We start from the raw sequence: 57,671 nt of genomic DNA on the forward strand, positions 1-57,671 counted from the left end.
GGTATTGATAATTATTTGGGAATAAAAAATGAATTTATCTATAACAAAATGAACGAAAAAATATTTAAGCTATTTCTTAATATTATAATATTTTTTATATATGATGAGCAATTAGAAATGATATTGACTCAAGAAGAGGCATTGAAAGATATTCAAAATAATTTGATGTTAGAAGGTCAGAATATCTTAGAATCAAAAATGAATTTTGAATTAAATGAATTTGAATATTTACAAGCAGTAAATCAGGATCAACAAGAAGAATTTTTTAATGAGTACAAAATGAAAAATAATCTACATACTGACATAGTAGAATTAAACTTTTATGACCATTTATTTTCTATTTTTGAACAATTAAGTTCTATACAAACCACAAAATGGCAATCATTTATATTAGAGAATATACGGCTACAAAATTATTATGATGCTAATAAATTACTGGTAGACTGCTTAAATCTCGCTTCCCCAGAAATGCGATCGCACATTGAAGACACCCTACTATTACCCATTCAAGAACTAGAAAAACGTCCATTCAAACATCAAGAATAACTTGACTAAGAAAGGGAGAATTTCAAAATTATTCCTTATCCTCAAAATTAACATCTTGATAAATGTCAATTAAACTAATCTCAAAATCAAGGTATTGCAACTTGACAATATCATTTTCAGATTTATATTCTCGAAAAATCCATTCTCCCTCATTAGTTTTGCTATAGTGCATCACTTGATATTGATTTTGTTCCACTAAAACATATTCTTTAAATTGGGGAATAGAACGATAAAAAGTAAATTTATCACCTTGATCATAATTTTTTGTAGATTTAGATAAAACCTCAACAATTAATAAAGGATTAGTCACAGTAGTATTATTTTTACCTGCATAAATAGGCTTTCCATCAGTTACAATCACATCAGGATAAGTATATTCTCGATATTCAGGAATCCATAAACGCACATCTCCAATAAAAACACGATATTTTTTTCCTCTAATAACATATAATAAAGATGATGCAAAATTAAGCGCGATTTGATTATGATTTGTCGTGCCACCAGTCATAGGAATAATTTCTCCATCGCGATATTCGCTTTTATAAAGTGCTTTTTCTTCTAATTCTAAATATTCTTCAGGGGTGTAAATATGTTTGCGAGTTTGTACTTGCATATTGTTTTCCTTAATTTGGTTAATTGCAGAGAATGAAGGACAAAGCCAAAAACTTTATCCTTCATACTTTCAATTATGCTTCATCCAAAGCTGCAATACCAGGTAAAACCTTACCTTCTAGCAACTCCAAACTAGCACCACCACCGGTAGAAATATGGCTCATTTGATCAGCCAAACCTACCTTTTCTACAGCGGCTACAGAGTCACCACCACCGATAATGGTTGTTGTGCCGGTTTTGCCGATTTCTGCTAAAGTATGTGCGATCGCTTCTGTACCCGCAGCAAATTTATCAAACTCAAACACACCCATTGGACCATTCCAAATCACAGTCTTACAATCAGCCAAAGCCGCTTGGAAAACCTTGATAGAATCGGGACCAATATCTAAACCCATACCATCGGCAGGGATATTTTCAATGCTGACAGTAGTAGCATTAGCATCAGGCGCAAACTTATCTGCGGAGACAATATCTGTAGGTAGCAACAAAGCCACACCACGTTCTTTAGCCTTAGCTTCCAAAGCCTTAGCTAATTCCAGCTTATCTTCTTCTACCAAAGACTTACCAACACTCAAACCACGGGCTTTATAGAAGGTAAAAATCATCCCTCCGCCAATGATCAACTTATCGCACTTTTCTAACAGGGTTTCAATTACGCCGATTTTGCTAGAAACCTTAGAACCGCCGATAATAGCCGCCAAAGGACGCTTAGGTTCTTCAATTGCACTTTGTAAGTATTGCAATTCCTTCTCAACCAAGTAACCAGCCACAGAAGGACTGAGAAACTTAGTTACACCCTCAGTAGAAGCATGGGCGCGGTGTGCAGTACCAAACGCATCATTTACATAAAAATCAGCATTTGCAGCCAATTTCTTCGCAAATTCAGGTTCGTTCTTTTCTTCTTCCTTGTAGAAGCGGACATTTTCCAACAACAGCACTTGGCCATTTTGCAAAGCGCCAACTTTGGCAGCTACATCATCACCTATACAGTCATCAGTCTTGACAACTTCTTGTCCCAACAACTCAGAAAGGCGTTTAGCAACAGGTGTTAAACGTAATTTATCATCTACTCCCTTGGGACGGCCAAAATGACTTGCTAAAATGACCTTAGCTCCCTTTTGGGTTAAATCCTTAATTGTTGGTAGCGCCGCCCGAATCCGGGTATCATCGGTAATGTTGCCTTGATCATCCACAGGCACGTTAAAATCAACCCGTACCAAAGCGCGTTTTCCAGATATATCAGCCGCAGATAAACTTGCTAAACTTTTTTTCGACACAGCCAAATTCTCCTGATTGTCTTTTTGTTATTGTTTTGAAAGTATGTCCATCAAGATTTTACCGGAGTGAGGTGTGTCCAGGTGAGATATGTTTAAAACAGTTTTATTTCCAATTGATCAAAGTCGTGAAGCACGAGAAGCTGCTGACCTAGTTACTAAGGTTGTGCAGCAGTTTAGTAGCCGTCTAGTATTGCTGTCAGTTGTCGAAGAACCAGCCCCAGACGCACCTGCTGAAGATGCAATGATGTCTCCAGAAGCCGTTGCGAAACTACTGGAAAATGCCCAAGCCTTATTTCAGCAACAAGGCATCAAAGCGGAAGTCATAGAGAAACAAGGCAACCCTGCTTTTACTATCTGTGATGTTGCTGATGAGGTGGGGGCAGATTTAATTATTATGGGCTGTCGCGGGTTAGGGCTAACTGATGAAGGTCTAACTGATAGTGTTACAAATCGGGTGATTAATCTTTCACCCTGTCCTGTATTGATTGTTCCTTGATATTAGAAATAAGGAGTCAGTAGGGGTAAAAATTCCTCTCCCTTCCAGGGGGAGGAGATCAAGGAGTGGGGTATAACGCTCGTGAAACCAAAACCGTCATTAAACAAAATATTAGTTTAGCAGTAATTCCCAACTTAGCCGCATTAGGACTAGCCGCAACCGTCGGAATGCACCCATTAGCAGCGACAGTAGTACATAATGGGTCAGCTATAGCAGCAGGTTTAAATGGTTTACGTCCATTGATGCACAAAGATGAAGAATAGGGAACAGTGATTTTCGGCGTTGCTGAATTAGGGTATGAAATTCAAAAATCAATGATTTCAAACTCTTACTCTCTGTAGACTCTGCGCCTCTGCGTGAAACAAAATCATACTCTTAATCAGCAACACCTGATTTTTTATCTGCGTTTATCTGCGTTCAATAAATTAGGATTAATCATTTATTTTTGATAGTGAAATCTACAGGAAATAATCGTTAATTCTGCTTCAGAAATTTCATAAACTAACCGATGTTCAGAATCAATTCGTCTTGACCAATATCCTGATAAATTTGCTTTTAAAGGTTCTGGTTTACCAATACCTTCAAAGGGATTTCTAATAATGTCTTTAATGAGTAAATTCACTCTTTTTAAGAGTTTTTTATCATTTTCTTGTAGCCAAAGATAATCTGACCAAGAAGCTTCAGTAAAAGTAATTTTCATGGATCAATTAATTCTTTCACTGATTTTTTACCTGATTTGGCTTGTTTAATAGATTCCATCAAATGTTCAGCATTAGCTGGATTTGATAATAAATATAATGTTTCTTGCCAAGAATTGAATTCATCTAAAGACATTAAAACTGCTTGTTGTCCTTGATCATTACAAACAATAGTTGGTTCTACATCAAGAATAACTCTATTAATGAGTTCATCTAATTGGTGTTTGGCTTGGTTGCTTGTAATTGCTTTCATTTTTAACCTTTTAGATTTATATTAAAGATAGCATAGATAAATAAGAATTTTTTGGTAAAGAAGCACTATTCGGTATTTAAGTTTTTAAGAATTTTCTGGGCTAAAAATTCCTTAATTTCTGTATGTCTTGGTACAGCCTCAATGACAAATTGCCCAGTATCCTCCTTCCGTTGCTCTCTCAATGATGGCTGTTAACTCTGCTTTCATAGCAATTTCCAAAAGAAGTCTACTATATTTTAAACGATGATTAAGTAGGTAGATGCTAATCACCCAACTATGTAACGAACTGTAAATTACCCAAAACTCTTGGGATTGCTGCGTTCCACTCCGTTCCACTCGCAATGACATAGTTATAAGTTTTCCCACCTACCTACTTAGTTACAATATCAGCGATCGCACTATCACCCATCACGAAAAATCTCTCTAAAACTCTTACCTTCGCTTATTCGTTTCTATGCCTTCGGCACGCTACGCGAACGTGGTTCAATTTCCATATTTTTGCATTTTAATAAATTTTAAAGCACAATTAACCTTCAATAGTATTCATAAACACAGATAAACATAGATAAAGAAAAATAAATGAATTTGGTGATCCTGTGCAGTCCAGCATAAAATTAGTATTAGAGATAGCAAAATATAAATCAGTCCCAAATCCTCACTGTGTATGACTTTGGGAATATTTAACTTTTAATTTTTAATTTTTAATTGGTATTAGTATGAGAATTAGGTTAAATTTAATTAAGATTCTAGACAAACTTCATGGATCTGCCATAAGCAAACCGACGTTTTATGGCTCAAATTACAAAATGGATTTATAAACATCCGTTACAAAAGCAGTCATATTAGTATCTAGAGGCAAATTAAAGATGAAATTCTCTTGGAGAGTCGTAGCACTCTGGTCAGTGCTGGCTTTAGTAATTGGCTTTTTCTTTTGGCAAGGCGCTTTCGCAGGCGCTCCTGCGGACATGAGTAAAAATGCCGCTAACACCCGTATGACCTATGGTCGCTTTCTAGAATACTTGGACGCAGACCGCGTTACCAATGTGGATCTTTACGATGGTGGTAGAACCGCAATTATCGAGGCTAATGACCAAGACATTGAAAACCGCACTCAACGCTGGCGGGTAGATTTGCCGATAAATGCTCCTGAATTAATTCAAAAGCTCAAACAGAAGCAAGTTAGTTTTGATGCCCATCCCATGCGAAATGATGGTGCAATCTGGGGACTTTTGGGTAATTTAATCTTCCCAGTTTTATTGATTACAGGATTATTCTTTTTGTTCCGTCGTTCTAATAATCTTCCCGGCGGTCCTGGACAAGCGATGAACTTCGGCAAATCCCGCGCTCGTTTCCAAATGGAAGCGAAAACTGGGGTAAAATTTGACGATGTGGCGGGAATTGAAGAAGCAAAGGAAGAATTACAAGAAGTTGTTACTTTCCTGAAACAACCTGAAAAATTTACTGCTGTTGGGGCGCGGATTCCCAAGGGTGTGCTGTTAGTTGGACCTCCAGGAACTGGTAAAACTCTACTAGCAAAAGCGATCGCTGGTGAAGCAGGTGTTCCTTTCTTTAGTATTTCCGGTTCGGAATTTGTAGAAATGTTCGTGGGTGTGGGTGCTTCCCGTGTCCGTGATTTGTTCAAGAAAGCTAAAGATAACGCTCCCTGTATCATCTTTATTGATGAAATTGACGCTGTAGGTCGTCAACGGGGTGCAGGTATCGGTGGTGGTAATGATGAACGGGAACAAACCCTCAACCAACTATTAACAGAAATGGATGGTTTTGAAGGCAACACCGGGATTATTATTATTGCGGCTACCAACCGTCCTGATGTCCTCGATGCAGCCTTATTGCGTCCCGGTCGTTTTGATAGACAAGTACAGGTAGATGCTCCAGACATTAAAGGCCGTTTGGAAGTATTGCAAGTTCATGCCAGAAATAAGAAATTAGATGAAAGTGTATCCTTAGAAGCGATCGCTCGTCGAACTCCTGGTTTTAGTGGTGCAGATTTAGCTAACCTCCTCAATGAAGCCGCTATTCTCACAGCTAGAAGACGCAAAGAAGGCATCACTTTACTAGAAATTGATGATGCTGTAGACCGGGTAGTTGCTGGGATGGAAGGTACTCCTTTGGTAGACAGCAAGAGTAAGCGTTTGATTGCTTACCATGAAATCGGACACGCTTTGGTGGGGACTTTACTTAAAGATCATGACCCCGTGCAGAAAGTGACTCTGATTCCTAGAGGACAAGCCCAGGGTTTAACCTGGTTTATGCCTAACGAAGAACAAGGTTTAATCAGCCGTTCTCAGTTAAAAGCCAGAATCACAGGGGCTTTAGGTGGTCGTGCTGCTGAAGAAGTAGTTTTTGGACCGGCAGAAGTGACAACTGGTGCAGGTGGAGACTTACAGCAGTTGTCAGGAATGGCACGACAAATGGTAACTCGATTTGGGATGTCTGATTTAGGTCCTTTATCCTTGGAAAGCCAACAAGGTGAAGTATTCCTCGGTCGTGACTGGACAACCCGTTCTGAGTATTCTGAAGCGATCGCTTGTCGCATTGATGCCCAAGTCAGAATAATTGTGGAAGAATGCTATAAAAACGCTAAGAAGATGATGCGTGATCATCGTAGTCTTACAGATCGTTTGGTTGATTTGCTCATTGAAAAAGAAACCATTGATGGTGATGAATTCCGTCAAATTGTGGCTGAATACGCCGAAGTACCTGATAAATCTCAGTTTGCACCTCAACTGTAAAGTTTTTTGTCAGATATGAAATTGATGGGGATGGTAAATATCATCCCTATTTTTTTGTCTAGTGTTGAAATTAATACTGTGACCGCAAGATGGGTTGATCATCATGAATGAAAAATAGTATAATTTGCTGCATTCTTGTATTACTCAACTCACTTGGAACTACTTTTATGTTAATTTCTTTATCAACAATCACTATTTTCCAAGGACAACCTAACCCTAAAGTATTTGCACCAGGTGAAATCATTTTTGCAGAAGAACAACCTGGTGATTCCATGTATGGCATTCTGGAGGGAGAGGTGGAGATATTAGTTAATGGTAAAATAGTAGAAACAATTAAAACAGATGAAGTTTTTGGTACAGGTATACTTGTAGGGAAAAAAAAGAGGACTTATACAGCGATCGCTAAAACCGATTGTAAACTAGCTTTTCTGAATGAACAAGGATTTCTCTTTGCTGTTCAGGAAACACCCATGTTTGCTATCCAAGTGATGAAAAGTTACACAGAACGTCTTAGTCGCTTACAACACCTTGTTTAAATAGCAATACAATAATCCCTTTAAAAAGAGGGACTTTGAGGAATTTAGCCTCCCCTTTTTCAAGGGGATCTCGATTAATTCTGATACTTTTCAAACACCCTCTAAAAACTCAAGTTTATTACTATATAAAGCAGAATTTGTAAAACTTCCCTAGTCTATAAATAATTTATAACTTTTGTTAGATGAATAACTAGCTTTTTAGCTCTAATTTTGAATTGTGCTGATAGCAGCTAAATTGGCAAAAAAACAATATGCTTTTACTGAATTTCACCTGTAACTCAGATTATTAGCTAATCAATCAAGCTCTGCCAATTTGAAAAGTATTCACATTCAATTAATGGAGAATAATAATGGCACATTTATTCAATCAAGTAATCAATACTATCAAGTTTATATTGCAAGAGTTTGAAATTAAGCGTGTTTTTACTGTTGTTTTAGTTGGTTTTTTAATGCTAACAACAAGTTTAAACTCTAGTATTGAGTCTGGACGTAGCAGCGACAATATCACCAGAAAACTGAACAAAATTGTCCGTCAGGATGATGCTGATAGACCCAAAACCACAGGAGAATGGAATAAAGAAGCTCGTGAAACAGAAGATGATCCTGTGGAAAGAGCTAAAAGAATTGCTAAAGAATCTGGAGAAGCTTTAAAACAATGGGGTTCTGTATACTCTGATACCGCTAATAAAAGTGCAAACGACCTCCAAAACAATAATAAATAGGGTTACAGCAATTCTCCTTTTGAAAGAATCTCAGTATTTTTCGGGTGCGTTATGCGATCGCACTTGATGAATCTAACCTATGAGCGCGATCGCTTCTCAAAATGCAGGTTTTGCGGAAAGAAGCTGACTATATCACAAGATAACACTAAGCGGCAATGTGGGCTAACGTAAAGCTCACCTTCGCTGTTTTTTCAAATTCTCACGCTGCTTTCGCTAGTGGCATGAATATTTCAACGGATTCAAACGGTACAGATATTTTGTCTTCTTCTGTCCGTTCAATTAATCCCAGTTCTTCCAGGCGATTTACGTCTGTGTGTACGTTTGAATAGTTTCTTTCGGCTGTTTTTGCCAGCGCGTAAATACTGCATGGCTCTATTTTGCTTAGAGTATCAAGCAAATCAAGTCGAGCAGGCGTTAGCTCGCTAAAAAGTGATTTTGCAGATTCAAATGAAAGTCTAAAATTTACTGGCTTTCCAATTTCGGAGTCTTTAATTTGTTGACGAGCGGCTCGGATTGCAGAACCACCTTTGACTACTTCAATAATTGCTTTCATGATTCACTCCAGGTTTCAATGTCTTTTTCAAAATCGTCAAGCAATTTATCAATGCTTGTGAAGTTGTAATCTATTTCGTGTGAGTTTATACGTCAAAAACAATTCGATTATTTGAGTAATATTTTGTAGAAAAAGTTGTTCAATTTGTTTGTTACTAATATTACCTGTCGTTATTAGTAGTAGTTTGTAAGGCTCTTGTTTGATTAAAAAAGAATCTAAAAAATCTTTATCTTTGGTAATAACAATTCTCTGTTCCATGATTGATAGTTTGTTGATTTCCGAATCTGGAGTTGCATTTTTTAAAGGAAGATTCTTGGTATGTATAACATCACAACCTAAGTTCTCTAATAAATTGGCAATTCGCATTGGTAATTGAGCATCAATCAAGAATTTCATGAAACTAATTGGAGGATACTTTTAACTTGAGTGAGTCGAGTAGCAAAGCTGAGAACTGCTAAAATATCTTCGTATTCTAAATCATCATAATCTTCTAAAATATCATCAATATTCATGCCTGAACTCAAAAGTTCTAATATCATTTCCACCGGATAGCGCAATCCACGAATACACGGTTTACCATGACAAACATCATGGTTAATTGTTATTCTATTTAATAGAAGGTTATTCATGATATTAGATGTTATGTTGGCATTAAATTAATTGTACTTGATTTTTTGAGTTCTAATTTAATTTATTTTTTGAGATAAATTACTCTATTTCCCAGTCTTCCAATTGTAGTTGTGGGATGCGTGAAAATTCTTTAGTATTATGGGTAACTAATATCAAATTATTCGCTAAAGCAATAGCAGCAATTTGTAAATCGTAAGCTCCAATAGGTGTTCCATTAGCAGCAAGTTGGGCGCGAATTTCTCCGAAAATTCTAGCAGACTGGTCATCAAAAGGCAAAGACACAAATTGACTCAAAAATCCTTGCTGTAACGTCAGATTACGCTCTGGGTTAGCACTACGAATTGATCCGTAAAATAATTCACCCTTCACAACTGAACAAACAGCGACTTCTGAAAGTGGGATATTATCCAGCTTTTGTTTTAAATGAAAATTTTTGCCCTTGAGATAAATAATACAGGCATTAGTGTCTAGCAGATAAATCATCAAAATAGCTCTCTTTCTGCTTGTTCTGGCTGTGGATGTCTGATAAATGTTTCATCTTGAATACAACCATAAAAATCACTCAATTTTGTTGTTGTTTTTGTTGGTAATGCTGATTCATAAACAAGAATAATATCTAATTCCGTTCCTTCTGTTGTTTCGGGTAATTGAATTTGTAAAAGTCCATTTTTACCAATTAGCGATCGCACTCTCATACTCTGCATAACTATTTACCTCTGATAAAATATTTCCATACTAAAGGAAAATCAGAATCAAAAATTTAACCAAATCTCTTTTAGGAGATTTTAATGTCCTTTAACTAACTCTAACAGACAATCTTCTTCAATTTTCGCGGTATTAAACATTTTCACCATCATATGAACAAGTTTAGTACGCAATGCGTAGCTTGCTTCCCGTAGGGTACGCTATCACACTTTATCAATCTAACCTACGGCTAAACTAACAAGTCAAGGTTCTTGAGAAAGAGATAAGATACGCTGATATAGCTGGGGACTGATGCGAAAACCAGCCTGATTGATCAAAGCATCCATGACAGGTTGAACTTGAGGGATAAGACTTCTTTGTTTAGCAACAAGCAGAATACCCAGAATACCAATAATAGGTATCCCAAGCCGGAGAGCTTCTTGCCGTCCCAAGCGTTCATCAATGAGCAAATCATCGGCTTGTAGCTCAAGTGCTAAGGCTATAGCATTTGCTTCACCGGCATCAAGTCCTCGTTCCTGTTGAAGCTGGTTAGCAAGTTGGGAGTTCTTAAGGAATTGGGTTTGAATCCAGTCCAGTTGGAGAATAGCTGAAATAGTAGGATTGCTGGCGGCTACCAATTCGCTGGCAACCACGTCAGGAATGATAACCTGATGGTAAATAGCTTTTAGCAACCCAAGATGATCAACAAGGGCAAGATTCGAGAGAGCAGAAGTATCACTGACGACAATCATAGCCAGCCCCGACTCCGCAGGTGTTGAACATCTTGCTCAAAGTCTTCCACATCGTAATGGACACAAATATTCCGATCTGCCAGCAGCTTTTGAAAGTTCATTATGTCTATTCCAGCAATTTTGCTGGCGCGGCTGAGGGAAATCCGCTGCTGCTGGAATAGGGCAATGGCTATTTCCTGAAGCCATTCACTCTGGTTAAAAGTTTCAGTTTTACTGAGGCTATCAGGTAGGTTCAGGGTAATTTGCATCAAGTTGTCCTCACGCAGTCACTTCTAATTTTAACTTTATCAATCCAACCTACGAGCGATCGCACTTTATCAATCCAACCTACAAGCGATCGCACTTTATCAATCCAACCTACAAGCGATCGCAATTTATCAATTCAACCTACGAGCGATCGCACTTTATCAATCCAACCTACGAGCGATCGCACTTTATCAATCCAACCTACGAGCGATCGCACTTTGTCAATCTAACCTAGAAGCGATCGCACTTTATCAATCTAACCTACGAGCGATCGCACTGGCATGATTTTGACTTTCTCTTGAGACGTTACTCCGAAAAAGTCGCTTTTGTTCAATTAAAAATAAGGTGCGTTACATTTCATTAACGCACCCTACAAGATCGGCGATCACACTATAATAGTATAAAAATGATTAGTACATTAGACAGTGACTATTTCAATTGATCCAATTACCCACAAAAAACTAATATTGGTTAAGCAAATTTACCAAAATGCAATTGTTCAATCAGCTTCATCACATAGCACTATAAGCAGAATAATGGCAGTCATAGGGTTTGATTTAGCTGTAGAAACTATCCTTAGAGCCATAATAGGTTCATTAGATGCGATGAAATCACCTGCTGATGGCTTTCAAGCATTGATACAGCAAGCTGATTCACTGCTAAAAAAAGAAGGTTATTCTTCAATTCCTGATAAATCCAATATTCAGTATTTACATTCGATACGTAATGATGCACAACATAAAGCCAAATACCCAAATGAATCTGATGTGAGCGACTGTAGAACATATACAAGAGATTTTCTAAGAAAAGTTAATAGGGAGGTATGGGCAATTGATTTTGATACTATTAGTTTGACTGATATCATTGAAAATCAGGAAATTCAAAAGTATCTAGTTACTGCTGAATTAAATCTAAAACAAGACAATTATCAAGAAGCAGTGAGAAATTCTTCATCGGGTTTAACTTTGGCACTCAAACGTGTTGAAAATGCAATTGTAGGAAGTTTACCATCTGTTACTGATGGAATTGTTTTAATAGACCAATTTGGTAAACAGGCTTCTCAATCTAATTGTAAACAAGCTTATCGTGCATTTGAAAAAATGCAGGATATTTTACTTTATGTTGCTTTAGGGATGAATTATTCTGACTATATGCGATATAAGCAAATAGTAGGTGATGTGTATTTTACATTTTCTGGGACAACACTTTATCCAAATATGAAAGTAGATATAAACGCCAGTGACGCAGAATTTGTTGTTGCTTACTGTGTTGATACAGTTGTTCAGATAGAAAACATAGTAGGCAGTATTGATGCACCCTTTGGAAAGAAATCTTGGTTTTGAAATATATTTATTATGTTTAAAAGCAAAAGATTTTACTAATTTGTTTAATATGTTTCTGTGTTTGGAAGACGGTAATTGTTAGATGGATTTATTAACTAATAAATATCTTCATTTTATTCAAATTTTTTTAAAAAATATGCTAATTTTTCGGCGATAACCAACGTAAGATAATAACACTAAATACTCTATAATTTACCAATTACAACTAATGTACAAAGGTGGAATTATGACTACAGAAAAAAAGGGATCTTTCTATTATGCGTTAGATGAAGAAGGTAATAAAATACCACCTACTCCAAGAGTAAAAGCTACCTGTCCTTGCTGTGGAACGGAAGTATATGCTGCTTGTGGCAAGATAATAAAACATCATTGGAGGCACAAAAACACCTCTGATTCACATTGTGATGAGTGGTATGATATGACTCTTTGGCATTTACAATGGCAAGAGTTATTTCCTGTTGAATCCAGGGAAGTAGTCATGCAAAAAGGTGAGATAAGACACCGTGCAGATGTAAAAATTGGCAATTTAATCATTGAATTTCAGCATTCCAGTTTAAGCAACCCGAAAGTAAAGGAAAGAGAGCTTTTTTATGGTTGCGATGCTAATAAAATTATTTGGATTATTGATGCTACTAATAATCGTGTGTTTGATTGGTGGATAGAATATTTAAAAACAGAAAAATTAAGACCTATTTTTATAGTAGATAAAGAGAGTAATATTTATTTTCAAACAGAAGGTTACGTTGATATTCCCTTGATTTGTAATATTAATGAATTACCAAAAGGTCTTGTCGTCAACCCAGAATATCCTACTTTTATTGATTTAGGTGAATATATTGCTTGTCCTCTGGAAAAAATTACATACGAAATGACTAGAACAATTTACTCTAACAAGTGGGGACATCGCAAAAAACGGTCAAAAAAAGAAATGTCGGAATATGACCAAGATTTTATTTATGCTCAAGATTTTATTCTTGTAAAAAAGAATGATTTTGTTAAAATAATCTACGATATACCGACAGAATTAGATTCTTTTAAAAGTATGAAAATATGTGATGAAGAGGCATTGAACAGAAGGGAGTATTGCAAAGAAGAAAGAAAAAAATTTCTTATCAAAATGATGGAAGAACACGAAGATTACGCTAGTCGAACAATGGATGAAATGGAAGAAATATATATGAAATATATTGTAAAACAACAAGGAAAGAAAAAAATGCAGGAAAATTTAAGAAGATTTCCTTTGTAAAATTTGTTTTGTATAAGGGGAAATACCTTTTATAAAGCAAGCAAAAAGCGATACTTTTTTACGAGATACTACGTATTATCTGATGTAGAGTTAAGAGCGATCGCATTACAATTATATATCCTACGCAATCCTGCGGAATGCTTCAATGGTCAGATGATTGTAATTTAATACCCAAAACTTGAGTATAAGCGCCTCTAGCTTGAGTTACACCAATTGTCCGCTGTGCTGATTCTATCATCGGACGGCGCAAACTCACTACAATAAACTGTGCCTGTTCTGCCTGTTGTTTAATCATTCTCGCTAATCGTTCCACATTTGACCCATCTAGAAACATATCAACTTCATCAAAGGCATAAAATGGAGATGGACGATAACGTTGTAGGGAAAATATAAAACTTAATGCAGTTAAGGATTTCTCTCCCCCAGACATGGAAGCTAAACGTTGTACAGGCTTACCTTTCGGGTGTGCGACTAGGTTTAAGCCACTGTTAAAAGGATCTTCGGGATTATCTAGTTGTAAATAACCGTCACCATCGGAAAGGATAGCAAAAATTGATTGGAAATTTTCGTTTACTGCGTCGAAGGCTTCTTTAAATGCTTTTTGACGGAGGGTGGTAAAGTTTTCAATTCTTAATAATAATTCTGTTCGTTCACCTTCCAACGTCTCTAATTTTTCCGTAAGTTCTTGGAGACGACCTTGGACTTTATCGTATTCTTCCAAAGCTAACATATTCACAGGTTCCATTGCCTGTAAACGTTTGCCTATAGTCCGCAATTCTTTTTGTAAGTCTTCTAAATCAACTTTATTGGGAACTTCTGGTAAAGGACTGGGTAATTCTGCACCTAAATCTCGCAATTGAGTTTGGAGTGCTGTTAAATCTTCCCGGCGTTTTTGTTGAGTTTCTTGCAGTTTCTCAATTTCCCATTGTAATTGTTGTTGACGCAATAAGAGCGATCGCAATTCTGTTTCTGCTGTATCTCGGTTCTTTTTCTCTTCCCCTAAATTCTCTTCCAGTTTCCGCAAATTAGCTTGCATTGCGGTAATTAAATTATTCAATTCTTCAACTTGACTATTAACTGTTGCTTGTTGCTGTTTTCCTGTCGTTTCTTCTTGTTGATATTGAATAATTCGCGCTTGAGATTCTTCTATTTTTTCTTGTAATCGTTGTTGTTGATTTTCGAGATTTTTTAATTGTTGTTGAACATCTCGTAATGCAGTTTCTCGTTGTTGTAATTCCTGTTCTTGGTTTTTAATGATAGCTTGGATTTGTTGCCATTCGCTGGGGGTTTGGGAAGATTCCAACTCAGCTAAAGTATGTCTTAATTGTTGTAATTGAATTTCTTGATTCGGTAATTCCCGATCTAAAATTTCTAACCGCGATTGTGCAGATGTGAATTTTTCGGTATTTTGGGAAAGTTGAGCGCGGGTATTTTCTAACTGCGTTGTTAAACTCTTAATGTCTTTCTTTAACTGCTCTAAATATAACTGTTGTTCTCTGCGGACTTGACGTGCTTCCGTCAATTCTAGGGAAAGAGTTTTAGTGCGACTTGCTAAAGTAGAAATTGCTTCTCCACAACGTTCTAAAATCCGATCAATATCTATTAAGCGAGTTTTTAAATTAGCGACTTCCTGGGATTCCCCTGTTTCACCGTGATCAAATCGCAAAGATGAACGTTGATTACCGCTACCACCAGTCATTGCCCCGCTAGTTTCTAATAATTCCCCTTGTAACGTGACTATACGATACAATCCCATGTTTTTCCGAGCTTGGGCAAGAGTAGCAAATACCACCGTTGCGCCAAAAACATAGGCAAATACATCATGATAACGGCGATCGCATTCTACCAAATCTACCGCATAACTCACAAAACCATCAGCTAAACGCAGAGTTGCATCTTGGGTAAACTTAGGTACTTTAATTTTATTTAAAGGTAGAAAAGTTGCTCTCCCTGCCCGTTTTTGTTTCAACAGTTCAATTCCCGCCGATGCCACACTATCATCGTCAACAACAATATGCCCTAAACGTCCACCAGCAGCCATTTCCAGTGCTAATTGATGTTTAGGTTCAACCTTACCCAACTGCACCACCAAACCGCACAAACCCGGCATTTCTGACTGTAAAATTACCTTACTAGCTTGTGTTCCTTGTATCTCTTGTTGCGCTTGCGTCTGTGCCTCTAACTTATCTAATTGACGTTGTTTGTCCCGTTGTTCTTGTAAAAGCCGCTTTTGGGTATCTTGTTGAATTTGTAACTCTTGTTCCGTCGCAGCCAGATTTTCGGCTAAATTCTGAATTGGTTGGGTAGAAGCATTAAATTCTGTTTCCAAACTCACACATTCAGCTTGTTTTTGAGCTAATTCCGGTTCTAAAGTTGCAATTAATTGAGATTGTTCAGAAATCAATTGTTGTAATTGAGTATTCCGTTCCTGTAACTGCGCTTGTTCAGTGCGTTGAGGTTCAAGAATATGTAGCAAAGATTCAATTTGCCGATTCAAAGCCGTTTGTTGTTGTACCCAAGCTTCCGAAGCTGAAGCAATTTCCGCAGCAGCTTGACGAGAAGATTCTAAATTTTCTTGAGCCTTATCTCTTTCTATTTGTAGAGACGTTCCATGGAACGTCTCTACATTATGACTTTTTTTAGCTTCCTCTAAAGCAAGTTGATATTGTTGAATTTCTTGATCAGTTTGATTTAAACGCCTTGTAGATTCTTGGATAGATGCTTCTAACTCTCGTTGTTGACGTTGGAGTTGTTTCCGTTCCGCTTCTTGAGTAGCGAGATTTGATTGAACAGAAAGAAGTTCCTCCTCACCCAAAGCCTTAACACGGAGATTTAGCTGTTCTAATTCAGTAGTTTTCTGATTAATTTGGGAATTAATTGTTAATAATTCATTAGTAAAATCACTATAACTGCGATCGCCATCTTGAACTTCTGCAACCAGCTTTTCCTGCCGTAATTGCAGAGAACGCCAAGATAAAACCGCTTCCCAGGATTGTTTTTGAATAAATTCAATTCGCAATAATTGATACTTTTCCGCCTTAGCCTTGTCCTGAGATAGGCGATCGCATTGTACACTTAACTCAGTCTGAATAATGCGACAACTATCCTCCTTATCCTTCACCTCATCCAAAGTAGACTTAGCTTGGACAATCTTCCGATCATAAGTCGCCACCCCAGCCAACTCATCAATAATTTCCCGACGTTCCCGCGCATTCATCGAGATAATGCTAGTAACATCACCCTGCAAAACCACATTATAACCTTCAGGATAAATCCGTAACTCCTCCAACTGTTCATGTAACTCAGTCAGAGTAGAAGCCACACCATTAATATAATAATTTGACGTATACCCCCCCTGCTGAGACACCCGCAAACGGCGAGTCACACTCCAATCTGTTGGGGACTGGGAATCATTTTTCTCCCTTTGCGCCTTTGCGCCTTTGCGTGAGACATCCGAATTTGGATTTTCTTCCGTCTCCCCTACTTCCTCCCCTTCCTCCCTCTGTGCCTCTGCGCCTCTGCGAGAGACATCCGAAATATCAAAAGTCACAGTTACACTAGCTTCCAGCGCCGAACGTCCCTTATGTTTTTGAGCATTATTCACCAAATCCGGTAAACGTTCCGCCCGCATACCCTTAGAACTAGCCAGTCCCAAACAAAACAGCAAAGCATCAAGAATATTGGACTTCCCAGAACCATTAGGACCAGATATGACAGTACACCCCGGTAGCAAAGGGACAGAAGTAGTCCCGCCGAAGGATTTAAAATTGGTAAGTTCAACGCGCTTGACGTATACCATGAGGCACTGGTTAACTATGATCTGGGTTAAGTAAACAAGTGTACCAATTATTTATCCTTTCGTGGCTAGGAAGGAGAGAAAAACACCAAAACCTAATTTCCGGAAATTGGCAAAAATATATAATATAAGACTAAAAATGAGTTAATGCTTGGGGTGAAGCAGTAACTTCAGATTAACAAAATCTTTGCAAATAATTCAACGGAGAGGGGGGGATTCGAACCCCCGAAGGGATATAATCCCTTAACAGATTAGCAATCTGCCGCTTTCGACCACTCAGCCACCTCTCCAGGCTATGAAAAATAATCATAGCAGAGGTTTTTATGTTTGTCAATAGTTATTTTATGAATAAATCGAGTGGTTATTACCAACTGACCAATGACCAATGACCAATGACCAATGACCAATAAGCATTGACCATTGACCACTGACCAATTTATAACACTTGCGATCGCATCCAAGCGGCTGGCAAGGTGCGTAACTTTTTCCATTGGGGAACATAAGCTCGCTGACTGAACACATCATAATCATTGCGCTCAATCATTTCTAAAATCTGCTCATACAGCATAGATGCAGCCCAAACAGGCCACCGTGCATCAGCAGCGAGGTAGGTAATACCTTTATCTGCCTGAGTATAGAATTGCCGGGCGCGATCAATTTGAAATTTCATTAATGAACGCCATCTATCATCTACTACGCCTTTCAAACAGTCTTGTTCGGTGTAATTAAATCTAGACAAATCCTCTTGGGGGATATAGATCCTGCCTCGACGTGCATCTTCACCAACATCGCGGAGAATATTAGTGAGTTGGTTGGCAATTCCCAGAGCGATCGCTTCTTCTATAGGAAGATAGGGTTGTTGGCTTTGATACCAAGGGGCGGTATAGATATTATTATCTATGCCCATAATTGTGGTGGACATCAAGCCGACAGTCCCCGCTACTCGGTAGCAGTAGAGGTATAAATCCTCGAAAGTTTCATAGCGACTGCGATACAAATCCATGCGCTGACCGGCAATCATATCCCGAAAGGGCTGAATGTCTAACGGAAAGCGTTGGAGAGTATCTACTAACGCTAGATCATAATTATCCAAGGGGCATCCCGCAAAAATCGCCTCCAGTTGCTTTTCCCATAGGTCTAGGGTTTCTGGCGTGGTGATAGCAGATGCAGGACCATCCACTAATTCATCTGTACGGCGACACCAGGCATAAATTGCCCAGACAGATTGACGCTTGGCCGGACTCATCAACATTGTACCTAAGTAAAAAGTCTTAGCGTACTTAGCTGTAAGTTCCCGACAAAGGTTGTATGACTCATCTATAGAGACCAGCGTTTTCATGCGCGGCGGGGAATCAGGCAGTTGCAGCATTCTTGACAGGCGATCGTGTTGGCGTTTGCAGGTTAGAGGAATTTGCTACCGTCAGTGCTTGAGATATCGCCTGCGCTGTTAGTTTACCAGAAAGTACAGCCCCTTCCATGCTGGCTAGATAGCGTTGCATAGTATAATCCCCAGTCAAATAGAAGTTAGAAATGGGGGTTTGCTGTGAGGGACGGTACTGCTGACGACCGGGGGTAGCTTTGTAAACTGAACGCGGTGTTTTCACCACATGATATTTCAGCATTTTTGTAGGATTATCTTCCCCAAAATGTTGAGGAAAGAGTTTTTCTAACTCGGAAATAGTCGCAGCGACAATTTCTTCATCAGATTTAGATATCCAATCGGCTGCCGGTGCTAGAACTAATTCCAGCATGGAACGGTCAGAATTGGCATATTCACGGCAAGTATTACTCATATCAGCATAAACGCTGAGGAGAGGCGATCGCGAAAATAGCAGATGATCAATATCAGTTAATTTGCGGTCAAACCACAAATGGACATTAATTACTGGTACACCTTCTAAACCGTTTAATTTTTGGAAAAAGGGCATTTCTTGCCAAGAACTTGGCAAAATCGGCTTTAATGGATCAACTGGTAAGGCAGATACATAGACATCGGCTGTAAATATCTCATCTTCTGCCCCATTTAAGCCTCGCAGCAGGAATCCTTTTACAGTTCCATCCTCATTGAGTAAAATCTCTTTCAAAGGCGCATTGAGAAGAACTTCACCACCGCCTTCAGTAATGTGATCTATGATTGGCTGACACAATCTTTCTGTCGGTGAACCATCGAGAAAAGCCATTTTTGAGCCGTTTTTCTCTTGCAGAAACCGATTCAAGGCAGTTAGTAAGATGGTGGCAGAAATTTCTTCTGGATTAATGAAGTTTAAGGCTTTTGACATAGCAATGAAAACTTCTTTTTCTACTCTGGGGGGGATGTTTTGCTTTTGCAACCACTCCCGCCAAGAATATTTATCCATTTCTTCAACGTACTGTTGCCCTTTGAGGATGGCAGGTAATAAACCAATCCCAAAACTGATTTTTTCTGGCCATGTCAGCATATCGTTGTTTCTCAGAATAGCGATAACACCATTAATAGGTGCTGGCAAATCTGGAAAATCAAATCGGCTGTATGTCCCTGGCGCTTCAGGCTGATTGAAGATCATTGTGTGTTCTTTCCACTGCAATCGATCTTCAATGTTCAATTCTTTGAATAACTGCAACATATTGGGATAAGCCCCAAAAAAAATGTGCAGTCCTGTCTCGTACCAGTCACCATCGGCATCCTTCCATGCAGCCACTTTGCCACCCACTACGTCCCGGCGCTCCAAGACAATGGGGGTGTGACCTAGATCGGTTAGATATTTTGCACAGGAAAGTCCTGCTAGACCCGCGCCCGCGATAGCTACTCGCATTTAAACCTACTATTCTTCAATATTTCTTAACTGTTTTCTCGTTCTCATTATACGTTGCAATCCGTTACATTTCGCGCTTCAGGTATGATTGCTTCCCAAAAAATTCCGAAAATCCACCTCTGAGGATGTCATGCCATACTGCTCGGTTCAGACTCGAAAATTTGTGCCTTGGCTGTGGAAAAGCTTAAAGGGTAAAGGTTAAAGGTTTTTGTTTTCGCCTTTTCCCTTTCTTCTTTCTCTCTTTTTTGATCAGTATTGGTATGTAATTTATCTCCAAATTCGGTACGGCGATTAACATAAATTTTTGCCAATTTCCATGATCTGTTACCGCCGATAAAAATATTTTGTGTACTTTTTTGACTCGACATCTATCTGTGTATCTTTTCTTTTAATTGCTTGTTAGCAATATAAGATTTGGTTTTTGACTTACGTATCTATACATAAAATGACTATTTTTTCTGTAAAATAAATAGCAAAAACTTTTGGGAATCATAAGAAAAAACGATGGGAATATTAGTAATAGTTGTAAACTAGATTTAAAACTTTTATGAATTTAAGTATCCATTCCAGGATATGATGATCCCTAAGGGTTTAATCATCATTAAATCTGAAATCTTATAGATATCCTTGAATTCCAAAAAAAGTTTGTTTGTTGTTTAATAAAACAAAAATCTTTCTAACCAACCTACTGCTGAATTTATTAGGGATTGTGCATCTACCTGGAGAATAACTAAACTATGATATCAACAGTCATACTATGGGTGACATCCCTCACGGGTGGTACTTTGGTGTTGACGGCGAATTTACCACTGGGTTTAATAGCCGCATTTTCTCCAACACAATTGACAACCAACTTATTCAAATCACATGATCGACTTGTAAACATTGCTAAACAAAATAAAATTGCTTGGCAAAAAAACCTAATATCAAAAAATCTATTGAGATTTGATTGGATAAACAGACGATTAACATCACATCAAAATCCGCCCGTTGCTCCACTTTCAACAACATTGGCAGCAAAAGAAACAAAGTTTTGTGCCGCTGTGCCAGAAAATATACCGACACAATCTCACTTGAAAAATGTGAGTGTTTCTAAACTAGATTTCTCACCATCTACTGTTGTGCGATCGCTCCAAAGTTTCTTTAATGTGATCAATAATCCCGTTGATCAAAATGGAAGCTACGATTATTCACCCGTGTTGATTGTCAAGCGTAGTTTATACAATTATGAAGTATGGGTTAACAATAGCTTTGTTGCTCAACTTCCTGATCAATTCACGGCTCAAGCTTTACAAAAACGCTTACAGCAATTAGTTACATCCCCAACTATACAACCTACACAATTAGAACCAGGTTTAGTTGATAAAACTCCCTCGATTATGGTAGGTAATCGGTTGCTATTTGCAATTGATCAAAAACTCGCAAACCAGCTTGGCCGTAGCGGTGATATTTTAGCTATTGAATGGACTAACAATCTCCGCAAAGCCCTTCACACCAATCCTCTCACACTGGTGCAAGGACAAATGGAAATGTATGGATTACAGTCCTCACCAACCAAACTTTCTGGTTTAGCTTCGTGGTATGGTGGCTATTTTCATGGTCGGTTAACAGCAAATGGTGAGAGATATAATCAAGACGATCTGACAGTTGCCCATCGTACTTTACCTTTTAATACCTACTTGAAAGTTACAAATTTAGAAAACAATAAATCCGTGATTGTGCGGGTTAATGATCGCGGTCCTTATATTTCACCAAGAAGTTTAGACTTATCACGAAAAGCGGCTCGTTGTCTAGAAAGTGAACATACAGGAGTCGTAGCTTATCAAGCCGTAATTTTGCAACAAAATGCCCCCCAAATGACCTTAAAATCATCTCAACCACAAACTGAAGACATGGCTAATGCCAAAAGTGAGTTATTAGTTTCTTACTTTTAGTAGGTAGCAATAAATATCATCCTCATCTCCCTGAATTCTTAAAGAAGTCAGGGACATCTCTATTGAGTGTTTGAGATTTAATTAAGTTGATATACTTACAGAAGGATTCGTAGGGGCGAAGCATTCGGAAAATAAACTTGAGAAAAAACCGATAATTTATCGCCCGAATGCTTCGCCCGTATAGGTTTCAATTTATATTCTGTAACTCATTTGCTGTAACTTTGAAGAATAAAGTCTTTTCTAATTTATCCTGATATTTAGCTCACAAAATTATGTCAATATCTCCACAATTACAAAGCTTTGGTAATCACTTAATTTTGGGTATTTCTGGTACAACCTTAAACGATGATGATAAACGGGCGCTAAATGAATTAAAACCCATTGGGGTGATCTTTTTTGCGAAAAACTTTCTTGACGGTGTACCATATCCCGTTTGGTTAGAAAAGTTTAAAAACCTCATTGATGAAGTTCGCCAATATACTGAACGCGACTCCATATTTACCACTTTAGATCATGAAGGTGGGCGAGTTGTGCGGACACCTTTACCAATTACCCGGTTTCCTCATGCTTATTTATTGCGATCGCACTCTTATGAAGTTGCAAAAGCCACAGCATTAGAATTAAAATCACTGGGAATTAATCTTTCTTGGTCCCCGGTTGCGGATATTTTCTCTAATCCCCAAAACCCGATTATTGGACCCCGTGCGTTTGGAATTACACCAGAAACCGCTAGTCAAGGTGTGCGGGAATATTACCGAGGATTGCGGGAAGAGGGAATTTTAGGTTCTGCTAAACACTTTCCTGGCCATGGAGATACTAGCACAGATTCCCATTTGGAGTTACCAATATTAAATTTGAGTTGGGAAGATTTGCGAAATCGGGAATTGATTCCTTTTCAAACATTAATTCAGGACAAAATTCCGTTAATTATGACGGCGCATATTTTGTTTCCACAAATTGACCCAGAAGTGCCAGCAACGTTATCTAAAATCATTTTAAATGATATTTTGCGGAAAGAGTTGGGTTTTGAAGGTGTGATAGTTTCCGATGATTTAGATATGAAAGCTGTATCGGAAATGTTTATGCGATCGGGAACTGTTGCGCGCGCTTTTCATGCGGGTTGTGATTTATTTATTGTTTCTCGAAATATCAATTCTTCTTCTTTGGAAAGAACATATAAAATTGCTGAAGATTTTTCTGCTAGTTTGAATAATGGTAGTTTAGATATATCAGTTGTAGAAGCTGCGCGGGAGAGGGTAGAAAAGTTATTGCAGGTAACTCCTCAATATCCGGTTTCGACTCTTGATAAGGAGACGTTGGTGAAAAATGCGGAATTAGCTATTAGTTGTTGTTTGTGAGCAGTATTGAGAGGAGTTGGGGATGGGAGGGGTGAATTATAACTAATACAAAGTTTATTTGTCGTGGGCAAGCAGGTATAATCTTCCCAGCCTTTTCAATTTCATATTTTCGTCTGAGTAAAGTTATATTCCCATTTTGTAACTGTTATTTATTTTCAACATTAAGCTGTTTACAGCGACACGCCCAATGCTTACCTTGACTTCCTAATGGCTCAATCCATCTAAAACATTTGTTACAACGTATATGCCAAAATAGTTGAAGTACAGCCTCTGCAAACAATTGAACCTCTTGTGTAGAGACTGATCTAGCCCATTCATTGTAATGGGCACCTACAAGATTTCTCAGATGCAGCCATTTATCAACTTCTTCAACTGCACTCTTTAAATTAGTTTTTTTAAGAATTTTGGATATACCAGGCCAAAGATCACCAAGAGTATATTTATCTTCTTTTTTGCGAATAACAGAGGTGGGTAATATCCAACTGAGTTTATTGCATAACTCTTCTAATAATATTCCTGCTTGTGAACAAATGCTGATAGCTTCACCACGATCAATGGCTTCTAGCAATAAGTAATCAATATCTTTAGATGTGTTAAATACAGTAGGACCATCTTTATAGTTCCACCTAATAATTTCACTTTCTATAAATTGATGACTATTTCTACGAAATAAATCACACAATTGACTTTTCCATAATCTATCATGTGCTGTAATAATTAATTGCCAGTCAGAGAATTCCTTTAGTATATAATCGGTAATAGACACCCTTATTGTTGAATCTACACTCTGCAAAACATTATCTAGTATTAAAACTTTTGACTGTCCCCTCTCAGCTGATTCTTTAATAAGAGAGAGGAATACGAGAAGGACTAATAAATCTAAGTTTGCTTCACTAAAAATTTGATGAGGTGAGCAAATTATTCCATTATTTAAATGAATCTCAATTGATAATGATACTGCTGTCATATCTCCACACAACAGTTTTATTTGATTTACAAAATTACACTTTGATATGTTCTGAAAGGATTCAGTAATCCTCTTTTCTGTATTTATTAGTAAGTCTTTAATAATTGACTCTCTTGCGCTTCTTTTTTCATAATCTTGAATTTCTTTTTGCCGCTTCTCAATTATTTTTAATTCTTTGTTGATTTTACGTATCTGTTTAACAATGCTATGTGTAATTGGATCAACGTGAACCACATTTCCTTTTTGAAGGTTACTCCGATCTTTTCTTGTTAGACCGCCATAAATTTTCTCACGAGCAAAATTATTAAAATCTTTTTCTCCTAAAGGTATAATTTCTGTAGCAACTTGAATTCTTGTAGCCAAAGATTCTGCAAGCTTTCGTCTTTTATTTTTATTGGCAATTCTTTGTTCTTGAAGAGTTAAATCTTGATCATCAGACATTCCACTATGTCGAATTTCATCTTTAATGTCATCACTCGTAAAGCGATAATTAAAAAAAATAAGTTGGCGTTTTTCATCTGGAGTATTTAAAAAACGTAAAATATCAGCCCTACGCAATACAAAAGGAGCAATATAAAAATCTTCGTCCCGCTCTCTTTGGATCTGCAATTTTGTATTTACTACTCTTCCATTGGCTAAAGTTATTTGCACAGAAGGTTTATTTTTGCCAAACAGTGATCGTATAGCTGTTATTTTTCTATCTTTTCCAATTTCTTTTTGTAAAGCAAACTGAATTGCATCAACTACACTAGATTTTCCTGTGCCATTATCACCAAATAAAATTAATGAATGTGGACTGTCATCAAATGTTGATTTAAAATCCATTATTAATTGTGTTGATATACCTCTGAAATTTTCGATTGAAACTTTAGCAATCTTTGTAGCCATATATTTTTGAAAATGACGTTATGTGCTTATTCTTTAAACTTTAACTTCTAAGTATTCTAGCAGGATTCTACACTTGTAGCACCTTGTCAACCTCTTAAAAATGTCAAAAATTTAAGGCGTTAGGGTAGCTTACTATAGATATTATTTCTTGTGAAGATTGTGCGATATTCATTCACTAGAGATGTTACTGAACTCCGCAGGTAACATCACTGAAATTTCCGAACCTACAAATCCAGATACATCACGAGTTACAATGATATCTACCATAGATGTTATCGCACAAGCATATTGCACAGCATCCTCAAAATCTTGAAAATTTAAAGATATTGCTTGTTCTAAAATATTTCTATCAACCGTGCAAATGTGTAAATCCGTGAGAATCTGAGAGATTGCATCTTGAGCAACTGTTATACCTGCGGCTTTACGAATAATATAATAAATATTAGTAATTGTAGTAGCAGCAATAAACCCCACGATTTCACCAGCATCAATTTTTGCAAATAGCCTAACAGCATCATCCACAAAAGGCTCTCGTTCAAGTAAAAAATCAAGAACGACATTCGTATCAATAAAAACTCGCATTACTTGTATTTGTCAGTTAAATAAGTAACATAATCTGCAACAACATTTTCATGATTTGAAATATCTGTACCTTTAGCAATACCCCGCAGTCGGGACAAATTACCTTTTTTTAATGCTGATTGACTTTCTTGTTGTAATGATTCTAACAGGGTTTGTACCAATTGCCAGCGTTGACTCGTTGGTAATTTCAGCACTTGTTTTTCTAATTCGTGTAATGTCATAAGAAGACATATAAATTTATTTCACTTTTAATTATACAGCAGATTTCATCTGAGTGAGGTACACTAATAGCGGGTAGGATGCCAGCACCACAAGAGTTTTATTTTGAATTCAAATACTTGTTAAGTTAGTTGTTGGTGGGATGATGAAATTGTGGTTGTCTAAATCAGGTGGTTATCGAGCGAAGTCGAGATAATATCCAGGATTTTAGGATTTTCAGGATGTTTTTTTTATTTGGTGGTTGTCTGAATTTTTATGTTTTCCGATTAACTAATGTAGCACTGGCTTGATCAACTGGCATAAGTACCACTTCGTTAATATTAACGTGGGTTGCTCTGGTAGCACAGAAAAATATGACATCAGCTACATCATCAGGAGTTAATGGTTGCAGTCCTTGATAAACTTTTTTAGCCCGTTCTGTATCACCATGAAAGCGGACATCACTAAATTCTGTTTCAACCATGCCAGGATCAACAGAAGTGACACGCAGGGGCGTTCCTATGAGGTCTTGTTTTAAACCTTCGGAAATAGCTCTAACTGCGGCTTTTGTGCCACAGTAGACGTTACCACCGGGGTAGGTTTGGTGTCCAGCTATCGAACCGATATTGATAACATGACCATGATTCCGCTCAACCATTCCTGGGACAATATAACGGGTGAGGTAAAGCAAACCTTTGATATTAGTATCAATCATTTCGTCCCAGTCTTGAAAGTCGCCTTCATGTAATTTATTTAAACCGCGACTTAAACCGGCGTTGTTGATGAGAATGTCAATATTTGACCATGCAGAGGGTAAGTTAACAATAGCAGATTCGACAGATGGGCGATCGCATACATCAAGTTGCAATAAATGGATTTTGTCAGATCCAATATCTAAGGAATCAGCTAATTGCTGTAACCGTTCCCACCGTCGCGCAGCTAAAATCAGTTTTGCACCGGCATTAGCAAAAATTTTGGCACAAGCAGCACCAATACCGCTACTTGCACCAGTAATGAAAACAATTTGGTTTTCCATAAAGAAGTATTCACAGAGAAAGAGTGAGGAATTTAACATCAAAAGTCAGAAGTCAAATTGCTTTTCACAATTGACAACTGACAACTGACTATTTTTTCACTATTTGTAACCGTTGAGTGATGATTGTCATATCGTCTCCTCTGCGAATTACGGCGGAAATCCACTGAGTACCGGGTTTTGCAGGTGCGCGGCCTATTTTGAAGAGTCCCCCAGCATTGAGAAATTCTAAATTTACGGTTGTGGGGGTGAGAAACTTATTAGCTTGAATGGGTTCTTCTATGGCTTTTCCTAAAAGAATATCCTGACCTAATGGTTCTTGCACAATGGCATCAAAGCTATATTTTTCACCAACTTTTACCTGTTGTGGTAATCGAATATCTACTTGGGGTGCTTTACTTCCAGTTGTTAGTTGTGTACGTTCAGATAAAATATCTTGACGCACGATTTTTGAGCCTGTGACTCGTTGACGGGATTTAATTGTAGACTGGAGAGTTAGATTATTGCTGTTTGGTGAGGGTACACCACTAATACTCGTAACTGTTTCGGCAATAATTGTATTACCTTCCGATTTCCAAGATTCTAGGCGCGTAGTGTAACGCAGTTGAGGATATCGCTTCCACAGTCCTGTTAAAGCTTGTTCCATGCCTTTGCGGTTTAATCCGTCGCCATGGGTAAATGTAGGACTGTAGAATTGCATTACACCGTTGACATTACGTTGATTAGCGGCGTTGTCAATCTGACTGAGGAGATTAGTAAGTCCAGCGGGTGCATTTTGGGGTTTATTTGCTTGAGCAATCTGCCAAGTGCTTGATAAACTCATTGTCAGCAAACAGGAAAACAGGGAAATACCAACGGATAATACTTTGTTACGTTTCATAAGACCTTGCGGTAAGTGGGAAACTCAGCGTCTTTAGACCTGAGAGGGAAGCGGCACGAGCGATTTTAATCGCCGTGGTCTTTGTCTTTGTGTTAAGATGTGGTTGTGAGTAGGAATAACTGTCTACGTGTTGAGACATCCTAGTATCGGAGAAATCCCGGCTCCCATGAAACAACGGTTAGGTTTAAGTCCTAACGACAGTATGACAAGAAAGAGCGAGCAATGGCAGGTTGTGGAGCGTACCGTATCTTGGCTGAGTGATGGACTCTGAAAGCACCAAAATGATAAAAGTAGCTAGAAACCTAAGCTAGACTTAGGATGACTAGGTAGACGGCGTTTGACGGTCGTAACGAGAATTAGACTTTGGGTAATATCCTTAATCTAATTCTGTCAGCAGAATCTCATTGTCTTTAGACCTGAGACTGTCAATAGTAAGATTTTACTGATTTGATGATAGAAGATAAGGAATTTGTTTTATCTTAATGAAGCTGGGCGATAAATGGTATAGCAGGGAATGGTAAATGCTCCAATTAGATTACTTATAGCAGCTAGTGGGACGGGTGGACACTTGTTTCCCGCGATCGCATTAGCTCAAAAACTGCCAGAATACGACATTGAATGGCTGGGTGTACCAAATCGCCTAGAAACTCATCTTGTCCCTGGGCAATACCCCTTAAATACGGTTGCTGTTGAGGGTTTTCAGCAAGGTTTGAGTCTGGCTTCTGTACGCATTTTATTAAAACTGATAGGTTCGATTCTGTCCGTAAGACGTATTCTTAAACAAGGAAAGTTCCAAGGAGTATTCACCACTGGGGGTTATATTGCTGCCCCTGCGGTGATTGCGGCGCGTTCTTTGGGTTTACCTGTGATTTTTCATGAATCTAACGCCATACCCGGTAAAGTTACCCGCTTTTTTGGTCCTTGGTGTAATGCAGTAGCTGTGGGTTTTGATGTTGCTGCTCAATACTTACCTCGGACTAAAATCGTCTGTGTCGGTACTCCCGTGCGATCGCAATTCCTAGATAACACAATTGATAGCCCCCTAGACTTGCCTATTCCTGATCATGTTCCCCTAATTTTAGTTTTCGGTGGCAGTCAAGGGGCTGTAGCGATAAATCAATTAGTACGTCAGTCAGCGGCTGCTTGGTTTCAAGCAGGTGCATACATAGTCCATTTAACGGGTGATAACGATCCAGATATCAACAGTCTTCAACATCCTCAATATATCGCCTTACCTTTTTACGACAATATGGCAGCGTTATTAAAACGGGCTAATTTAGCTATCAGTCGTTCTGGTGCTGGCAGTTTAACAGAATTGGCGGTGTGTGGGACACCAGCTATTTTGATTCCCTATCCCTTTGCAGCCGAAGATCATCAATCTTACAATGCAGATGTGTTTACTAAGGCTGGTGCAGCTTTGACATTTAAACAGTCGGAGTTGACAACGGAAATATTGCAAACTGAGGTTTTGAATTTGTTGCAGTCTCCAATAGAATTAGCGAAAATGGGAGAGAGGGCAAAAGCGATCGCCGTCCCCGACAGTGCCGATAAATTAGCAGCTTTAGTTAAAGAAGTTTTGGCAATTTAAAAATTTAGACTTTGATACAGCAGAAGTCAGGAGTCGTAAGGGCGAAGCATTCAATGTAAGGGCGAAGCATTCGGAAAAGAAACTTGGGAAAAAACCGAGAATTTATCGTCCGAATACTTCGCCACTACTGACAAAAATGATTAATTAAATTGCCAAAATACTCCCCCTTTAAGTGTTCCTGCTTCACTGCTATAACTGCTAATTGTCAGCGATCGCAAATTATCAAAAACTGGTTTACCGAAAATTTCCACAAATTTCAGCCAAGGTAATTGACTTTTGAGAATATTTTGACTCTTTTCCCAATCGAGATAAATATACCCTTGATTTGGTTGGGGAATTACAGCCATACTTGTATGAAATTGGGGATTTTCTAGTAAGGATTTTTCCTTTTGATTTAAAACCGCGGTTAGGGTTTTTAAATTAGCAGTGAAAACCTCATAATTATCTAATGTTGTATGCACTCCCCTGACTTTTGCATCAACATTAATAGATGAATCATTTTCAGCAGTAGCTGTTAACTCTGTCCAAGCTGAAACCTGAATTCCATCTAGATTCAGAGAACTAACATTAAAACCGCTGGTACTGGCAATATGATCTAAACTTGCTATACCTACTGCTAACTGTGGCGTTTTTTCTACCACAAATACCCAATCAGGAATAACAGTTTCTGAATTAGGTAATAAAGCGATCGCATATTCTCCCAATACCCAACTGAAAATATCCTGACTTAAGTTTAAACCCAAATTTTCCTGGATCTTGACCACAGGTTGGATTAATCGAGAAACAGCATCTTCACTAGCACCATAGATAGTTGCTGTTCCTTGTTTCCAAAGTTTAGCTAAATCACTATTACCTAAATTACTCAAATTTGTGCCAGCGATCGCCAAAGCTGTTGATTCTGGAATATACTGTAATGCCCCCACAGGTTTAGATAGTGGTAAAGATGGAGGTACAACGTCCGCAGTTGTTAAAAACGTACTTTCAGCCAACAAACCTTGGGGATCTAATACTAAAGATAGAATTTGGCTATGATAAGTTGATTCTGCCAATTCTAAACCTTGCCACTTCCCAACCTCAGGTAAATTTAGGAAAGCCACAGCTACAGAACTTTTGGGAATTTGTTGAGTAGCTTTTTGATATTCTAGAGAACTCAGCAAATTTAGATCCGGTGCTTGTAAGTTATTAATTGCTTCTTTGATTACCTTGGGATGATTAGCAAATAAAACAAAATTATTAACAACTGCACCAGCTAAACTATTTTGGATTTTTTCTGCTGGTAAATCTTCTTGGTAATCATCAATAACCTTGACACCTTTGTATCTTTCAATGCTTAAACTAGTCCCAGATAAAGCCCGTTGAGAAAATAACAACTCCATAAACTCACGACTTTCTTGTGAGTTATTGGTTGCTAGTGCCATTAAATACCCTGTTTGTAGCCCGTTTTCTGGATCACGGTCTATATCTCTGGTCGTTACAGCTAAAGTAATTTCATTACTCAACCAGGGTTTAAGATCATCTTGATAATCTATATTACTTTTTGCCAATAGACTTGTTTTCAGTTGAGAAAATTCTCCTTTCGGTACTAGCGACTGTAAAGCATCGGGATTTACCAACAGTGACACCATTGCTGGAGACGACTTGGAGACAAATATAGCTGCACCAGGTTGAGAGTTCCGAACCATAAGACTAGTTGGACTTTTTCCCGAAAACCAATAAACTCCAGCCAGTCCAATCAGTAGCAGCGTGATGACACCAGCTACAAGGAAACCAACTCTAATCCTTTTTTCTTCTGAGTGTTGACTGTTCACATTATTTATATTTATATTATTTTCCATCTTTTCTGCCAACATGAATAGTATAGGATTTTTTAGAAAAACTGCATGACAGATACATCATTTAGCCAACCCTTTTCTCAAATTAGCGTTGAAGAACTAGCAAAACGTCTTGCTAGTGATCAAGAAAAAATTCAGTTAATAGATGTGCGTGAACCCCAGGAAATTGCAATATCACAAATAGATGGTTTTGTCAATCTGCCTTTGAGTGAATATGAGCAATGGAGTGAGCAAGTTCCGACTCGCTTTGATCCCCATGCAGAAACTTTTGTTCTCTGTCATCATGGCATCCGCTCTGCTCAGATGTGTCAGTGGTTAGTTACTCAGGGATTTACAGATGTCAAAAATATTACGGGAGGTATTTCTGCTTACTCTATCTTAGTTGACCCTTCAGTGCCGCAATATTAGAGAAAAATGAATAATTGACAATTGATAATTGGTTAATTTGGGTTAAAATCTCTTTTTTTCCAGAGTAAAGATATAGGAAAATATGGAGAGATAATCATTAATTGTCAATTATCAATTGTTAATTAATAGTCAGCAGCTTGACGAATAGAGAATAAAATTTTGTAGCTAGAATTACAGCTTATATTGGTAAACTATGCGATAATACGGAAAAAGCTAGAAATTAGTCCGCTTTTTTGTTTTCAGCCAAGGAGTAATAAAGAATACAGCAAATATCATCTGAAGGTAAATTTTGTGTTTAGTTAATACAATATAAGTATATAATTTGCTATCTTACATTAATTAATAATTAATTCTTTTTTGGAATTTTGTAGTGAAAACCACAGGGTTTTTCAGCTTTTGATTAAGATTTGCCTTCAGTAAAAAAATCACTTATGCAAGTCCACCTGACTAATCGCCAACAAAATATACTTTGGGCAACTGTACGCCATTATATTGCGACAGCCGAACCTGTAGGTTCTAAAGCTCTAATTGATGGGTTTGATTTAGGTATTAGCTCTGCTACTATTCGCAATGTGATGGGGGCTTTGGAAAAATCCGGGTTACTTTATCAACCACATACTTCTGCGGGGAGAGTTCCTTCTGATTCGGGTTATCGTATTTATGTTGATCAACTAATTACACCTTCAGAGACTTTAGCTAAAGAGGTAGAAGTAGCATTACAACAACGTCTGCATTGGGAAGATTGGAGTTTAGAGGCTTTATTACAAGGTGCTGCTCAAATTTTAGCAACACTAAGCGGTTGTATTACCTTAATTACTATGCCGCAAGCTACAACAGCAAAATTAAGACATTTGCAATTAATCCAAATTGAAACAGGACGGATTATGTTGATTGTGGTGACGGATAGTTACGAGACACATTCTAAGGTGATGGATTTATTTACACCGAATTCAGACAGTAAACCTGAATCAGAGGTAATTGATCATCAATTGCAGATTGTTTCTAACTTCTTGAATAGTCACCTACGAGGACAGAGTTTATTAGAATTAGGTTATCTTGACTGGACTGAATTGGATCAAGAGTTTCAAAGTTATGGAGAATTCTTGAAAAGTTCTTTGGTAGAATTGACCCATCGCGCCCTTGCACCGACAACGACACAAATCATGGTGCGGGGAATAGGAGAGGTTTTACGACAGCCAGAGTTTTCTCAGGTACAGCAGGTACAGACAATTATGCAATTGTTGGAAGAGGAACAAGACCAACTGTGGCATTTAATTTGTGAAGAAGCAGAAATGGATGATCAGAATAAGTCTAAAGTAACTGTACGGATTGGTACAGAAAATCCTCTTGAACCTATTCGTAGCTGTACTTTGATTTCTGCTGTTTATCGTCGGGGTTCTGTACCGGTGGGAAGTGTGGGGGTTTTGGGTCCAACTCGGTTAAACTATGAGAGTGCGATCGCTGTAGTCGCAGCAGCAGCAGATTACCTCTCAGAAGCATTTAGCTAAATTCATGATGAGAAAAATCACTTTTGGTCTATTATGGCTGGGATTTGTTTCCTATGCCTTTTTATTTGCTCCTCCCCAACAACCTGAAACTTTTGAATTAATCAAAAATTTGTCTACAGCAAATTGGCAAGGAATTAATCCCCTGATTATATCGTTATTTAATATCATGGGAATCTGGCCTTTTGTATATAGTGCGGTAGTTTTTTTTGATGGGAGAGGTCAAAAAATTCCCGCTTGGCCTTTTGCTAGTGCTTCATTTGCTTTAGGTGCATTTGCACTTTTACCATATTTGGCTTTAAGAGAATCTAATCAAAAATTTGTTGGTGAAAAAAATTTATTTCTCAAAATCCTAGATTCTCGTATCTTGGGAATTTTATTAACTTTAGCTGCGACGATTTTATTCATATCCAGTTTGCAAGGAGACTGGGATAATTTCGTCCAACAATGGCAAAATAGCCGATTTATTCATGTCATGAGTTTAGATTGTGTCATCTTGAGTTTATTATTTCCCACATTGTTAGGAGATGATATGACGCGACGGGGTTGGAAAGATAATCCGTTATTTTGGCTATTTACAATTCCTTTATTTGGAGCTTTGATATATTTGTGTGTACGTCCACCTGTAGATATAGAAAATTAAAAAGGTAAATATCCAGTTGTGAACATTTTATAGCCAGAAGCAATACAAATTAATGATAGGAAAAATTGCCATAAACTTGTAGGACTGAGAATAGCGCGACTACTAATAAATACCGCAATAATACCAACAAAGACAGCAATCAATCCCAGATTTTTCATACTTCTGGGGAAGAAAACCAGCATGAGTACACCTAATGTCAGTGATAACACCGAAATATCAGCAGAAATTCCCCGCCACCAGTAAGGATAAACGTTGGTGGTAAAAAAGATATTTTGCCCCACCAAGTAGATTCCTAGAATCAGCAACCCAAAACCGGCAATTCTCAGCAAAAATTTCATAATTACCCTGATTAACAAGTTTATAGACAAGTACAATCTTAACGTGGATTGTAGGTAATCGTCTTTTAATTCTTATAATTATTATACATTAACTCCTGCAAAAGTTTTTAACATGATTGAAACCCTATTTCAAGCCTACACTCCTCTATTTATCTGGATAGGGTTAGGATTATTCTTCTCTCGGTTCACCTCTGATAATTTAGCTACATTACTAGGTCAGTCACTATACTGGGTGGGCGTGCCACTACAACTGCTAGTATTAGCGCGTCATACTAATTCTTCTATTGGTGGATTAATACCGGGAATAGGAGTAGGGGTTGTCCTATTGAGTCTGACTTTAGCATTATTAATTTGGTGGTTGTGGCAATGGTTCATGAGTGCTAAAACCAAGCCAGAACCAGAAAGTCTAGACATATCAGACTCTTCGCAAAAAGCGACTTTAGGCAGTTTTATTTTGGCAGCAATTTTAGGAAATACAGGGTTTGTGGGATTGACACTGACACAAGTGCTAACCAGCCCGGAAAATACTGATTGGGCAGTATTATTCAGCGTTACAAATAACGTTTTTGGTACTTATGGAATTGCCGTCTTAATTGCCAGTTATTTTGGCAAGAGAGAAACCGAAAATCATTGGTGGATACAATTACGAGATATAGCCACTGTTCCCAGTTTGTGGACATTTTTCATTGGCTTAAATACTCAGTTTGTGGAATTACCTGCGGTGATTGAGTCGGGTTTAGAACAAGCTGTTTGGGTAGTAATTGCCTTAGCTTTATTGCTGGTTGGTTTGCGACTAGGAACAATAAAAGAATATAAAAATTTGGATATTGCTTTAATTGCCAGTGTTCTTAAAGTTGTGATTGTACCTTTACTGGTAGGATTAGCTGCAACTTACTTTGGTATAATTGGGGAACAGCGTTTAGTATTGGTACTAATGTCAGGCACACCCACCGGGCTTTCGGTACTGATTTTAGCGGAAGTTTATGATTTAGATCGGAACTTGTTATCAAGTAGCATTGCTTTGACTTTCGTGGGATTATTTTTAGCACTACCCTTCTGGTTAATCTGGTTTGGGTGAGATAGACTTCCATGCTGACAGGAAACACTTCTTGCCATAAACTGGTCTGTTGATTAACAGCAGCAAAAGATTTCTTTAAAAGCTTATGATGACCATAACTAACGCTATTAATCCGCTACATCAATGGCCGTCTGTTGGGATGATCAACAGTGCTAAAATGTTCATAGGAATAATTGCCGCTGTTCCCATTGCTTTAGGCTTACCAGCAGAGGCTTTAGAGGTGCAGATCATACCTAAAAATCCTCAACTGGGAGATACTATTTCGGTAATAATTGAGTCAGATAACCAAGAAAAAACTAGTAATCCTACGGTGAAAGTTGGGGAAGAAACATATCCAGTCTTTGAAGTTGCACCTCGTCAATACCGTTCTTTGATTCCCACAACTCCTTTAGAAAAGCCTGGAGTCAGAAAAGTTACTGTCGCGGAAGCAGGATCGCAACAACGAAACCTGGCTGTGTACGTGCGCGATCGCAAATTTCCCGTCCAACGCATTAACTTACCACCAGGGAAAGCCGGAGTTAGAGCTACAGAGTATGAACTCAAGCGAGTAGCAGAATTTAAAACCCTACAGACACCAGAAAAATATTGGAATGGTGCTTTTCTCACTCCTAATGGTGGCCGGATGTCTACTAGATATGGTGTCCGTCGCTACTACAATGGTAAATTTGCCAATGACTACTACCATCGTGGACTGGATTACGCAGGTGCGGCAGGTTCACGGGTAATTACCCCAGCCTCTGGACGAGTAGCTTTAGTGGGGACAGTATCCCAAGGCTTCCGTGTGCATGGTAATGTTGTGGGGATTGATCACGGACAAGGCGTAGTCAGTATTTTCATGCACTTGAGTCGGATCAATGTCAAAGAAGGTGATTTTGTCAACGCCGGCCAACTAATTGGTGCAGTCGGTTCAACTGGTGCATCTACAGGTCCCCATTTACATTGGGGCTTATATGTAAACGGACTATCGGTTGATCCATTACCTTGGAAATCTCGGAAAATTGATTAAATTATCACTTTGTTTCTTCGAGAATTTACACAAGACGTATATGTAAATAGTACAATCTGGTAGAAACAATTAATTCAGTAACAAAGTAGTTAGGGGCTTAGTCCCCTTTTTTATCCATATCTGTATTAATTCTGTTATTGTATTCTGGGTGATTGATAGCATCCTTAATTAAACTTGGCTATCTGAAATTTTAGGTTTCTATCCAGAAACACATACTTTTATCTTTCCGCACTACCCAGGAGGTTTTATGAGTATTGAAAAAATAGTAGAACAAGCACTTCAAGATGGTCATTTGACACCAGCAATGGAAGCAGAAGTGGGGCGCATTTGCGATAACGCTTCAGAACTGTCAATTGAAGAGTATATGTCCTTAGATCGCCTTATGGGTGCATTGTTGACTGGTGAAGTCATAGCAGTACCTCGCAAACAGTTTATTAACGTCATGGAAGAGTTGGTACTCACTGACGTAATCGCCAAGGTAGCAGAAATTGAAGCGACTAGTGAAAACTCTCTAGATGTGGGAGATATAACGGCTTATGCGCTTAACCGTCTTCCCCCTTTATATGCGACTACAGAAGAAGGCGCTAAGTATCAACGTGAAAGAGCCAAAAAAGAACTTTATAGTCTCATCTCCCAACAAGTTAGCGAAGCCATATCTAGGTCTTTAGATAGACCGGAGTTCTTCCCAGAGCGTCAAGCTTTGAATAAAAGCACTGGTAATGAGGTCTTGACTCAAGTTAGTACATTACTCCAAGTTTATGCCCCTAGTTTTGAGCAAAAATAGTTTTTCTCATGGGGATAGGGAAGAGGAAGGGAGCAGGTGAGCGATCGCTATTCTCTTATTTCTGGTGTAGTTAAATCTTGATTATTCCAGATTCTGTAGTGAAAATAACAAACATTATGCCAAAATTTCTGTGTGTGCAGAAATTGTTACAAAGTTTAGTACAATAATGTTTAACCGATAAGTATTTTTTCCTATTGACATGATAGCGGCTCAATTTCCTTGGCTTACCGCGATTGTCCTATTTCCACTCCTGGCATCCTTTCTCATCCCTGTATTGCCTGACAAAGACGGCAAACTTGTCAGATGGTATGCACTGGGCGTAGGTATCGCGGACTTTGTTTTCATGTGTTATGCCTTTTGGAATCATTACGATGCCAATAATGCTAATTTTCAACTGGTAGAAAATTATGTCTGGATGCCTCAAATAGGCTTAAACTGGGCAGTTTCTATTGATGGTATTTCCGCCCCCCTGGTACTCTTAGCTGGATTTGTCACCACACTGGCGATTTTTTCAGCTTGGCAAGTTGACCGCAGACCACGCCTTTTCTACTTTCTCATGCTTGTGTTATATTCTGCACAAGTTGGGGTGTTTGTCGCCCAAGACTTGCTGTTATTTTTCATCATGTGGGAAGTTGAACTCATTCCCGTATACTTACTAGTTTGTATTTGGGGTGGACAACGGCGACGCTACGCAGCTACAAAATTTTTACTTTATACCGCAGCAGCTTCTATATTTATCTTGGTAGCAGCCCTAGCACTGGGGCTATATGGCGGTACAAATGTCACCTTCGATATCGCCGAACTTGCACATAAAGAATATCCCTTATCTCTCCAACTCCTACTATATGCAGGTTTGTTAATTGCCTTTGGTGTAAAATTAGCTGTCTTCCCCTTGCATACTTGGCTACCAGATGCCCACGGTGAAGCTTCTTCTCCTGTATCTATGATTTTGGCAGGTGTGTTGTTGAAAATGGGTGGATATGGACTAATTCGCCTAAATCTTGACCTACTGTCCGATGCCCACGTTTATTTTGCCCCGGTTCTCGTCATTCTCGGTGTTGTCAATATTATCTATGGTGCTTTAAATTCCTTTGCCCAAACGAATATGAAACGGCGTTTGGCTTATTCGTCAATTTCCCACATGGGTTTTGTCTTAATCGGAATTGCATCTTTCACCGATTTGGGTATCAATGGCGCAATGTTGCAAATGATCTCACATGGTTTGATTGCTTCGGTGTTATTCTTCTTGGCAGGTGTAACCTACGATCGCTCTCGCACTATGATGATGTCAGAAATGGGTGGTATTGGTCAAGCAATGCCAAAAGTATTTGCCCTATTTACAATCGGGGCAATGGCATCTTTGGCTTTACCGGGAATGAGTGGCTTTGTTGGTGAACTTTCGGTGTTTGTAGGGATCACAACTAGCGATGTTTACACTTCCACATTCTGCACCGTTACAGTTTTCCTCGCTGCTGTGGGAGTTATCCTCACACCTATTTATCTGCTTTCCATGCTGCGACAGGTATTTTACGGTTCTGGTGCAGCCCTGATATGTGATATTAACAATGCCGAGTTTGAAAATCAGGAAGATGAAGGAACGGCTTGTTTTGGAACAGATTGCCTTTTACCAACAGAAACAATTTATACTGATGCCAGACCCCGCGAAGTGTTTATTGCCGCCTGTTTTCTGGTGTTGATTATTGGAATTGGTTTCTATCCAAAAGTGGCTATGCAAATGTATGACGCGAAAACTGTAGCGGTAAATACTCATGTTCGCCAATCTTATACCATCATCTCCCAAACCAATCCTCATGTTTATGCTAGTGGATTTTTAAATCCGCAAATTCCAGCAACTGAGTTAACTCCTGTTTTAGGAACTTTAAAATAGGCAGTTTTCTCAAAATTCAAATAAAACTGGCGTTGTTGAATCAGAGTATGAAATTTAAAAATTAGATATCTTTAACTCTTAATTCTTTGCGCCTTTGCGCCTTTGCGTGAGGCTACGCCATAAAACTCTTGTCGGACGGGCATTTTGCCTGTCCAAAAATGAAAGTTTTAATGACTGGTTGAAATCTGAATCATTTTCTCCAGTGCGGGAAAAATTAATTTCCGAGTTAAAAAATAACGAAATACGAGTAATTATTCAAACAGCAGATATAAAATTGTGGCGATTACCTTGGCATTTATGGGATTTGCTATCACTCTACCCACCAGCGGAAATCGCCGTCAGTACGATAGTGAATTGAAAAATGGATTGCGGAAAGCGATCGCAGTAACGGGGGTTTTAGCGTTATTAGCAGCACAAACTTTGAAAAATAGAGGTTGAACAATTGTGTAGGTTGGTTTGACGTATGTTACCCAACATGATCAATCTTTTTGTTGGGTTGCGCTGTTACTTAAACCAACCTACTTGTTCTAATTATAAACTTGAAGTTTTCCCTGTTTCTGCTTGTGTTGCAATTGGCTGGACATCACTATATCCCATCTCACCAGCAATAGTTCGTAAAACAGAAATTTGACCTTGAAAATCTATTTCTTCAATTTTAGCAAGTAAACTATTAATTGCCTCAGTTGACTGATAATTATCTGGCATTCCTACCACTGTATCTCCCATAGCTTCTGCCCAAACATACCAAACAAACAACTGATTATTTTCTTTTAATGCTCCATAAGCACGAGAATAGTTTGTATCTTTGCAGTTAACTATATCTCGCATAATTTCTAATTGTTCTTCATCCGATAATTGCAAATAGTCTCCTACCAACATGGGAGCTAATTCTGGTTCTGCTGCTGAAGGGGCGGCTGGAGTCACAGTATCACCCATTTTTTCATAAACAAAATATAGCCAAGCTAATTTGGCATCGGTATCTAAGCTATTAAACTCTTCTACTAAATTTTGAGTTGATTGACTTTGAGCTTGAGAAGCAGTTTTCTTGTAACTAGCAGTCATAATTAATCCTCAGCCTAATTTAACTATTAAGACTTATAGGATTACCAAAATTTGCTAATAATTATCTACCTCCAAGAGAAGGATATTTATAATTAGCTAATTTCCATGTTATCTCCCCTGTAAGATAGATATCAATTTCTCTCTAATGGCACAAGTTTTTAATAAAATGTTTTGATAAAATTACCCCAGCAATGTAAATATAAATTAAGGTTGAAATTATGCCTGATCAAGTGCAACCTAATAACAATCAAGCTTCTACCCATGATGCACAATTAGCTGCTGAACAAATAGCTAGTGGCGAAGAAAAAACACCAAAAGTAGATTTTGAAGCTGATTATGCAGCCGCACAGCAATTCAATGTCAGTGAAATTGATCGCACAGATAAAGGAAAAACTGCGGCTGAAATTGCCACTGCACCTAAATATGAAATCTCTACACCAGAAGAGACAAAAACTCAAACACAGCCAACAAGTAATCCTGATGATTATTTAGAAATGGCTAAGGATATTGGCGCTTCCAGAACTGAGGCTGTGACTACTGTTAGTGATGATTTAGTCAAACAAGCTTTGCAAAATAGTTAACCCACTAATAACTCAAATTGCTAGGTGATTGGTAATTGGTGATTGGTAATTGGTGATTGGTAATTGGTAAGGCGTTGCTGAATTGAGGTATAAATTCCTAAATTGAACCTTTAAAACTCTTACCTTTGCGTCTTTGCGCCTTTGCGTGAGACTAAAATTCATACCGTTAATCAGCAACGCCATTGGTAATTGGTGATTGGTAAGTAAATTCCAGTTCTCATCCTGTTAATCCTTCAATCCTGGATATCCTGATATGGCTTACGCCACGCTTCGCTATCAGACAAGTTACCTAATTAGTAGCTTGTTAATCCTTTAATCGGTGGACATCCTGATGCCGACAACAACTCAAAATAAGCTAAAATGCAAACAGAGTAAGCATTTCCTACTTAACAACCATCATGCTGGAGACTCTGCAAACACAGATTTATCAACTGGAACAATTCGCCAACAGCCTTGTTGCTAACCAACTTACCCATCTCAGCATCGTCAGTATTGCCATTATTTTTGCGGCTGGACTACTTACCAGCCTTACGCCCTGTATGTTGTCCATGCTGCCCATTACAATAGGCTATATAGGCGGTTATGAAGCTAAAAGCCGCCTCCAAGCCGCAGCCCAATCAACTTGGTTTGCCTTGGGATTAGCAACCACACTTGCAGGGATGGGAATCATAGCAGGTTTAGTTGGCAAAGTCTATGGTCAAATAGGAATTGGTTTACCAATTATTGTCAGCATTATTGCTATTATTATGGGACTGAACTTATTAGAAGCATTACCCATACAATTTCCTTCGTTAAATGAAACAAATTGGATTTCCTCAGATTTACCTCCCGGAGTCCGTTCCTACTCTCTTGGGTTAACATTTGGGTTAGTTGCTTCACCCTGTAGCACACCCGTTTTAGCCAGTTTATTAGGTTGGGTTGCTAATACCCAAGATTTATTTTTAGGCGCTGTTTTGCTACTTTCTTACACAGCGGGATATGTAACTCCATTAATTATAGCAGGTACTTTTACTGCTGCCATTAAAAAACTATTAGAATTACGCCGTTGGTCTGGTTGGATAAATCCTGTAAGCGGTGCATTATTAGTAGGCTTTGGAGTTTTTTCTTTGCTTTCTCGCATTCCTATTGGCAATTTCTAGACAATGACTTTAGATCAAACAACATCCGCAAAATTGAGTTGGTGGTTAAGACCATGGCGATTTATCCGCCGGGAAATTTTACCTGTATTAACTGATTTACGTTTAGCAATTATCCTCCTCTTAGTAATTGCCTTATTTAGCATTAGTGGTACTGTCATTGAACAAGGACAACCACCTGCATTTTACCAATCTAACTATCCCGAACATCCAGCTTTATTTGGTTTTCTAACTTGGAAAGTTATTCAAGTAGTTGGATTAGATCATGTATATCGAACCTGGTGGTTTTTGAGTTTATTAGTATTATTTGGAACTAGCTTAACAGCTTGTACATTTACCCGTCAATTACCAGCCCTTAAAGCTGCCCAAAGGTGGAAATATTATGAAGAACCTCGACAATTTACAAAATTAGCTTTGAGTGCAGAATTAGAGACTGCTTCTTTGCAATCACTTACACCGATTTTGCAGCAAAAAAGTTATCGGATCTTTCCCAGCACAAATCAAGAAAAAGATGATATTCTCTACGCCCGTAAAGGTATAGTTGGGCGCATTGGACCAATTATTGTCCATATTGGTATCGTCGCCATTTTGCTTGGGGGAATTTGGGGTGCAATGACGGGATTTATGGCTCAGGAAATGATTTCTAGTGGCGATACATTCCAGGTAAAAAATATTGTTGATGCTGGACCTTGGTCATCTCAGGACGTATTAAAAGATTGGTCTTTGCGTGTAAATCGCTTTTGGATTGACTATACTCCTACGGGGGGAATTGACCAATTTTATTCAGATATGTCTGTCTTGAATAATGAAGGTAAAGAAGTAGATCATGAAAAGATTTATGTTAACAAACCTCTGCGTTATCATGGTGTAGTTTTCTATCAAACAGATTGGGGAATTTCTAATGTTCGGGTGAGATTAAATAAAAGCCCGATTTTTCAATTACCAATGGTACCATTAGATACCAAAGGTAAAGGCAGACTTTGGGGAACTTGGATTCCCACAAAACCTGATTTAAGTGAAGGTGTTTCCCTCATAGCAAAAGATTTGCAAGGAATGGTTTTAATTTATGATGCTAAAGGTAAATTAGCTAATACTGTTCGTGCGGGAATGTCTATACCTGTGAATGGGGTAAATTTGAAAATTCTTGATGTCATTGGTAGCACCGGATTACAAATCAAATTTGATCCTGGTATTCCCATTGTTTATGCAGGGTTTGCTTTACTAATGTTAGGTGTGGTAATGAGTTATTTTTCCCATTCCCAAATTTGGGCTTTACAAAAAGGTGATGCTCTTTATATAGGCGGAAAAACGAACCGCGCTCAAGTAGCTTTTGAGCAAGAAGTTTTGGGAATTTTAGATCAACTTAATTCTGTAAGTCACGCCAAAAAGTCCTAACTCATTCGTGAAAAATAATAGCCCCGATTTCTTAGAGAAGTCGGGGCTATGAAGATTGCTATAAAATCTGTTTATTTGATTTAATTAAACTGTTGCTAAAATAGCATTTCGCATTTGTTCAATCAATGGATGTAAATTACCTGTATTTAGACGATAACTTAAAGGATGAACAATTAGCCTGGCTGTACTTTCATACAAAGTTGCAATCTCAATTAAACCATTTTCCTTTAAAGTTTTTCCCGTCGAAACTATATCAACAATTGCTTCGGACATTCCCGTAATTGGACCTAATTCCACAGAACCATACAAAGGTACAATTTCTATAGGTAAATCCAAACCTTGAAAATACTCTCGCGCACAATTTACATATTTAGATGCAACTCGACCATGAGCAGGTAAATCTAGCGGTGATTTGTAGGAACTATCTGCTTTTACTGCTACAGACATCCGACAATATCCAAATTGTAAATCTACTAATTGGGCAACTTGGGGTTGTTTTTCTCTGAGGACATCGTAACCCACAATTCCCAATTGTGCCTGACCATATTCTACATAAACAGGTACATCCTGCGCTCGGACTAACAGCCCTTTTGCTTGTCCACTAGCATCAGGAATTTGCAATTGGCGATTTCCTGATTCTAAGAAAGCACTAAAGTCTAATCCCGCAGATTTTAATAGGCGGATACTAGGTTTAAGTAGTTCCCCTTTTGGTATTGCAACAGTTAACATTCTTGTTTTTGGTGTCCTTGATGTGTTTGCAGTTCACTATATTGAGAATATATCTATATTGCTGCTAACAAGATGAAAATTTTATTAGTTGATGATGAAGTCGAATTAACTGACCCATTGAGTCGTTTGCTAACTCGTGAAGGTTACAGTGTCAATGCTACTTATGATGGAACAAGTGGAAGCACTTTAGCACAATCTGGTAGTTATGACTTACTCATTTTAGATTGGATGCTGCCAGGAAAAACGGGGTTAGAGATATGTCAGGAACTGCGCTGTCAAGGTAAAACAACTCCTGTGCTGTTTCTGACTGCAAAAGATACTCTTGATGACCGAGTACAAGGTTTAGACGCAGGTGCTGATGATTATCTAGTCAAACCTTTTGAATTACGAGAATTACTAGCCAGAGTCCGGGCTTTGTTGCGTCGCGCTGGGGCAGAATCCCATAGTAATATCACAGGAAAGTTAGTTGTTGCAGATTTAGAACTAGATATAGAAAATCAAATAGCTTATCGTCACACTAGAATTATTGAACTTTCTCAAAAAGAAAGCCAGTTGTTACAATACTTCATGGAAAATACTGGACAATTGCTAACTCATAGTCAGATTTTGCTACATCTATGGCAAAATGAGGAACAACCTAGTAGCAATGTCATTGCGGCTTTAATTCGTCTATTGCGTCGGAAAGTAGAAGTAATGGGTGAAACTCCACTGATTCACACTGTTTATGGTAAAGGTTATCGTTTTGGATCTGCTGTAAGTGAATAAATTTAGCCTAATATTTACTAATGATTTTAATTAATTTATCAAATATAAGTAGAACGGACTAAATAATTCCAGGTTTGTAGTGAGGACTTTAGTCCTCATTTAAGGGCTGAAGCCCTTACTACCAAATCATCTCAATATTTTTACATTACTTAATCTAAGTTGATTTCTTTTTGTCTAGTTACTTATAGGACTTACGCACAAGTTACGGAATAATGAACCACGAAGACACGAAGAACACGAAGGAATGAGAGTTTCAGAGATATTTTGCGTAAGTCCTAACTTATATAAATATTAACTCTTTTTTTTGCTTCTTGAACCAACTCTTTATTCAACCAACCTGAAATAATATGCGGTTTTTTACTAATTTATTAAAGTTACCAAAAGTATCTCTCAATCCCAAACAAATTGTATTACTTATCTTACTAATTATTGCAGGATATCTTGGCAACTACTTTAAACTGACACTTTTTTTTGGAGTTGATTTTTTATTTGGTAGCATAGCTGTTTTGATCATAGTAGCTATTTATGGATCTTTTTGGGGAACAATAGCTTCTATCATCAGTAGCAGTTTTACATGGGTATTATGGGGACATCCCTATGCAATGATTATCTTTATTTGTGAGTCCATATTTGTAGGATTATTTTTACGGAAAAAGAGCCAAAATTTACTTTTATTAAATGGCATTTATTGGTTGGTATTAGGTATACCTCTAGTCGCTATATTTTATGGTGGAATATTACAATTAAGTCTAATAGCAACATTATTAATCGCTATAAAACAAGCTGTAAATGGCATATTCAATGCTCTAGTTTGTAGTTTAATTATTAATTATTTACCTATAGAAAAATGGTTGAAAATTAAAACAAGAAAACATACAATTTCTTGGCAACAATCATTATTTAATTTATTCATAGCTTTTGTATTTTTTCCAGTTATGACAATTAATATAAATAATGCTATTCGCTCTACTGAAAGTATTGAAATGGCTATTACTAAAGATATAAATTTTTTATCATTAGCATTTAAAAATAATATTGAATTTTGGCAAGAAAATCATATAACTAGTTTAAAAAGAATTGCTAATTATCTAGATTTAACAGACGAAAATTCATTGATGAAAACCCAAGTAAATTTAGAAAATATCCAAAAAATATTTCCACAGTTCAATGAAATTTACATAGTCAATAATGCAGGAAACATTATCGCACAATCTCCATATCAGCTAAAATCCTCTATAAATGTTAGTCAAAGAACTGACTTCCAGCAACTAAAAAGATATGAATCTTCTTTCACCACTAATATCCAATCTACATCAATCAAATTGGGCAGAGATGAAATTGTTAATATAGGTGTACCTATTGTTAATAATAATCAATTTTTGGGTGCTATCTTTGGTGAATTAAAGCTAAAAAAATTAATTAATTTAATTGAAACAACAAAAATAAATGAAGATTTTGAGATTACTATTATAGATCAAAAAAATCGTGTAATTGCTACTAGCTTAGAGAAAATTAAACCATTAGAGACGTTCACTCTTTACCAGGATAAAACAATTCGCAATTTGAATAATGATGTTGTTCATTTACTACCAAATTCACCTAATCTACCAGCTATCTGGAAATGGGAAAACTCTTTTTATGCACAAACAAGTTCTTTAAATAATGATATTGATCTCAAAATAGTTCTTCAAATACCAACAAAACCGCAAATAGATTATATTCGGACAATCTACATAAAAAATCTATCAATTATGTTATTTACTGCCATTATGGCTTTAATAGCTGCGATGTTACTTAGTAACAAATTAGTACAACCTATGCTGAGATTAACTCGGGTGACTACTGATTTACCACAAAAAATATTAGCACAAGAAGAAATTATTTTTGATAATAGTATAGTTGCTGAAATAGACTCTCTAACGCGCAATTTTCAATCAATGATTTTAGCACTAAATCAAATGTTCCAAGAAATTAAAAGTGCTAAAAATACTCTTGAAGAAAGAGTAGAAAAACGAACTCAAGAATTATCAATTACTAATCGAGAACTAGAATCGGAAATTATCAAAAGACAAGAAATAGAAGCAATATTAAGAGAAAGAGAGGAACGCTATGAATTAGCAATTTCTGGAACTAATGATGGTATTTGGGATTGGGATTTAATAACTAATCAAGTTTATTATTCACCCACTTGGATGAGAATTTTGGGTTATGAATATCAACCCCTACCCAATATTTTCTCAACATGGTCAGATAATGTACATCCAGATTCACTCTTCATAGTGATGTGTGATATTAATGATCATCTTGAAGGAAAAACAGATGTTTATCAAAATACTCATCGCATTAAACATTACAATGGCAATTATATTTGGATAGCATCGAAGGGGAAATGTATTCGTAATGAACAGGGAAAACCCTATCGTCTAGTAGGCATAATTACAGATATTACAGATAAAAAAGTAGCAGAAGAACAACTCAAATCAGCTAAAGAAGAAGCGGAAATTGCTAACCAGACTAAAAGCCAATTTCTAGCAACTATGAGTCACGAAATTCGCACACCAATGAATGCAGTCATAGGGATGACAGGACTTTTACTGGATACTCAATTGACATCACAGCAGCGAGAATTTGTAGAGATTATTCGTAATAGTGGTGATGCTATGCTGACACTAATTAATGATATTTTAGACTTCTCTAAAATTGAGTCTGGTAAGTTGGAGATAGAAGAACAAACTTTTAACCTGAGAAGTTGTATTGAAGAGTCGCTGGATTTAGTTGCTCCTAAAGCTAGTGAACAAAACTTAGAGCTTGCTTATATAATGGATGCAGAAAGTTATGAATTAATTAGTGGTGATCTTGCTAGACTCCGGCAAATTTTAGTAAATTTACTAAGTAATGCTATTAAATTTACTAAATCTGGTGAAGTGATACTTTCCGTAACTAGTCAATTAAAAAATCAATTAAATTCTCAACTGCATGAAATTATATTTACGGTTAAGGATACAGGTATAGGTATTCCAGAAGATAGAATGGATAGACTCTTTAAGCCATTTAGTCAAGTTGACGCTTCTACTACTCGTCATTATGGTGGTACTGGCTTAGGTTTGGTAATTAGCCAAAGACTAGTGGAAATGATGGGTGGTCAAATTAAAGTTGAAAGTAAAATTGGTGAAGGATCTCGTTTTTCCTTTAGTATTATTACCCCATTTGTGAGTAAATCTGAACTTATCCATGATGAAAATCAAAAACAATTATTGGCTAATCAACGTTTATTAATAGTTGATGATAATGTAACAAATCGTCAATCTTTAATGTTACAAGTTCAATCTTTTGGGATGATACCTATTGTTGCTCCTTCTGGAAGAGAAGCGATCGCCTATTTGCAACACCAAAAGTTTGATTTGGCTATTTTAGATATGGAAATGCCAGAAATGGATGGTTTAACTCTGGCTGGGGAAATTCGTAAATTGCCTAATTGTCATCAGTTACCTTTAATTATGTTAACATCTATTGGTATCAGACCCCTAGACCATTATGCGGAAATAAAAAATATTAATTTTGCTGCTTATCTAAATAAACCTATTAAAAAATCCTATCTAGCGAATATCTTAATTAAAATTTTCAGTAATGATGTTATACCTAAAGATAATACTGCATCTCTGACATTATCACAATTTAATTCTCACCTAGCAGAGCAATTACCATTAAAAATTCTTTTGGCAGAAGATAATGTGGTGAATCAGAAGGTAGCTGTAAATATTTTACAACGTCTTGGCTATCGTCCTGATGTAGCAGCGAATGGTTTAGAAGTATTAATAGCTTTACGAAGACAATATTATGATGTTGTTCTCATGGATATACAAATGCCAGAAATGGATGGATTAACTGCGACTCAGAAAATTTGCGAAGAATGGCCATTATCGTCTCGTCCTTGGATTATAGCCATGACTGCTAATGCAATGCAGGGAGATAGGGAAAAATGTTTAGCATTAGGGATGAATGACTACACAACAAAACCAATTCGACTTGAGGAATTAACACGAGCTTTAAGTAATTGTCATAAACCCGATCCAATGAGTCAAAAAATACCTGAATCTTTACCTAAAAATATGCAAATTCTAGATACAGAAACTTTAAAAGAATTAAGAGAAAGTATTTGCGATCACGTAGTTAGCGAATTTATTATGTTAATTGATTCCTATTTAGAAGATTCACCCCAACGGTTACAAGCTTTGGGTGATGCAATTATTCAAGATAATGCCAAAAATCTTCGATTGGAAGCGCATACACTTAAATCTAGTAGTGCTATTTTTGGAGCAAAGGAGTTATCTAACCTTTGCAAAAGATTAGAAGATTTGGGACGTGATGGTAATACGAAAGATGCAGCTTCTTTAGTACCACAGGTAATTACACAATACCAGAAAGTAGAGGCTGCTTTGCACCTAGAAAAGCAAAGATATAATATCTAGATAAGTTAGGAGTCGTTAGGGCGAAGCATTCGGAAAATAAACTTGGGAAAAACCGATAATTAATCGTCCGAATGCTGATGCTTCCAGCACGCTCCGCGAACGCCCCTACAAGCTTTGGGTATAGGTTTCAATTTAGATTCCTCATTAATCTGCAATCTTGGCGTTAAAAATTGTTGTTATGACAAGAGAACAGGAAGAAGAAAGTTTTGGGCGATTTTACTTTTCTGCACACATTTTGGTGATCTCACGTCCACCTACTTATCCAGAAATGTGAACTACTAACTCTCGCATATTGTTCTGTTGACGATGTTCCCAAACATAGATTCCTTGCCATGTTCCTAATACCAAATGACCACGATTAATAGGAATTTGTTCAGAAGTGTGGGTTAAAACTGTGCGGATATGTCCTGGCATATCATCGGGTCCTTCAGCATCATGAATGTAATAGTTGCCTTCTGGGACTATTTTCGCCATGAAATTAGCTAAATCAACTAATACATCAGGATCTGCATTTTCTTGAATTACTAAACTAGCTGATGTGTGACGTAAAAATAAACTACAAAGACCTGTTTCTATGCCCGATTCGGCAACTATGGCTTCAATTTTGGCAGTAATGTTGTGAAATGATTTCCCATTGGTGGAAACTCTTAATAATTTTTGGTAGTGTGTCATGGCTAGTTTATATAGTGTTATACAAATAATCTATCACGGTTTTGGCTATTGTTTCATTGCCATTTTTATCTATGGCTTCGGTTTGTTTTGGTGGTTGGGGTGACTGATAGAGAAAATCCCAATCTCCCTGAAAAAATTCCGGTGCTGTGAGAATTTGATGATGATTATAATTAGTAATTCCTGCTAACATAAAAGCTGCTTCTGCAAAATCATCACGGGGAATAGTTACGACTGGTATTTGGAGACGGGTGGCTTCTGAAAATGTCCCATATCCAGGTTTAGAAACAACTCTTCCACAAATCGGCATAAAGTCTACAGGGCGATATTGACGATTTTTAACTTTGATTATATTAGGTAAATCTGGGGCTGAGGAATCAAAAGTAATAAATTGCCAATCGGAAAATTTGCTGATATTATGATAAGGAATTTCTTGTAAACCTAAACCGCCAAATGTTAGTAAAATAGTTGTTTCTGGCGGTGTAGTTATGCCCCAATTGGTGCGTAATTCATCAATGGGAAAATGGGGAGAACCACCAGTTAAACCTACGTCGGTGATATTTGGGAAGGCTGACATTGGTTCATGAAAAGGGAGACGAAATAGGCGATCGCATTTTGCATACCAATCACTAATCCAATCAGCAATTTCCAGAAATTCTCCTCCCCAATCTCGATAGATAAAATCCCAACCAAAGTTACTAATCATCCAGCAGGGAATATTCGCAGCTTGAGCAAATCCAGCCGCAAGAAAGGGAATATCTGCTAAAATTAAATCCACACGATTTTGACGAATAAAATTAATTTCGGAAGCAATTAAAGCGTTTTGATTTTTTTTAATTTCTCGCAACTTTTCCAAAGTCGCTGGTTTGTCCATTGTTAAACTATCGGCTTGGATAATACCTAAATCAAAAGCCCGTTGACGTAAAATAAAATCACCTTCTATATAAGATTCTAGTAACCAACGCGGTGCAGTTGTCACTAAAATTAACAACGCTTCGGGGCATAATTTTTGAATAGTATTAGCGATTGAAGCTGTGCGGGTAGCATGACCAAAACCGTGATTGGTAATTGCTATATATATAATTGGTCGTTTCATGATTTAAAAGGTAGAAGTTTAAAAAGTATTTCTGTAATTGAGGTTGACACAAGGAAACCCAACACCAAAAATGGTTGGTTGTGTTGGGTTTTCCAAAGCCTCAACCCAACCTACTTGGATTATAATCGCTTTCTACTGTTGCTTGGATATTGCTGCTATTAATTGGTCAATTTCTGATTGTAGAGTTAGGTAATGGATACTCACACGAATACAATTAGGATGAGCAATTGTGCGGGTTAAAATATTTTGTGATTCTAGAGATTGCACCAATTTAAAACTAGGCTGATTAGTTAATTGAAAGGAAACTAATCCACTTTCTGGAGGTGAATTTTTTAAACATTTGACATTGGGTAAAGAGCTTAATTTCTGCCACAGATATTCACTATTTTTGTAAATTTGCTCATATCTTTCCTGTGCTGTTCCCCATTGTTCGTGAATTGTAATTGCTGCTTGCAAACCTATATATAATGGAGTTGATAAAGTAGATACTTCATATCTGCGTCCATCAGGTTGCCAACCCGTAGGTTGTGCTTCACTGTTAGTAATTACTCCATTCAATCCAATAAATGTAGGATGTAAGTTTTCTCTAGCTTCAGGACGTACATATAAACCACCCACACCCGCAGGACCACATAACCATTTGTGTCCAGTAAAGGCATAAAAATCTACTCCCAATGCGGTTAAATCTAAAGGAAGAACACCTACTGATTGAGCCGCATCTATCAATAATAGCGAATTATTGCTTTTACATACTTCTACAATTTTGTCAACAGGTAAAACTTGACCTGTATTCCATAAAACATGACTTAAAACTACTAAGCGAGTTTGAGGACGGAGATTTTCAGCAATAATACTGATAGGATTTCCGTCATTTAAAGTCGCCATTAAGGGACAAGTGCTAACTTCTACCGCAAATCTGCGGGCAATTTCCTGAGCCGTAGCAATGACTCCAGGGTGTTCGCAGTCGGAAAGCAGGAGATGATCACCAGGTTGCCAATCAATGCCCCACATGGCAATATTACAACCTACCGTTACATTACCCGTGAGAGTAATTGTATTACTTGGCACATTGAGTATAGAGGCGATCGCTTCTCGACTGGCTTGTATTTGTGGTGAAATCCAACTATAGGCTTCATTCCCAAAAGGACCTATATTTTGAATGTGCGCTTGAGCCTCAGTCACAGCATCCATAGCCCCTTGAGGCATTGGTCCTTGGCCTCCATAGTTAAAATAAACCTTATTACTTAAAGCGGGAAATTGTGAGCGATGGTGATGCAAGTTTTTCATAAAATGGGTTTGCAGGTTTTTCTCTAATTTCTTGATATATACTTTGATCAACAATTAATCAACATTAACTTTTACATCAAAAATTATGAATTGGTGGCATAGACTCAATAAAAACCCTTTAGCACGATCTGGGGCAATTGTCCTATTATGTTTCTATTTAGCAGTGATTTGTGCTGATTTTATCGCTCCTTATAACCCCTACGACTCACAACCAAATGGTTCACTACTGCCACCAACCCGAATTAACTGGGTGTCACAGTCAGGGGAATTTATTGGACCCCATGTATATCCTACAACACAGGGCGATACTAACTTAGAAACTGGGGAAAGAAAAATAATTGTAGATCAAACAAAGCCTTCACCATTACGTTTATTTGTTGCCGGTCCTGAATATCAATTATTCAAGTTGAGTATTTCACTTCCTCCCCAATGGCAAGAAGTTACAATTATTCCTGGTATTTCCTTAAATTGGCATTTGTTTGGCGTTATTGGTGATGCAAAATTCAATCTTTTAGGAACAGATGAACAAGGCCGCGACCAATTTAGTCGGTTATTACATGGTGGTCGCATTAGTATGTTTATTGGCATTTTCGGCATCATCATTACCTATCCATTGGCGTTATTAATTGGTGGTATATCTGGTTATTTTGGAGGGATAGTTGATAGTATTATTATGCGGTTAGCAGAAGTATTAATGACTTTCCCCAGTATTTATCTATTAGTAGCATTATCGGGAATAATAGATCCAAAATTAACTAGTAGTCAACGCTTTTTACTGATTGTACTAATTACTTCTCTGATTAGCTGGGCTGGTTTAGCTAGGGTAATTCGCGGTCAAGTTTTATCAATTAAAGAACTCGAATTTGTGCAAGCAGCAAAGGTAATGGGTGGTAAGCCAATTTATATCATTATTCGTCATGTTTTGCCGCAGACTGCTAGTTATATCATCATTTCTGCCACGTTAACAATTCCTAGCTTTATTGGCGCAGAAGCGGTATTAAGTCTGATTGGTTTAGGGATTCAACAACCAGATCCATCTTGGGGAAATATGCTTTCTTTAGCTAGTAATGCTTCGATTTTAGTATTACAACCATGGCTAATTTTACCACCAGCAATTCTAATTATTCTCACAGTTTTGTCATTCAATGTTTTAGGGGATGGATTGCGTGATGCTCTTGATCCTCGGAGTTTACAGAGGTAGAAGGATCTGAATTAAGGTTGGGTTGAGCGATACTGTTGGCGATCGCACAACCCAACACCAATCATAGTATAGAAATTGTCAGAATCAGGTGGTTATCGAGTTTCGACTTCGCTCAACTACCGCGGAGTCGAGATAATTTCCAGGATTTAAAGATGTACAGGATGAAAACTGGGATTTTATCACCTATCATATTAATAACCTATTACCTATTACCAATCACCAATCACCAATCACCAATTACCTGATGCTTTATTAATCTTCATCTCTATGTCCCTGGTATCACTCCCCCAATCACTTCAGAAAGACCTACCGCTTACCGCTCTTGCACCGATGCAGGATGTGACAAACCTCTGGTTTATGAAGGTCATTGCCCACTACGGCAGTCCTGACTACTTCTTTACCGAATATTTCCGCGTCAATGATACCTCACGACTCAATCGTCACATTCTGGCAGCAATCACCGAAAATGATACGGGTCGCCCCGTTTTTGCTCAAATGATTGGGGAAAGCATTCCCGACTTAGTAAGAACAGCCAAGGAACTCTGCAAATATAATATCGCGGGAGTGGACTTAAATATGGGCTGTCCAGCACCGAGAATCTATCGTAAAAATGTTGGGGGTGGATTGCTGCGAGAACCGGAAAAAGTAGATCAGATTTTGGGAGAACTGCGTGCTGCTGTGAATGATAAACCTTTAACTGTGAAGATGCGCGTAGGGTTTGAAAATACAGATAACTTTTCTAAAATTCTCGATCTCATCAATCGTCATAATATTGATTTGCTGAGTTTGCATGGTCGCACGGTGAAAGATATGTACCATGGAGAAGTTAAATATGATTTGATTGCGGAAGCGGTGAGAAGGGTTGATTGTCCAGTGTTGGCTAATGGCAATATCAAATCGGCGAAAACTGCCCTGGAAGTGCTGTCTCAAACGGGTGCAGCGGGTGTAATGGTGGGACGGTGGGCGATCGGTAATCCTTGGCTTTTTAATCAAATTCGGCAGGCTTTGCGAGGTGAGGAGATCACACCCGTTCCTTTGGTAGAGGTTCGCAACTATATTGATCGTTTATGGCAAACTCCTACAGGGTCAACTATGCCAGAACGGGCGCGGGTAGGCTACTTGAAAATGTTCCTTAACTACATTGCTTTAAGTGTTGATACTGAAGGTCATTTTTTGCGGTTAATGCGACGGGTGCAAACTGAGGCAGAAATGTTTAATTTGTGCGATCGCGTTTTCCTTGTTGATATGACAAAAACTTTAGCGTTAGCACCTTCTTTGACTATTTGACACTCCCCGGTCTAAAGACACGGGGATTCTTGGTTCAACGAGACCACTTAAACTAGACTCCTTGCGTTATCTAGCTCAGAGGTGGGACTCTCCCCAAGCGTTAACTTTCGGTCTGCCCGACCGTAGTTGCATGACTGCAAGTCCTGTTGAGGATGAAACTTTTCAGTTTCAAAATTCTGATTCGTCACGCTCGGTATAAATCTTTTACCTACTGCTAGGACCAAACGTGAACAATGCAGTAGAACCGCATAGATTTAATTGTCAAGGTACAGATTGCCGTTAAGCAGTTAGGTTTTTATACAGGTTAATTACCATTCCTGTTATAAGTAGTATAACATCTATGTCAATGCAGGATAAATCCTGCACCTAGCCTTCATCCCTTGGCTAAAGTCCAGGTGTGTCTGACTCAGGAAGACACACCTTCAAGGGTTTTCGGCATTTTCCTTATAACTAGTTTATTTACGCTGTTGTGTACTAGTTTATAAAATGTTATTTATCATTCTTAGAAAGTGACTACTTCACCTTTGTTTGCGACAATTGCATATCACACAAATCAGCCAACTCACATACACCACAAGCAGGAGAACGGGATTTACATACAGCCCGACCATGATAGATTAATCTAATTGACCAATTTTCCCAATCTGGTTGCGGTAATAACTTCATGAGGTCTTTCTCAATACCGACAGGTTCAGTATTTTTTGTCAACCCCAAACGCTGACTTAACCGCTTGACGTGAGTATCTACCGTCACCCCTGCATTGATTCCATAGGCATGGGCTAAAACCACATTTGCAGTTTTCCGCGCTACTCCTGGAAGCTTTAATAACTCTTCCATTTTGTTAGGAACAACCGAATTAAAATCATTAACAATCATTTGACAAGAGCCTTGAATATTCTTGGCTTTATTACGATAAAACCCAGTCGAACGCACCAATTCTTCTAACTCTAATATATCAGCATTTGCTAAACTTTCGGCATCAGGAAACCTGCCAAATAATCCTGGTGTCACCTTATTTACCCGCTCATCTGTACATTGAGCAGAAAGAATAGTTGCAACTAACAATTGTACGGGAGTTGCATAATCTAAAGAGCAAGTTGCATCTGGATACAGACGCTGGATACGAGCAAGAATTTCTAAAGCCCGTTGTTTTTTTGTTAATGATTTACGAGTCAATCAGTTTTCTAGTATTAGTGGTTAGTGGTTAGTGGTTAGTTGACAATTAACAATTGTCAATTATCAATTGTCAATTGCCAATTGCCAGATATATTTACTGCAACAACTTTTGCACCCATTCTAATTGGGATGTTAACTGGGTAGTTTCTTTCACAATTAGGAAAAGACCCAATCCTAAAAGTAACACCAAACCAGTTTGCATAACACCGTCTTGAATTTTGCTAGGTAAAGGCTTACCAAATAAACCTTCAATTGCTAAAAATGCGAGTTGTCCACCATCTAAAGCGGGAAGGGGCAAAATATTAATAACTGCCAAGTTAATACTAATAATTGCCGCAAAAGAGAATAAATTTGTGCTATCACTAGCCGCTAATTGAGCGCCAATTTTGACAATTTTCACGGGTCCAGAAACTTGTCCTACCGTTTGCCCAAAATTAGTAATTAACTGTCCAAAACCTTGGAATGTCCCGACAACTAATTGTTGGAAACGATTAGCAGCAAAGGTGAAAATCTCACCTATATTTTGAGGACGACGATAAATTGCTTTACCATTTGGTCCCAATTCAATCCCCACTACACCTTTACCATCAGCACCTTGTTTAGGTGTTAATTTCAGGTTGGTTTGTTGGTTTTCGTGTTGAATTTTTAGGTCAATTTCTTGGTTAGGGTGGGTTTGGATTTCTTTGGTTAATAATGTAGTTGCGTCTTTACCTAGAGGAACTTCTTGACCATTCACAGCCAGAATAATGTCTCCTTCTCGAATTCCTGCTTGGTAAGCAACGGATTGTTCATCTACAGGTTTGACAAGTACACCTGGTTGATACTGAAATTCCTGGGGTATACCAACGATACCCAATTGCAAGGCCAACATCAAATAAGCAAAGATTAAATTTGCTATCACACCGGCACTAATGACAATGGCTCGGTCTAATACTGGACGATTACGCAGCAAATTCGGGTCATTAGGGGGAATTACGCTATCTGGGTCATCATCAGGAAAGCCAACAAAGCCACCTAATGGGAAAGCGCGGATAGTATATTCCGTTTGTGATCCTTGGTACTTTAAAAGTGTTGGACCAAAACCCAAGGAAAAGCGGTTAACGTAAATGCCTTGAGAACGGGCGGCTATGAAATGTCCCAACTCGTGTACTAAGATCAAAATAGCCAAAACTGCGATCGCTGCTAAAACTGACATAGAGCAAATTAATCAAAATATTCGGATATATATCTTTATTGTAGTTTGGGAATGGGTGCAACAGACTCAATCGGCTGATGTCAATTTTTCATCTGTTGTCTAACCCATTCCCGAAAGGAGCGAATCATGGCAATTTCGCCAATTTCCAAACTTTTACCTAAAAATAGGGGAATTTCTGTAGTGAGGGGCAAATTTGCAAAGGTAGGAGAAACATCACAGGGAATATAAACACCTTCACCCAGTTGATAAATCTGCATTACCGGATGATCATAACGCCAAACTTCGGGAACGCCTAAAGCCAAATAAATAGGTAATCTATCAAGAGAAGCACTGGTATAATCAACTTCTATAATTAAATCTGGTGGAGGATCTTGAGTCAAATCGAGATTTTGCTTATTTCGCATTATCGGTTCATTTTGGATGTAAAAACTAGAATCTGGTTCTACACCTTTAGCCAAATCTTGACGTTTACAAGTAACTGAACCGGTACTTTTCAAGTTAAGATTAAGTTCTTCCGCTAGATTATCAATTAGCTTTTCTATCAGTCTTTTATTATGTTCATGGGGCATTAAAGGAGTCATAATTTCTAGTGTTCCCTGGTTGTAAGCTAGACGGGTAGTGCGATTATTCCCCATCTCTCTCAAAATGGTTTCAAATGTGTGCCAAGTAATATTAGGGAGTATAGCTCGGTGGGTGTTAGTGGGTGCTATAGTTAGCATGAGACTTCACCTCGTATTTTTTACTAGGATATCATTGATTAATGAAAATGTCTGATAGT

Annotated in this window: 57 protein-coding genes, 1 tRNA gene and 2 pseudogenes (1 of these 60 running past the window's edge); 27 read left to right on the plus strand and 33 right to left on the minus strand. The window is 37.8% G+C overall.

Annotation, left to right across the window (positions count from 1 at the left end):
* Window positions 1-546, plus strand: a pseudogene (locus tag FJR04_RS15800) (hypothetical protein); the annotation flags it as partial.
* Window positions 547-574: 28 nt separating this feature from the next.
* Here the strand turns inward: FJR04_RS15800 and FJR04_RS15805 are convergent.
* On the minus strand, window positions 575-1,159 hold the full coding sequence (locus FJR04_RS15805; RefSeq protein WP_168496437.1) for a Uma2 family endonuclease: 585 nt from the start codon (window positions 1,157-1,159) through the stop codon (window positions 575-577).
* 73 nt (window positions 1,160-1,232) lie between these two features.
* Window positions 1,233-2,435 carry a phosphoglycerate kinase gene (locus FJR04_RS15810; RefSeq protein WP_168496439.1) on the minus strand — a complete coding sequence of 401 codons (1,203 nt, stop codon included), beginning with the start codon at window positions 2,433-2,435 and terminating at the stop codon, window positions 1,233-1,235.
* An 88-nt stretch (window positions 2,436-2,523) separates the two neighbouring features.
* On the opposite strand from FJR04_RS15810, the gene FJR04_RS15815 reads away from it, so the two are divergent.
* Both FJR04_RS15815 and FJR04_RS15820 read left to right on the plus strand, forming a co-directional pair.
* Window positions 2,524-2,931 carry a universal stress protein gene (locus FJR04_RS15815; RefSeq protein WP_168496441.1) on the plus strand — a complete coding sequence of 136 codons (408 nt, stop codon included), beginning with the start codon at window positions 2,524-2,526 and terminating at the stop codon, window positions 2,929-2,931.
* A 77-nt stretch (window positions 2,932-3,008) separates the two neighbouring features.
* Window positions 3,009-3,194: pseudogene (locus FJR04_RS15820) on the plus strand (hypothetical protein); the annotation flags it as partial.
* 176 nt (window positions 3,195-3,370) lie between these two features.
* On the opposite strand, the gene FJR04_RS15825 reads toward FJR04_RS15820, so the two are convergent.
* The 3 genes from FJR04_RS15825 to FJR04_RS26220 all read right to left on the minus strand — a co-directional run bounded on the left by FJR04_RS15825 (window position 3,371) and on the right by FJR04_RS26220 (window position 4,230).
* Window positions 3,371-3,631 (minus strand): Txe/YoeB family addiction module toxin, encoded by a 261-nt coding sequence (locus FJR04_RS15825; RefSeq protein ID WP_168496443.1) that lies wholly within the window; start codon window positions 3,629-3,631, stop codon window positions 3,371-3,373.
* On the minus strand, window positions 3,628-3,882 hold the full coding sequence (locus FJR04_RS15830) for a type II toxin-antitoxin system Phd/YefM family antitoxin (protein ID WP_168496445.1): 255 nt from the start codon (window positions 3,880-3,882) through the stop codon (window positions 3,628-3,630). Before FJR04_RS15830 ends, FJR04_RS15825 begins: the two co-directional genes overlap by 4 nt.
* Before the next feature lie 138 nt (window positions 3,883-4,020).
* Window positions 4,021-4,230: a hypothetical protein gene (locus FJR04_RS26220; RefSeq protein ID WP_254445303.1), complete on the minus strand. Its 210-nt coding sequence runs from the start codon at window positions 4,228-4,230 to the stop codon at window positions 4,021-4,023.
* Window positions 4,231-4,748: 518 nt separating this feature from the next.
* Between FJR04_RS26220 and ftsH2 the strand changes: the two genes are divergently transcribed.
* From ftsH2 to FJR04_RS15855, 3 genes are all read left to right on the plus strand, one after another.
* Window positions 4,749-6,635: an ATP-dependent zinc metalloprotease FtsH2 gene (ftsH2, locus tag FJR04_RS15845; protein WP_168496447.1), complete on the plus strand. Its 1,887-nt coding sequence runs from the start codon at window positions 4,749-4,751 to the stop codon at window positions 6,633-6,635.
* Window positions 6,636-6,802: 167 nt separating this feature from the next.
* Window positions 6,803-7,171, plus strand: a complete 369-nt coding sequence (locus tag FJR04_RS15850; RefSeq protein WP_168496449.1) for a cyclic nucleotide-binding domain-containing protein — start codon at window positions 6,803-6,805, stop codon at window positions 7,169-7,171.
* A 350-nt stretch (window positions 7,172-7,521) separates the two neighbouring features.
* Window positions 7,522-7,893: a hypothetical protein gene (locus FJR04_RS15855; protein WP_168496451.1), complete on the plus strand. Its 372-nt coding sequence runs from the start codon at window positions 7,522-7,524 to the stop codon at window positions 7,891-7,893.
* A 199-nt stretch (window positions 7,894-8,092) separates the two neighbouring features.
* On the opposite strand, the gene FJR04_RS15860 is transcribed toward FJR04_RS15855, so the two are convergent.
* The 7 genes from FJR04_RS15860 to FJR04_RS15890 form a co-directional block, all read right to left on the minus strand.
* The gene (locus tag FJR04_RS15860; RefSeq protein WP_168496453.1) at window positions 8,093-8,446 is read right to left on the minus strand and encodes a MarR family transcriptional regulator; all 354 of its coding nucleotides are present in this window, start codon (window positions 8,444-8,446) and stop codon (window positions 8,093-8,095) included.
* A gap of 48 nt (window positions 8,447-8,494) precedes the next feature.
* Complete coding sequence (locus tag FJR04_RS15865) at window positions 8,495-8,842, minus strand: DUF5615 family PIN-like protein (RefSeq protein ID WP_168496455.1); 348 nt, start codon at window positions 8,840-8,842, stop codon at window positions 8,495-8,497.
* Complete coding sequence (locus tag FJR04_RS15870; protein WP_168496457.1) at window positions 8,839-9,075, minus strand: DUF433 domain-containing protein; 237 nt, start codon at window positions 9,073-9,075, stop codon at window positions 8,839-8,841. Before FJR04_RS15870 ends, FJR04_RS15865 begins: the two co-directional genes overlap by 4 nt.
* Window positions 9,076-9,154: 79 nt before the next feature.
* The gene (locus FJR04_RS15875; RefSeq protein ID WP_168496459.1) at window positions 9,155-9,559 is read right to left on the minus strand and encodes a type II toxin-antitoxin system VapC family toxin; all 405 of its coding nucleotides are present in this window, start codon (window positions 9,557-9,559) and stop codon (window positions 9,155-9,157) included.
* Window positions 9,559-9,780 (minus strand): hypothetical protein, encoded by a 222-nt coding sequence (locus FJR04_RS15880; RefSeq protein WP_027402412.1) that lies wholly within the window; start codon window positions 9,778-9,780, stop codon window positions 9,559-9,561. The genes FJR04_RS15875 and FJR04_RS15880 overlap by 1 nt, the downstream gene beginning before the upstream one ends.
* Before the next feature lie 243 nt (window positions 9,781-10,023).
* Complete coding sequence (locus FJR04_RS15885; protein ID WP_168496461.1) at window positions 10,024-10,512, minus strand: DUF3368 domain-containing protein; 489 nt, start codon at window positions 10,510-10,512, stop codon at window positions 10,024-10,026.
* Window positions 10,509-10,760 carry a UPF0175 family protein gene (locus FJR04_RS15890; protein WP_168496463.1) on the minus strand — a complete coding sequence of 84 codons (252 nt, stop codon included), beginning with the start codon at window positions 10,758-10,760 and terminating at the stop codon, window positions 10,509-10,511. Before FJR04_RS15890 ends, FJR04_RS15885 begins: the two co-directional genes overlap by 4 nt.
* Here FJR04_RS15890 and FJR04_RS15895 point away from each other — a divergent pair.
* The 3 genes from FJR04_RS15895 (at window position 10,755) to FJR04_RS15905 (ending at window position 13,347) form a co-directional block, all read left to right on the plus strand.
* Complete coding sequence (locus tag FJR04_RS15895) at window positions 10,755-10,988, plus strand: hypothetical protein (protein WP_168496465.1); 234 nt, start codon at window positions 10,755-10,757, stop codon at window positions 10,986-10,988. The genes FJR04_RS15890 and FJR04_RS15895 overlap by 6 nt on opposite strands.
* Before the next feature lie 195 nt (window positions 10,989-11,183).
* The gene (locus FJR04_RS15900) at window positions 11,184-12,101 is read left to right on the plus strand and encodes a hypothetical protein (protein ID WP_168496467.1); all 918 of its coding nucleotides are present in this window, start codon (window positions 11,184-11,186) and stop codon (window positions 12,099-12,101) included.
* A gap of 226 nt (window positions 12,102-12,327) precedes the next feature.
* A complete protein-coding gene (locus FJR04_RS15905) occupies window positions 12,328-13,347 on the plus strand; it encodes a hypothetical protein (RefSeq protein ID WP_168496469.1) in 1,020 nt (339 codons plus the stop codon).
* A gap of 142 nt (window positions 13,348-13,489) precedes the next feature.
* Here the strand turns inward: FJR04_RS15905 and smc are convergent, their stop codons facing one another.
* From smc to FJR04_RS15930, 5 genes are all read right to left on the minus strand, one after another.
* A complete protein-coding gene (smc, locus tag FJR04_RS15910; protein WP_168496471.1) occupies window positions 13,490-17,146 on the minus strand; it encodes a chromosome segregation protein SMC in 3,657 nt (1,218 codons plus the stop codon).
* Between the two features lie 199 nt (window positions 17,147-17,345).
* Window positions 17,346-17,433: transfer RNA gene (locus FJR04_RS15915), tRNA-Ser, on the minus strand.
* Window positions 17,434-17,579: 146 nt separating this feature from the next.
* On the minus strand, window positions 17,580-18,512 hold the full coding sequence (crtB, locus tag FJR04_RS15920) for a 15-cis-phytoene synthase CrtB (RefSeq protein ID WP_168496473.1): 933 nt from the start codon (window positions 18,510-18,512) through the stop codon (window positions 17,580-17,582).
* Window positions 18,496-19,935 (minus strand): 15-cis-phytoene desaturase, encoded by a 1,440-nt coding sequence (gene pds, locus FJR04_RS15925; RefSeq protein WP_168496475.1) that lies wholly within the window; start codon window positions 19,933-19,935, stop codon window positions 18,496-18,498. Before pds ends, crtB begins: the two co-directional genes overlap by 17 nt.
* Before the next feature lie 128 nt (window positions 19,936-20,063).
* Window positions 20,064-20,303, minus strand: a complete 240-nt coding sequence (locus tag FJR04_RS15930) for a hypothetical protein (RefSeq protein WP_168496477.1) — start codon at window positions 20,301-20,303, stop codon at window positions 20,064-20,066.
* A 369-nt stretch (window positions 20,304-20,672) separates the two neighbouring features.
* Here FJR04_RS15930 and FJR04_RS15935 point away from each other — a divergent pair, with 369 nt between their 5' ends.
* Entirely contained in the window at window positions 20,673-21,869 is a 1,197-nt protein-coding gene (locus tag FJR04_RS15935) for a septal ring lytic transglycosylase RlpA family protein (protein ID WP_168496479.1), read from the plus strand.
* Window positions 21,870-22,141: 272 nt separating this feature from the next.
* Complete coding sequence (locus FJR04_RS15940) at window positions 22,142-23,227, plus strand: glycoside hydrolase family 3 protein (RefSeq protein WP_168496481.1); 1,086 nt, start codon at window positions 22,142-22,144, stop codon at window positions 23,225-23,227.
* 145 nt (window positions 23,228-23,372) lie between these two features.
* On the opposite strand, the gene FJR04_RS15945 is transcribed toward FJR04_RS15940, so the two are convergent.
* From FJR04_RS15945 to FJR04_RS15965, 5 genes are all read right to left on the minus strand, one after another.
* A complete protein-coding gene (locus FJR04_RS15945; RefSeq protein ID WP_168496483.1) occupies window positions 23,373-25,082 on the minus strand; it encodes an AAA family ATPase in 1,710 nt (569 codons plus the stop codon).
* A gap of 168 nt (window positions 25,083-25,250) precedes the next feature.
* Window positions 25,251-25,664: a PIN domain-containing protein gene (locus FJR04_RS15950; protein WP_168496484.1), complete on the minus strand. Its 414-nt coding sequence runs from the start codon at window positions 25,662-25,664 to the stop codon at window positions 25,251-25,253.
* On the minus strand, window positions 25,664-25,885 hold the full coding sequence (locus tag FJR04_RS15955) for a hypothetical protein (protein ID WP_168496486.1): 222 nt from the start codon (window positions 25,883-25,885) through the stop codon (window positions 25,664-25,666). The genes FJR04_RS15950 and FJR04_RS15955 overlap by 1 nt, the downstream gene beginning before the upstream one ends.
* Window positions 25,886-26,136: 251 nt before the next feature.
* The gene (locus tag FJR04_RS15960) at window positions 26,137-26,898 is read right to left on the minus strand and encodes an SDR family oxidoreductase (RefSeq protein WP_168496488.1); all 762 of its coding nucleotides are present in this window, start codon (window positions 26,896-26,898) and stop codon (window positions 26,137-26,139) included.
* Window positions 26,899-26,986: 88 nt separating this feature from the next.
* Entirely contained in the window at window positions 26,987-27,775 is a 789-nt protein-coding gene (locus tag FJR04_RS15965; RefSeq protein ID WP_168496490.1) for a nuclear transport factor 2 family protein, read from the minus strand.
* Window positions 27,776-28,289: 514 nt separating this feature from the next.
* Here FJR04_RS15965 and murG point away from each other — a divergent pair.
* Window positions 28,290-29,363: an undecaprenyldiphospho-muramoylpentapeptide beta-N-acetylglucosaminyltransferase gene (gene murG, locus FJR04_RS15970; protein ID WP_168496492.1), complete on the plus strand. Its 1,074-nt coding sequence runs from the start codon at window positions 28,290-28,292 to the stop codon at window positions 29,361-29,363.
* Window positions 29,364-29,503: 140 nt separating this feature from the next.
* On the opposite strand, the gene FJR04_RS15975 is transcribed toward murG, so the two are convergent.
* The gene (locus FJR04_RS15975; protein WP_168496494.1) at window positions 29,504-31,213 is read right to left on the minus strand and encodes a DUF3352 domain-containing protein; all 1,710 of its coding nucleotides are present in this window, start codon (window positions 31,211-31,213) and stop codon (window positions 29,504-29,506) included.
* A 30-nt stretch (window positions 31,214-31,243) separates the two neighbouring features.
* Between FJR04_RS15975 and FJR04_RS15980 the strand changes: the two genes are divergently transcribed.
* From FJR04_RS15980 to FJR04_RS15990, 3 genes are all read left to right on the plus strand, one after another.
* On the plus strand, window positions 31,244-31,603 hold the full coding sequence (locus tag FJR04_RS15980) for a rhodanese-like domain-containing protein (protein ID WP_168496496.1): 360 nt from the start codon (window positions 31,244-31,246) through the stop codon (window positions 31,601-31,603).
* Window positions 31,604-32,034: 431 nt separating this feature from the next.
* Window positions 32,035-33,111, plus strand: coding sequence for a heat-inducible transcriptional repressor HrcA (gene hrcA, locus FJR04_RS15985; RefSeq protein WP_168496498.1), 1,077 nt, complete (start codon window positions 32,035-32,037; stop codon window positions 33,109-33,111).
* A gap of 4 nt (window positions 33,112-33,115) precedes the next feature.
* Window positions 33,116-33,751 (plus strand): DUF2834 domain-containing protein, encoded by a 636-nt coding sequence (locus FJR04_RS15990; RefSeq protein ID WP_168496500.1) that lies wholly within the window; start codon window positions 33,116-33,118, stop codon window positions 33,749-33,751.
* On the opposite strand, the gene FJR04_RS15995 is transcribed toward FJR04_RS15990, so the two are convergent.
* Window positions 33,748-34,089 (minus strand): hypothetical protein, encoded by a 342-nt coding sequence (locus tag FJR04_RS15995; protein ID WP_168496502.1) that lies wholly within the window; start codon window positions 34,087-34,089, stop codon window positions 33,748-33,750. The genes FJR04_RS15990 and FJR04_RS15995 overlap by 4 nt on opposite strands.
* Before the next feature lie 112 nt (window positions 34,090-34,201).
* Between FJR04_RS15995 and FJR04_RS16000 the strand changes: the two genes are divergently transcribed.
* The 5 genes from FJR04_RS16000 (at window position 34,202) to FJR04_RS16020 (ending at window position 39,283) form a co-directional block, all read left to right on the plus strand.
* Window positions 34,202-35,167 carry an AEC family transporter gene (locus FJR04_RS16000; RefSeq protein WP_168496504.1) on the plus strand — a complete coding sequence of 322 codons (966 nt, stop codon included), beginning with the start codon at window positions 34,202-34,204 and terminating at the stop codon, window positions 35,165-35,167.
* Window positions 35,168-35,306: 139 nt separating this feature from the next.
* Entirely contained in the window at window positions 35,307-36,173 is an 867-nt protein-coding gene (locus tag FJR04_RS26550; RefSeq protein ID WP_254445305.1) for a M23 family metallopeptidase, read from the plus strand.
* Between the two features lie 247 nt (window positions 36,174-36,420).
* Complete coding sequence (locus FJR04_RS16010; protein ID WP_168496508.1) at window positions 36,421-36,957, plus strand: late competence development ComFB family protein; 537 nt, start codon at window positions 36,421-36,423, stop codon at window positions 36,955-36,957.
* A 199-nt stretch (window positions 36,958-37,156) separates the two neighbouring features.
* Window positions 37,157-38,845, plus strand: coding sequence for an NAD(P)H-quinone oxidoreductase subunit 4 (locus FJR04_RS16015; protein ID WP_168496510.1), 1,689 nt, complete (start codon window positions 37,157-37,159; stop codon window positions 38,843-38,845).
* 276 nt (window positions 38,846-39,121) lie between these two features.
* Window positions 39,122-39,283, plus strand: coding sequence for a hypothetical protein (locus FJR04_RS16020; protein ID WP_168496512.1), 162 nt, complete (start codon window positions 39,122-39,124; stop codon window positions 39,281-39,283).
* 93 nt (window positions 39,284-39,376) lie between these two features.
* On the opposite strand, the gene FJR04_RS16025 is transcribed toward FJR04_RS16020, so the two are convergent.
* Window positions 39,377-39,907, minus strand: a complete 531-nt coding sequence (locus tag FJR04_RS16025; RefSeq protein ID WP_168496514.1) for an orange carotenoid protein N-terminal domain-containing protein — start codon at window positions 39,905-39,907, stop codon at window positions 39,377-39,379.
* A gap of 218 nt (window positions 39,908-40,125) precedes the next feature.
* Between FJR04_RS16025 and FJR04_RS16030 the strand changes: the two genes are divergently transcribed.
* From FJR04_RS16030 to FJR04_RS16040, 3 genes are all read left to right on the plus strand, one after another.
* A complete protein-coding gene (locus FJR04_RS16030; protein ID WP_168496516.1) occupies window positions 40,126-40,488 on the plus strand; it encodes a hypothetical protein in 363 nt (120 codons plus the stop codon).
* Window positions 40,489-40,886: 398 nt separating this feature from the next.
* On the plus strand, window positions 40,887-41,627 hold the full coding sequence (locus FJR04_RS16035; RefSeq protein WP_168496518.1) for a cytochrome c biogenesis protein CcdA: 741 nt from the start codon (window positions 40,887-40,889) through the stop codon (window positions 41,625-41,627).
* Between the two features lie 3 nt (window positions 41,628-41,630).
* Window positions 41,631-43,019: a cytochrome c biogenesis protein gene (locus FJR04_RS16040; RefSeq protein ID WP_168496520.1), complete on the plus strand. Its 1,389-nt coding sequence runs from the start codon at window positions 41,631-41,633 to the stop codon at window positions 43,017-43,019.
* An 84-nt stretch (window positions 43,020-43,103) separates the two neighbouring features.
* On the opposite strand, the gene hisG is transcribed toward FJR04_RS16040, so the two are convergent.
* A complete protein-coding gene (gene hisG / locus FJR04_RS16045) occupies window positions 43,104-43,748 on the minus strand; it encodes an ATP phosphoribosyltransferase (RefSeq protein ID WP_168496522.1) in 645 nt (214 codons plus the stop codon).
* A 72-nt stretch (window positions 43,749-43,820) separates the two neighbouring features.
* Here hisG and rppA point away from each other — a divergent pair, with 72 nt between their 5' ends.
* Both rppA and FJR04_RS16055 read left to right on the plus strand, forming a co-directional pair.
* A complete protein-coding gene (gene rppA, locus FJR04_RS16050; RefSeq protein ID WP_168496524.1) occupies window positions 43,821-44,513 on the plus strand; it encodes a two-component system response regulator RppA in 693 nt (230 codons plus the stop codon).
* 347 nt (window positions 44,514-44,860) lie between these two features.
* On the plus strand, window positions 44,861-48,982 hold the full coding sequence (locus tag FJR04_RS16055; RefSeq protein WP_168496526.1) for a response regulator: 4,122 nt from the start codon (window positions 44,861-44,863) through the stop codon (window positions 48,980-48,982).
* 258 nt (window positions 48,983-49,240) lie between these two features.
* On the opposite strand, the gene FJR04_RS16060 is transcribed toward FJR04_RS16055, so the two are convergent.
* From FJR04_RS16060 to FJR04_RS16070, 3 genes are all read right to left on the minus strand, one after another.
* Window positions 49,241-49,654, minus strand: coding sequence for a secondary thiamine-phosphate synthase enzyme YjbQ (locus FJR04_RS16060; protein ID WP_168496528.1), 414 nt, complete (start codon window positions 49,652-49,654; stop codon window positions 49,241-49,243).
* A gap of 7 nt (window positions 49,655-49,661) precedes the next feature.
* Window positions 49,662-50,747: a glycosyl transferase gene (locus FJR04_RS16065; RefSeq protein WP_168496530.1), complete on the minus strand. Its 1,086-nt coding sequence runs from the start codon at window positions 50,745-50,747 to the stop codon at window positions 49,662-49,664.
* A 132-nt stretch (window positions 50,748-50,879) separates the two neighbouring features.
* Window positions 50,880-52,034: an aminotransferase class V-fold PLP-dependent enzyme gene (locus FJR04_RS16070; protein WP_168496532.1), complete on the minus strand. Its 1,155-nt coding sequence runs from the start codon at window positions 52,032-52,034 to the stop codon at window positions 50,880-50,882.
* 85 nt (window positions 52,035-52,119) lie between these two features.
* On the opposite strand from FJR04_RS16070, the gene FJR04_RS16075 reads away from it, so the two are divergent.
* Complete coding sequence (locus FJR04_RS16075) at window positions 52,120-53,235, plus strand: ABC transporter permease (RefSeq protein WP_168496534.1); 1,116 nt, start codon at window positions 52,120-52,122, stop codon at window positions 53,233-53,235.
* A 267-nt stretch (window positions 53,236-53,502) separates the two neighbouring features.
* On the plus strand, window positions 53,503-54,522 hold the full coding sequence (locus FJR04_RS16080; RefSeq protein ID WP_168496536.1) for a tRNA-dihydrouridine synthase: 1,020 nt from the start codon (window positions 53,503-53,505) through the stop codon (window positions 54,520-54,522).
* A 513-nt stretch (window positions 54,523-55,035) separates the two neighbouring features.
* On the opposite strand, the gene nth is transcribed toward FJR04_RS16080, so the two are convergent.
* The 4 genes from nth to FJR04_RS16100 form a co-directional block, all read right to left on the minus strand.
* Entirely contained in the window at window positions 55,036-55,698 is a 663-nt protein-coding gene (gene nth, locus FJR04_RS16085) for an endonuclease III (RefSeq protein WP_168496538.1), read from the minus strand.
* 94 nt (window positions 55,699-55,792) lie between these two features.
* A complete protein-coding gene (gene rseP, locus FJR04_RS16090) occupies window positions 55,793-56,893 on the minus strand; it encodes an RIP metalloprotease RseP (protein WP_168496539.1) in 1,101 nt (366 codons plus the stop codon).
* A gap of 80 nt (window positions 56,894-56,973) precedes the next feature.
* Complete coding sequence (locus FJR04_RS16095; RefSeq protein ID WP_168496541.1) at window positions 56,974-57,612, minus strand: Uma2 family endonuclease; 639 nt, start codon at window positions 57,610-57,612, stop codon at window positions 56,974-56,976.
* Between the two features lie 31 nt (window positions 57,613-57,643).
* Window positions 57,644-57,671 carry the 3' portion of a type II toxin-antitoxin system VapC family toxin gene (locus FJR04_RS16100; RefSeq protein WP_168496543.1) on the minus strand. It continues 116 nt past the right edge of the window, so the window shows 28 of its 144 coding nt (coding positions 117-144); the start codon falls outside the window, past its right edge; it ends in the stop codon at window positions 57,644-57,646.

Origin of the sequence: Anabaena sp. UHCC 0204 (genome assembly GCF_009711975.1) — a bacterium.
GTDB lineage: Bacteria > Cyanobacteriota > Cyanobacteriia > Cyanobacteriales > Nostocaceae > Dolichospermum.

Coding starts and splice junctions, on each gene's coding strand:
- FJR04_RS16000 (WP_168496504.1), top strand. CDS start 34,202: ATGATTGAAACCCTATTTCAAGCCTACACTCCTCTATTTATCTGGATA.
- smc (WP_168496471.1), bottom strand. CDS start 17,146: ATGGTATACGTCAAGCGCGTTGAACTTACCAATTTTAAATCCTTCGGC.
- FJR04_RS16060 (WP_168496528.1), bottom strand. CDS start 49,654: ATGACACACTACCAAAAATTATTAAGAGTTTCCACCAATGGGAAATCA.
- FJR04_RS26220 (WP_254445303.1), bottom strand. CDS start 4,230: ATGTCATTGCGAGTGGAACGGAGTGGAACGCAGCAATCCCAAGAGTTT.
- FJR04_RS15945 (WP_168496483.1), bottom strand. CDS start 25,082: ATGGCTACAAAGATTGCTAAAGTTTCAATCGAAAATTTCAGAGGTATA.
- hrcA (WP_168496498.1), top strand. CDS start 32,035: ATGCAAGTCCACCTGACTAATCGCCAACAAAATATACTTTGGGCAACT.
- FJR04_RS15825 (WP_168496443.1), bottom strand. CDS start 3,631: ATGAAAATTACTTTTACTGAAGCTTCTTGGTCAGATTATCTTTGGCTA.
- FJR04_RS15875 (WP_168496459.1), bottom strand. CDS start 9,559: ATGATTTATCTGCTAGACACTAATGCCTGTATTATTTATCTCAAGGGC.
- FJR04_RS16075 (WP_168496534.1), top strand. CDS start 52,120: ATGAATTGGTGGCATAGACTCAATAAAAACCCTTTAGCACGATCTGGG.
- ftsH2 (WP_168496447.1), top strand. CDS start 4,749: ATGAAATTCTCTTGGAGAGTCGTAGCACTCTGGTCAGTGCTGGCTTTA.
- FJR04_RS16055 (WP_168496526.1), top strand. CDS start 44,861: ATGCGGTTTTTTACTAATTTATTAAAGTTACCAAAAGTATCTCTCAAT.
- FJR04_RS15805 (WP_168496437.1), bottom strand. CDS start 1,159: ATGCAAGTACAAACTCGCAAACATATTTACACCCCTGAAGAATATTTA.
- FJR04_RS15890 (WP_168496463.1), bottom strand. CDS start 10,760: ATGCAAATTACCCTGAACCTACCTGATAGCCTCAGTAAAACTGAAACT.
- FJR04_RS26550 (WP_254445305.1), top strand. CDS start 35,307: ATGATCAACAGTGCTAAAATGTTCATAGGAATAATTGCCGCTGTTCCC.
- FJR04_RS15860 (WP_168496453.1), bottom strand. CDS start 8,446: ATGAAAGCAATTATTGAAGTAGTCAAAGGTGGTTCTGCAATCCGAGCC.
- FJR04_RS16010 (WP_168496508.1), top strand. CDS start 36,421: ATGAGTATTGAAAAAATAGTAGAACAAGCACTTCAAGATGGTCATTTG.
- FJR04_RS15855 (WP_168496451.1), top strand. CDS start 7,522: ATGGCACATTTATTCAATCAAGTAATCAATACTATCAAGTTTATATTG.
- FJR04_RS15975 (WP_168496494.1), bottom strand. CDS start 31,213: ATGTTGGCAGAAAAGATGGAAAATAATATAAATATAAATAATGTGAAC.
- murG (WP_168496492.1), top strand. CDS start 28,290: ATGGTAAATGCTCCAATTAGATTACTTATAGCAGCTAGTGGGACGGGT.
- FJR04_RS16065 (WP_168496530.1), bottom strand. CDS start 50,747: ATGAAACGACCAATTATATATATAGCAATTACCAATCACGGTTTTGGT.
- rseP (WP_168496539.1), bottom strand. CDS start 56,893: ATGTCAGTTTTAGCAGCGATCGCAGTTTTGGCTATTTTGATCTTAGTA.
- FJR04_RS15885 (WP_168496461.1), bottom strand. CDS start 10,512: ATGATTGTCGTCAGTGATACTTCTGCTCTCTCGAATCTTGCCCTTGTT.
- FJR04_RS15865 (WP_168496455.1), bottom strand. CDS start 8,842: ATGAAATTCTTGATTGATGCTCAATTACCAATGCGAATTGCCAATTTA.
- FJR04_RS16030 (WP_168496516.1), top strand. CDS start 40,126: ATGCCTGATCAAGTGCAACCTAATAACAATCAAGCTTCTACCCATGAT.
- FJR04_RS15995 (WP_168496502.1), bottom strand. CDS start 34,089: ATGAAATTTTTGCTGAGAATTGCCGGTTTTGGGTTGCTGATTCTAGGA.
- FJR04_RS15940 (WP_168496481.1), top strand. CDS start 22,142: ATGTCAATATCTCCACAATTACAAAGCTTTGGTAATCACTTAATTTTG.
- FJR04_RS15850 (WP_168496449.1), top strand. CDS start 6,803: ATGTTAATTTCTTTATCAACAATCACTATTTTCCAAGGACAACCTAAC.
- rppA (WP_168496524.1), top strand. CDS start 43,821: ATGAAAATTTTATTAGTTGATGATGAAGTCGAATTAACTGACCCATTG.
- pds (WP_168496475.1), bottom strand. CDS start 19,935: ATGCGAGTAGCTATCGCGGGCGCGGGTCTAGCAGGACTTTCCTGTGCA.
- FJR04_RS15965 (WP_168496490.1), bottom strand. CDS start 27,775: ATGAAACGTAACAAAGTATTATCCGTTGGTATTTCCCTGTTTTCCTGT.
- FJR04_RS15980 (WP_168496496.1), top strand. CDS start 31,244: ATGACAGATACATCATTTAGCCAACCCTTTTCTCAAATTAGCGTTGAA.
- FJR04_RS16035 (WP_168496518.1), top strand. CDS start 40,887: ATGCTGGAGACTCTGCAAACACAGATTTATCAACTGGAACAATTCGCC.
- FJR04_RS15950 (WP_168496484.1), bottom strand. CDS start 25,664: ATGCGAGTTTTTATTGATACGAATGTCGTTCTTGATTTTTTACTTGAA.
- FJR04_RS15955 (WP_168496486.1), bottom strand. CDS start 25,885: ATGACATTACACGAATTAGAAAAACAAGTGCTGAAATTACCAACGAGT.
- FJR04_RS16015 (WP_168496510.1), top strand. CDS start 37,157: ATGATAGCGGCTCAATTTCCTTGGCTTACCGCGATTGTCCTATTTCCA.
- crtB (WP_168496473.1), bottom strand. CDS start 18,512: ATGCTGCAACTGCCTGATTCCCCGCCGCGCATGAAAACGCTGGTCTCT.
- FJR04_RS15905 (WP_168496469.1), top strand. CDS start 12,328: ATGACTACAGAAAAAAAGGGATCTTTCTATTATGCGTTAGATGAAGAA.
- FJR04_RS15830 (WP_168496445.1), bottom strand. CDS start 3,882: ATGAAAGCAATTACAAGCAACCAAGCCAAACACCAATTAGATGAACTC.
- FJR04_RS15960 (WP_168496488.1), bottom strand. CDS start 26,898: ATGGAAAACCAAATTGTTTTCATTACTGGTGCAAGTAGCGGTATTGGT.
- FJR04_RS15880 (WP_027402412.1), bottom strand. CDS start 9,780: ATGCAGAGTATGAGAGTGCGATCGCTAATTGGTAAAAATGGACTTTTA.
- FJR04_RS16095 (WP_168496541.1), bottom strand. CDS start 57,612: ATGCTAACTATAGCACCCACTAACACCCACCGAGCTATACTCCCTAAT.
- FJR04_RS15930 (WP_168496477.1), bottom strand. CDS start 20,303: ATGTCGAGTCAAAAAAGTACACAAAATATTTTTATCGGCGGTAACAGA.
- FJR04_RS15935 (WP_168496479.1), top strand. CDS start 20,673: ATGATATCAACAGTCATACTATGGGTGACATCCCTCACGGGTGGTACT.
- hisG (WP_168496522.1), bottom strand. CDS start 43,748: ATGTTAACTGTTGCAATACCAAAAGGGGAACTACTTAAACCTAGTATC.
- FJR04_RS16070 (WP_168496532.1), bottom strand. CDS start 52,034: ATGAAAAACTTGCATCACCATCGCTCACAATTTCCCGCTTTAAGTAAT.
- FJR04_RS15990 (WP_168496500.1), top strand. CDS start 33,116: ATGATGAGAAAAATCACTTTTGGTCTATTATGGCTGGGATTTGTTTCC.
- FJR04_RS16025 (WP_168496514.1), bottom strand. CDS start 39,907: ATGACTGCTAGTTACAAGAAAACTGCTTCTCAAGCTCAAAGTCAATCA.
- FJR04_RS16080 (WP_168496536.1), top strand. CDS start 53,503: ATGTCCCTGGTATCACTCCCCCAATCACTTCAGAAAGACCTACCGCTT.
- FJR04_RS15815 (WP_168496441.1), top strand. CDS start 2,524: ATGTTTAAAACAGTTTTATTTCCAATTGATCAAAGTCGTGAAGCACGA.
- FJR04_RS16040 (WP_168496520.1), top strand. CDS start 41,631: ATGACTTTAGATCAAACAACATCCGCAAAATTGAGTTGGTGGTTAAGA.
- FJR04_RS15870 (WP_168496457.1), bottom strand. CDS start 9,075: ATGAATAACCTTCTATTAAATAGAATAACAATTAACCATGATGTTTGT.